The following is a 57671-nucleotide window of genomic DNA, read 5'->3' on the forward strand; positions in this document are numbered from 1 at the left end:
GGCCGGTGCTTGGCGACGGCCTCCACCAGCCGGTCGCCGTCCCCCACCGCCGCCACCACCCGGCAGCCGAACTCCTCAAGGAGCCTGATCAGACCTTCCCTGATGAGCACCGCGTCATCGGCCACCACTACCCGCACGGAACCTCCGCCACTATGACCGTCGGCCCCCCGACGGGTGAGTCGACCGCCAGCTCGCCGTCGACCGCCTTGAGGCGGTCGCCGAGACCCGACAGACCATGCCCCTTGGCGACATGGGCGCCGCCGACCCCATCATCCCCGATCGTCAGCATGAGAAAGTCCCCTGTCCTGCTCAGCGTCACGGTACAGACCGTGGCGTGGCTGTGCTTGGCGACATTGGTGAGGGACTCGGCGACGACGAAGTAGACGGTGTTCTCCACGGCCGCGGGGAAACGCCCCACGACCTGGACGTCCAGCTCGACGGGGATGGTGCAGCGGCCGGCGAGCGCGGCGAGCGCGGGGGCCAGGCCCCGGTCACTGAGGATCGGCGGGGCGATGCCGCGCGAGAGGGCGCGCAGCTCGTCCAGGGTCTCGCGGGTGGAGGTGATCGCCTGGCCGAGCATCTGCTCGACGCCCGCCGGGTCGCGCTTGAGCTGACGCTGAGCCCGCGACAGGTCCATGGCCAGGGAGACCAGGCGCTGCTGCGGCCCGTCGTGGATGTCGCGTTCCAGCCGGCGCAGCGCGTTGGCCTCGGCCGACACCGCGGCGGCCCGACCCTCGGCCAGGTCGTCGATGCGGTCGTGCAGCTCGGCCACCCCGGTCAGCATGGCCCTGCCGAGCCCGGCCTGGACGAGCGCGGCGCCCCGCACGATCACCGGGAGGGTGAGCGCGAAGAGCACGCCGATGGTGGTGTTGATGATCACATCGATCCACACGCTGCTGCCCAGGCCGAGGAGCGTGCCGAGCCCCCCGTCGTTGCCGGGGATGGCGTTGATGATCCACCCGTAGAGCGGGTAGGTGAGACCGATGATCGACCCGCCCCACCAGACCACCGCCAGCACGAAGGTGATGATGGAGATCGGGAAGGCCACGATGCCGTAGAGCAGGTCGAGCCACGACTGGCCGTTGGTGAACGGATTGATCATCCTGCGGAACCATCCGGCGTTCTCCGGAGCCGGCCGGTATCTCGGCCGGGCGACGGGACGGCCGAGCACCTCGGGCAGCCAGCGCCGCTCGACATCCGCGAAGCCCCGGGCGACCAGAAGGGTCGTCGCGAGGATGGGCAGCCCCACGAACACGACGGCTGTGCCGGCCCCCGCGGCGAAGCCGGCCACCATCAGGACGAACCAGATGATGGAGAGCGGGAAGCCCACGACCAGGTAGCGGGTGTCGGTGCCGATGCGGCTGAGGAGGGTTCTCATGCCGCCAACGCTACGAGGACCCGCACCCTCGATCGACCCTGTGTGCCCGCTTACCGGGGTGGGGCCAGCACTACCCGAGGTGGTGAGGGGATCCGGCGAGAAGACTGCTGCGCGCGTCACTGCGCCGCCGGGGTCCTGAGGAGAGGCTTCTCACATCGCCACATCTGAGATCTTCGCCTCCCCTCCCTGAGAATCGAGACCCTCTTGACCGCCGTGATCCCCGGCCCGGCAGTGCCTCCATCAGCGTTCCCACCGGCCTTTCCGACAGCGACTCCGACGGTGACCCCGGCGGCGGCTGCGACGGTGACTCCGCCTCTGGCGGCCGTCCCGCTTCCCCGTACGGCGCCTCGCACGGCACCGGCGCCCGCCGCGCGCGACCCGTTCATCGACGTGCTCCGCGTGTTCGGCATGGTCCTGGTGGTGCTCCAGCACTGGAGCATGCCGCTGCTCTCCTTCGCCGACGGCCGGATCTCCACCGGCAACGCGCTGGCGACCGGGAACGCGTGGATGATCACGTGGATCAGCCAGGTGATGCCGCTGGTGTTCTTCGCGGGCGGCGCGGCCAACGCGATCAGCCGGCGGAGCGCGGCGCGGCGCGGTGACGCGACTCCCGCGTGGCTCGCCGGGCGGCTGCGCCGCCTGGCCTGGCCGGTGGTCCCGCTGGCGGCGGTCTGGCTGCCCCTCCCCCACCTGCTCCTCGCGCTCGGCGTGCCGGAGCAGCCGGTCATGACGGCCTCACGGCTGGCCGGGCAGCTGCTCTGGTTCCTGGCGATCTATCTCGTCGCGGTGACGCTGACCCCGCCGATGCTCAGGCTCAACATGGTGTACGGCTGGCGGGTGCCGGCCGTGCTGGCGGCGGGGGCCGTGGCGGTGGACGTCCTGCGCTTCACCAGCGGCCTGGACATCGCCGGTTTCCCCAACATCGTGCTGGTCTGGCTGGCGGTGCACCAGCTCGGCTTCCTGTACGCCGACGGCCGGATGGGCCGCCCCTGGGTCCTGGCCCTGGCCGGGTACGGCCTGGGCGCGGTGCTGACGGCCTTCGGCCCCTACCCGCTCAGCATGATCGGGATGCCGGGGGCGTCCGTCTCCAACATGGCGCCGCCCACGGTCGCGCTGCTCTCGATCGGGGTGGGCCAGATCGGGCTGGCGCTGGCGATGCGCCGGTCGATCGTCTCCTTCGCGGAGTGGCCGGGGGTCTCCAGGGCACTGCGCTGGGCCGGTGACCGGATGATGACCCTCTACCTGTGGCACATGAGCGCGCTGTTCGTCATCGTCTCGATGGTCGTGGTGGGCCTGGGGATCTCCACCCCGGAGCCGGGCACCTCGGCCTGGCTGTCCGGCTGGCCGCACTGGCTGCTCATGCTCGCCCTGGCGATGTGGCCGCTGCTGCGGGGGTTCGCCCGGTTCGAGACGCCCCCCGCGGCCGGTCCGTACACCGGCGGGGCGGCCAGGGTCCTGGTGGCCTCCGCACTGGTGGGGCTGGGCCTGCTCACGCTCACGGTGACCGGCTTCGTCCCGGGGACGGCGCCCCTGATCGGGGCGGGCGCGATCGTGGCGGGCCTGGCGCTCGTCCGCTCCTCCCGCCGCACCCCGCCCGGCTCGCGTCCGGGTGAGCGTGTCGGACGGCCCCACGGCTCGCCTCCCCTGTAAGCTATATGGACATTATGTTCATATACCTGTATATGTACATAGAGTCCATAAATTTCCGAAGGGAGATCGATCATGAGCACCACACCGGCCCGCGTCGCCATCGTCACCGGAGGTTCCCGAGGCATCGGCCGCCAGGTCGTGGAGCGGCTCGCCTCCGAAGGCTATGCCGTCGTGGTCAACTACGCGAGCAACGACACCGAGGGCCAGGCCGCGGCCAAGGAGGCCTCCGCGGCCGGGGGCAAGGGCCTCGCCGTGCGGGCCGACGTCAGCGACCCCGACGCGGTCTCCGCGCTCTTCGACACGGCCGAGGAGGCCTTCGGCGGCGTCGACGTCGTCGTCCACGCCGCCGGGATCATGGGCCCGCCCGTCCCGGTCGCCGACCTCGACCTGGAGACGCTGGACCGCATCCTGCACGTCAACGTACGCGGCACCTTCGCCGTCGCCCAGCAGGCCGCCAGGAGGCTGCGCCGGGGCGGCGCCCTGATCACCTTCTCCACCTCGGTCATCGGGCTGGCCTTCCCCGGCTACGGCGCCTACGTCGCCTCCAAGGGCGCCGTCGAGAGCCTGACCCTCATCCTGGCCCGCGAGCTGCGCGGCAGGGACGTCACCGTCAACACCGTCGCCCCCGGGCCCACCGCCACCGCGCTCTTCCTGGACGGCAAGGACGAGGAGACCATCGCCAGGCTGGCCTCACAGCCGCCGCTCGAACGCCTGGGACAGCCCTCGGACATCGCCGAGGCCGTGTCGTTCCTCGCCGGTCCCGCCCGCTGGGTCAACGGGCAGGTGCTTCGCGTCAACGGCGGCATCATCTGATTTGATCATCATTTATGCCGAAAAAAGCAGCCATAACTACACAAAGTCACGCACTTTACCTGGAATGTAAGGTGATCCGTGGCCGCCTCCGGTCCGACCACCTCAAGTTCTTCGGCAGTATTGAACCGTGAGCCTCGTAGACCGCCTGCCAGAAGAGATCGACGCCGACCCCGATGCCATCTTCGACGCCTTCGTCGAATGGAACTCCGAGCGGGGACTGACCCTCTACCCGGCGCAGGAGGAGGCTCTTATCGAGGTGGTGTCGGGAAACAACCTGATCCTGGCCACCCCGACCGGATCGGGCAAGAGCCTGGTCGCCGCCGGAGCCCACTTCACCGCGCTGACCAGGGACGTGCGCACCTTCTACACCGCGCCGATCAAGGCGCTGGTGTCGGAGAAGTTCTTCGACCTGTGCGCGGTGTTCGGCACCGAGAACGTCGGGATGATGACCGGCGACGCGAGCGTGAACCCCGGTGCGCCGATCATCTGCTGCACCGCGGAGATCCTCGCCAACGTCGCGCTGCGCGACGGCGCCGGGGCCGACATCGGCCAGGTGGTGATGGACGAGTTCCACTTCTACTCCGAGCCCGACCGCGGCTGGGCCTGGCAGGTGCCGCTTTTGGAGCTGCCGAACGTCCAGTTCATCCTGATGTCGGCGACCCTGGGCGACGTCACCAGGTTCGAGGAGGACCTGACCCGGCGCAACGGCAGGCCCACCGCGGTGGTGAAGAACGCCGAGCGCCCGGTCCCGCTGGTCTACTCCTACCGGCTCACCCCCCTCCACGAGACGCTGGAGGAGATGCTCACCACCAACCAGTACCCCGTCTACGTCGTCCACTTCACCCAGGCCTCGGCCATGGAGCGGGCGCAGGCGCTGATGAGCATCAACATGTCGACCAAGGCCGAGAAGGAGGCGATCGCCTCCATGATCGGCCACTTCCGGTTCACCACCCGGTTCGGCAAGGCGCTCTCCCGCCTGGTGCGGCACGGCATCGGCGTGCACCACGCCGGGATGCTCCCGAAGTACCGCCGCCTGGTGGAACGCCTCGCCCAGGCGGGCCTGCTGAAGGTCATCTGCGGCACCGACACCCTCGGCGTCGGCGTCAACGTCCCGATCAGGACCGTGCTGTTCACCGCGCTGTCGAAGTACGACGGCAACAAGGTGCGGCGGCTGCGCGCCCGCGAGTTCCACCAGATCGCCGGGCGGGCCGGGCGGGCCGGATTCGACACCATCGGCTACGTCGTCTGCCAGGCCCCCGACCACGTCGTGGAGAACGAGAAGGCCCTGGCCAAGATCGGCGACGATCCCAAGAGGCGGCGCGGGTTCGCCCGCAAGAAGCCGCCGGAGGGCTTCGTCGGCTGGAGCGAGGAGACCTTCGAGAAGCTGCAGACCGCCGAGCCGGAGCCGCTGAACTCCCGGTTCAAGGTCAGCAACGCCATGCTCCTCGCGGTGATCAACCGCCCCGGCGACTGCTACGCGGCCATGCGCCACCTGCTCACCGACAACCACGAGGACCGCAAGTGGCAGCGGCGGCACATCAGCCAGGCCATCGCGATCTACCGGTCGCTGCTGGCCGGAGGCGTGGTGGAGAAGCTGAGCGAGCCCGACGACCACGGCCGGATGGCCCGCCTGACCGTCGACCTGCAGGAGGACTTCGCGCTGAACCAGGCGCTGTCCACCTTCGCGCTGGCCACCCTCGAACTGCTCGACATGGAGTCGCCGAACTACGCCCTGGACATGGTCTCGATCATCGAGTCCATCCTCGACGACCCCCGCCAGATCCTGTCGGCGCAGCTCAAGAAGGCGCGCGGCGAGGCGGTGGCGCTGATGAAGGCCGACGGCATCGAGTACGAGGAGCGGATGGAGCTCCTCAACGACATCACGTACCCGATGCCGCTGGCCGACATGCTGCTGGGCGCGTACGAGACCTACCGGCGCGGCCACCCCTGGGTGGGCGACTACACGGTGAGCCCCAAGAGCGTCGTCCGCGACATGTACGAACGGGCGATGACCTTCGCCGACTACGTGCAGTTCTACGAGCTGACCCGCTCCGAGGGCACCGTGCTGCGCTATCTCGCCGACGCCTACCGCACCCTGTCGCGGACCATTCCCGAGCACCTCAAGACCGAGGACCTGGTCGACCTCATCGAGTGGCTCGGCGAGCTGGTCCGCCAGGTCGACTCCAGCCTCCTGGACGAGTGGGAGCAGTTGCAGAACCCGACCGGGGAGCTGGAGGCGCCCTCGCTGGAGGAGAGCACCAGGCCGGTCACCGCCAACACCCGCGCGTTCCGCGTGCTGGTCCGCAACGCGATGTTCCGCCTGATCGAGCTGGCCTCCCTGGAAAACGAGCAGGAGCTGGAGCAGCTGGCCCCCGACGTCGACTGGGGCGCCGCGCTCGACGCCTACTACGACGACCACGAGGAGATCGGCACCGGCCCGGACGCCCGCGGCCCCGGCCTGCTCCGCATCGAGGAGGAGAAGGAGTTCTGGCGGGTCCGCCAGGTCGTCTCCGACCCCGCGGGCGACGGCGACTGGGGCATCGACGCCCAGGTGGACCTGGCCGCCTCCGACGAGGAGGGCCGCGCAGTGGTCCACGTCATCGGCCTGAACCGCCTCTGAGGCCCTCCGGGCGCCCGCCCCGCGTCAGGGGCGGGCCTCGAAGGAGGCGACCAGGCGGCGGGGGGCGGTCAGGCGCCACGCCTCGGTGACCAGCTCGGCCAGCTCCTGCGGATCGGCCCCGGCCAGCCGGACCGCCACCCACCCGAACCGGCCGCCGCTCCAGGAGGGCCCGAACACCTCGGGGTTCTCCGCGATCATGGCCTGCTGCTCCTCCCGGGTGGTCTTGACGTGCGCGGCGGCCTCGGCCTCCGAGAGATAGCAGAAGCCCTTGCCCCTGACCTTGACACCGGTCCACTGCTCCCTGCTGTCGTTCAGCTCCACCTCGGGCAGCGCCAACGCCATCCGCAGGAACTCCTCTGGGCTCACTCCCCGGCTGTCCATGGCCGCAGAAATATCAGACGGGACCGACAAGAATGGCGAGATGAGCGACGACGCGATCAGACAGGTGCTGGGCCTGCTGTACCAGGAAGACACGTTGAAGGTGCTGGCCGCCCTGGTGCTGGGCGGCAAGCCGGAGGAGGAGTCCGGCCTCGACAGGGAGGCCGTCAGGCGCGCGCTGGACCGCCTGGAACGCGGCGGGCTGGCCACGCGGGGAGAGGGCGGCGAGTGGGAGGCGCGGCGCGAGCGCTTCCGCGAGCTGCTGCACGCCACGGCCAGGCCCGCCACCCCGGCCTCCCCCGAGGAGAGGGTCCTGCAGTCCTTCCTCGTCGAGGGACGGTTACGGGCGATCCCCACCAAGCGCGACAAGCAGCTCGTGGTGCTCGACTACGTGGTCCAGGTCTTCGAACCGGGGGTCCGCTACTCCGAGAAGGAGGTCAACGTCGCGCTGCGCGCCTTCCACGACGACCACGCGGCGCTGCGCCGCTATCTCGTCGACGAGGGCATGCTCAGCAGGGAGAGCAACGTCTACTGGCGCAGCGGCGGCTCCGTCGAGGCCTGAGGGCGGGCGGCCGCGCCCCTCCCGTTCCTCAGGCACCCGGCCGGGTCCCGGAAGGCGCCCGGCGGCGTGTCCCCTCAGGGGACGCAGGTGACGCGGACCCGGGACCACGAGTTGTTGGCGTACCCCTTGGGATTCCACAGGGACCGGGCCGATTCCGGCTGGGTGGCCCCGGTGCTGTCCCAGGCGCGGGCGGTGATCACGGTTTCGCCCTCCCCCAGATCGGCGGTGGTGTGCCAGTGCCGCCACGCCCAGGGACCCACCTGCTCGCCGAGATCCGCCTGGACCCAGGTGTCGCCCCCGTCGAGGGAGACGTCGACGCGGGCGACGGTACGGCCGTCTCCGGCGTAGGCGTAGCCGGTGATCCGCGTGAGGCCGGGCCGCACGCGGGCACCGTCGCCGGGGCTCAGGATGGCGGTGTTGAGGACGACGGGCCCCAGGGAGATGCCGTCACCGGGTCCGGCCTTGGCGGGGTCGGCCTCGGCGGGCAGGAGACGGTAGGCGGTGGCCTGGAAGTAGTTGTCCGACGGCCCCTCCTGGGCGGTGACGCGCTGGAGCCATTTGACGCTGCGGGCGCCGATCCAGCCGGGGACGACGACGCGGAGCGGGGCGCCGTGGGCCCGGGGCAGCGGCCGGTCGTTCATGGCCCAGGCCAGCAGGACCTCCCCGCCGACGGCCTTGGCGACGGGTACGGAGCCGCCGTAGGGCTGGGGCGGATCGGCGAGGTCGGAGACGTCGGGAGCGGCGAAGGCGATGTGCGCCGCCCTGGGGAGCAGCCCGGCACGGGCGAGGACCTCGGCCAGGCCGACACCGCTCCAGCGGGCGGTGGAGATCGCGCCGCACCCCCAGGGATCCTCACCGGGAATGTCGCGGACCTCGGCCAGACCGGCGCGGCGGTTGCCCGCGCACTGCAGGGTCGCCACCAGGGTGCGCTCGGGAAACCCGGAACGCAGGTCCTCCAGGGACAGCGTCAGCGGGCGCTCGACGAGGCCGTCCACGGTCAGGCGCCAGGACCCCGGATCCAGATCGGGGATGGGGCCGTGGTTGCGGCTGTAGAAGGTGTCGAGCGGGGTGAGGATGTGATCGGCCAGCGCGCGCGGCGGAGCCTCGGCGTTGTACGGCTCGGTCCCGTGGACCACCATGTCATCTCGTTTGCCCCACGTGTTCACATGATTCGGAATACCCGGGAACGGGGGGACGACACGACTTCCGGCAGAGACGGGAGACGAGCATGGGACTCCCGGTGTCGCGCGCCGCGCGGCACGCGACACCGGAAGCTCAAGACACCGGAAGCGTGAGGCGCCGGAAGCGTGAGGCGCCGATCAGCCGTAGTACTTCTTCGCGCCGTCGTGCAGGGGCACCGGTTCGGTCTTCTGGGCGTTGTCGCGGGTGATGTCCTTGGCCGCGGGGTGGACCTTCTCCAGATCCGCCTTGTGGTCGAAGAGCAGCTTCGTCAGGCTCCCGGCCAGGGCGGGGTCCATCTTCTCGTTCACGACGAGCAGGTTGGGCACCGAGATCGTGGACACGTCGGCCGCGGTCTCGTAGACGTCCTTGGCGATCGTGCCCGCGGCGTACACCTGACCGTGCTCGGCCCGCATCGCGGGCAGCACCCCGTCCAGCGGGACGAAGGCGACCCGGTCCTTGAGCGAGGTCAGCAGGTCGGTGAGGCCCGGCGTGGGCAGCCCGCCCGACCAGACCAGGGCGTCGAGGTCGCCGTCCTTGACGGCCTGCACGCTCTCGGGCAGGCCCAGCGACTGGCGGGTGACGTCCTTGTCAGGGTCGAGACCGGCGGCCTTCAGCAGGCGCAGCGCGATCACCTCGGTGCCGGAGTTGGGCGAGCCGGTGGAGACCCGCTTGCCCTTGAGGTCGGCGACGGACTTCACTCCTGAGCCGACGGTGGCGACCACCTGGGTGTAGTTGTCGTACAGGCGGGCGACGGCGCGGATCGGCTGGGGCGCGGTGAAGGCGCCCTTGCCCGCGACGGCGTCGGCGGCGGAGTCGGCGAGGGTGAAGGCGATGTCGGAGTCGCCCCTGACGACCCGCTGGATGTTCTCCACCGAGGCGCCGGTCGCCTCGGCCGTGGCCTGGTAGCCGGGGAGGTTCTTGCCGATCTGGTCGGCCAGGCCCCCGCCGAGGACGTAGTAGACGCCGGTGGTGTTGCCGGTGGCGATCGACAGCCGCTTGCCCGCGGCGCCGCTCTGGCCCGCGCTCCGTTCGGCCGACCGGTCGCCGCCGCAACCGGTGAGGAACAGGACCCCCGCCGCCAGCAGGACGGCCACGCGTTTGACGGTCAATGCAGTGCCTCTCGTTTGCGCATCACCAGATGGAGGGAGACGGCCACGACCAGAAGAGCCGCCCCGGCGAGGGCGGGCAGGGGTGACAGGAACAGCAGCAGCACCGCCGCCACCGCGCACAGCACCCGCTCGACGGGCCCGGCCCGGCCGAGCAGCCGCCCGCCGGTGGCGGCGGCCAGCGCGGCGACCGCCAGCGCCGAGACCCCCGTGGCCGCCAGGATCTCCCCGGCCGTGCCCTGGGCCAGCAGCCCGGCCCCGCCGGGGGTCAGCACGAAGGCGAACGGCACCAGGAACGCGGGCAGCGTGTACTTCCAGGCCGCCATCATGGTCCGGTAGGCGTTGCCCCCGGTGATCGCCGACGCCGCGAAGGCCGACAGCGCCGTGGGCGGGCTGACCTCCGACAGCACGGCGTAGTAGAAGATGAACATGTACGCCTCGGCCTGGCTGACGCCGAGATCCGTCAGCGCGGGCCCGATGATGACCGCCGCGATGACGAACGACGCGGTCACCGGCACGGCGAGGCCGAGCACGAGCACCGCGACCGCGCACAGCAGCGCGGTGACGGCCAGGATCCCGCCCGAGGCCCCGACGATCAGCGAGCTCGCCTTGAGGCCGAGACCGGTGAGCGTGACGACGGCGACGATCAGCCCGGCGGCGGCGCAGGTCACCGCGACCGGCAGCACCCCGGTCGTCCCCGCCGCCAGGGCCCTCGCCGCCCGGCGCGGGGTGAGGGCGTGCTCCCTGTCGAGGAAGGAGAGCGCGACGGCCAGCAGGGTGGCGTACACCACGGCGCGGAACGGCGACTGGCCCAGCGCCATCAGGACGACGATCACGAAGAGCGAGCTGAAGTGGTAGCCGAACCGCCTGACCAGCGGCCAGAACCTCGGCGCGTCCACCTCGACCGCCCGCGTCCCGTATTTGCGGGCGTCGATCTCGATGGCCAGGAAGATGCCCAGGTAGTAAAGGACCGTGGGAATGGTGGCGTACAGCAGCACCGTGAGATAGCTGACCCGCATGTACTCGGCGATGATGAACGCCGCCGCGCCGAGCGTGGGAGGCGACAGGATCGCCCCGATGCCCGCCGCCGCGAGCACTCCCCCGCCCTGCTCCGGCGGGTATCCCGCCCTGCGCAGGATCGGCCAGGCGACGCTGCCCACGCTCACCGTCGTCGCGACGCCCGAGCCGCTGACCGTGCCGAGCAGGAACCCGGCGAGGGTGACCGTACGGCCCGGCGCGGAGCGCGAGCGGCGGAACGCGGCCAGGGAGACGTCCACGAAGAACCTGCCCGCGCCGGAGTGGTCGAGGACCGCGCCGTAGACGGTGAACAGGATGATGTAGGTGGCCGCCACGTCGAGCGGCACCCCGTACACGCCGTCGGTGCCCATCACGAACGAGACGACGATCCGGTCGATGTCGTAGCCGCGGTGCCCGATGACCCAGTCGAAGGGCAGGTAGCCGCCGTAGTAGGCGTAGAGGGCGAACGCGACGCAGACCGCGGGCAGGATCCACCCGACGGTGCGGCGGCAGGCCTCCAGGACCAGCAGCACGATGACCGCACCGGCCACCACGTCGAGGGTCGTCGGCTCGAAGGCGCGCCGGATGAAGTCGTCGAAGACCACCAGCGGATAGAGGCAGGCCGCGAGCGCCAGCAGGGCCGCCGCCCAGTCCACGACGCCCGGCCGGTCGGCGCCCCGCCGTCCCGGCTTGTAGCAGAGGAAGGTGAGCGGCAGCACGACCGCGAGGAAGATCATCCGGTACGGGAGCACGGCACCGGGCCGGAAGGCCCGGTACAGGACGTAGAGCGACAGGCCGAGGGCAACCAGCGTGACGGCCCGGGCCACCCAGCCCGAGAGCCGGCGGGCGGGTCGTTCCGCGTCGAACTCCGCGATCAACTCGTCCGCCGACGCGGTGCCCGTTGTCGTACCGTCCGCTGATCCCGCCGATGTGGTGCCCGTCAAAGCGCCGTCTCCACGTGTGAGCCGCGACCTTTGACCGCAGATTACATAGATCGCTGACGCCCGTCCGTCAGGACGCGGTCACATTCGCGTCACACCTGCCGCGCGGGACGCACCGGCCCTCGCGGAACGCACGAAGAGAGCGAAATGTCCGGAGCGGCGGGCCGAAACCGGAGTGACCAGGAAGGAAACGGGGGCGAGAGGCCCCCGGGACCGCCTCGACGCCGCCGGCCGCCCGAGGCGCCGGTGTCGGTGCCGACGCCAACCGTCCGAGACGTCGGTCCCGGCGGGCCGCCCCAGGTCTCGGTGTCGTCAGCCGCCCGAGGTGTCGGTCTCGGCGTCGGCGCCGGGAACCGCGAGGTCGTAGGGGTCGTCCAGCCATCCGGCGGGCAGGTGAACGCGGTCGCGCGGGTTGGTCTTGCCCCGGGGGGTGTCAACGCCGTCAGGCCACGGCTGGTCGGGGTCGAGCTCGGCGAGGCCCTCGCGCAGGCCGGACAGGCTCTCCGAGGTGGCCAGGCGGCGGCGGAGTTCGGCACCGACGGTGAAGCCCTTGAGATACCAGCCGACGTGCTTGCGGAAGTCGACCACGGCGTGCCGCTCGCTCTCGAAGCACTCGGCCATCAGGGTGGCGTGCCGGTCCATGGTCGCGGCGACCTCGCCCAGCAGGGGGCGGCTTCGCTCGTCGCCGCCCTCGCACATGGCCGCCAGGTCCGCGAACAGCCACGGGCGCCCCAGGCAGCCACGGCCCACGACGACGCCGTCACAACCGGTCTCGTCCATCATGCGGCGCGCGTCGGCGGCGCTCCAGATGTCGCCGTTGCCGAGGACCGGGATCTCCGTCACGCTCTCCTTGAGCCGCGCGATCGCCTCCCAGTCGGCGGTGCCGCCGTAGTGCTGGATCGCGGTGCGGCCGTGCAGCGCGATCGCGGAGACGCCCTCCTCGACGGCGATCCGCCCGGCGTCCAGGTAGGTCAGGTGGTCGTCGTCGATGCCCTTGCGCATCTTCACGGTCACCGGCAGCGTCCCCGCGTTGCCGACGGCCTCGCGCAGGATCGCCCGGAACAGGTTCCGCTTGTACGGCAGCGCGGAGCCGCCGCCCTTGCGGGTCACCTTGGGCACCGGGCAGCCGAAGTTGAGGTCGACGTGGTCGGCCAGGTCCTCCTCGGCGATCATGCGGACGGCCCTGCCGACGGTCACCGGGTCGATCCCGTACAGCTGGATGCTGCGGGGGCTCTCCTCGGGCTCGAACCGGATCATCTTGAAGGTCTTGGGGTTGCGCTCCACCAGCGCCCGCGTCGTGATCATCTCGCAGACGAACAACCCGCCGCCCTGCTCCCGGCAGAGCGTACGGAACGGCGCGTTGGTGATCCCGGCCATCGGGGCGAGGACGACCGGCGGCCATACCTCCAGTGATCCCAGCTTCAACGACTCCACCTGGCTTTTCTACCGCACCGCGACGAGCAGGACGAATCATCGCTGGGTATGGTGTCACTGGTGTAGATCAACGTGACACGGGAGGCCGCGGATGCTGCTGCGACTGCGGATCGCACTGCCCGACCAGCCGGGCTCCCTGGGGAAGGTCACCCGTGTCCTCGGTGTCGCGGGCGCGGACATCACGCAGGTGGTCGTCCTCGAACGCGGCGAGGGCCGGGCACTGGACGACATCACCGTCTACTGGCCCGACTCCGCCGCCAGGGAAAGCCTGGTCGAGGGGCTGGAGAGCGTCCCGGGGGTGAGGATCGAGGGCATCTGGGGCACGCGCGAGGCGCCGGGGACCTACCCGGAGCTGGAGATCCTCAAATACATCACCACCGCGGGCGACCGCGCCCTGGCCACCCTGATCGACTCCATGCCCGTGCTGTTCAGCGCCGACTGGGCGGCGGCGGCGACCGAGAAGCCCCCTCGCGCGGTCGTCCACTCCAGCTGGCGCGCCCCCGAGCAGGTGCCCTTCCCCGACGAGACCCCCATCCGCCCCACGGCCTTCACCCTTGACTCCGGCCTGCACGTGATCGCCGCCCCGCTGCCCCCGCTGGCCCTGACCTTCCTGCTGGCCCGCGCCGACGGCCCCGCCTTCCACCGCATCGAGGTGCACCGCCTCACCCGCATCCTGGAGATCTTCCTCACCCTGCCCGCCGTGGAGCGCGTCGTCACCCGCCAGCTGCGCCGCCCGGCCGAGCAGGACGGCTGAACGCCCGCCCGGCCGGACCTCGCCGCAGGGGTGTCGGCGGGCGGATTCGCGCGACGGGCACGGGGCCGGCGGCTGAACGCGCGGTTACGCAACCGCTGGGAAAACCCGCTAGAGTTCTCTCGTCGCCACCGGGTACGAAACCCGGGGGAAACACGCGGAAGTGGCTCAGTGGTAGAGCATCACCTTGCCAAGGTGAGGGTCGCGGGTTCGAATCCCGTCTTCCGCTCGAAGGGTCTTCGGGCTCTCACTCCGGTGGAGTGGCCGAGAGGCGAGGCAACGGCCTGCAAAGCCGTCTACACGGGTTCAAATCCCGTCTCCACCTCTGGTCTTTCCCCATGCGGACGATTAGCTCAGCGGGAGAGCACTTCCCTGACACGGAAGGGGTCACAGGTTCAATCCCTGTATCGTCCACCACGCTCCACAGCAGATCAGGTCTGACCTGCTCTAACGGGAGACAAAGCCCCAGCTCGCGGCACATGTCGAGAGTCTGGGGCTTCTTGTTGTTCCGGGTCGTTCAGGATGATTGTCAGCACCGGTGCCGACGTTGTCCGGTGCGCCTACCCCGGCCCAGGCGGCACACCCTTGTTCCAACACCCCTGCTCTGTCGACACAGCGGCGCCACAGAAACGAACTTTTCGCCCTTTTTGCTGACAAAACAGCCTGTCGTCCTCCGAGGTCGCACGCGGGTGTCCGTCGACGACCGGCGGCCCGTTCACGGTCCCCCCAGCCGGCGGGCTGGTCAGGCCAGGTGTGGTTCGATCGCCCGTTCCAAGTCGGTTGCAAGATCGTTCGTCTAGCGTGACCGGTGTGCGAGGAGTGATTGCCGCGGGTGTTCTCATGGTGGCTTTGAGCGGCTGCGCGAGCGAAGGCGGGGAGCGGATGACGGGTACGGTCGACACCGGGCGGGAGACCGCCGCGGAGCGGAAGGCCGGAGTGGGGCAGCCGGAGGCCGGGGTCCTCAAGGGCCGGGTCGTCGACGGGGCGGGCAGGCCCGTCGCGGACGCGGAGATCGTCGCCGACAACCAGCTCATCCACAACAGCAACCTGGTCGTGACAACGGACAAGGACGGCCACTACCGGGTGAGCACCGACGTCGCCGCGGCCACATTCCGGGTGACCGGCACCGTGACCCGCCGCTTCGAGGACCGCGCCTACACGATGGAGCTGACCCCCCACGACGACGCCTCCTTCGCCGGTTCGGACGGCGCGATCCGCGACTTCACCTGGCGGCTCACCGGTGAGCGGTCCGACGGGCTGGGCTTCTACGGCAGCATGGTTCTTTTCCATCTGGAGTCCTACGATCCGCAGAACCCGGAGACCTTCCTGAACGACGAGGACGTCACGCTCACCCTGACCCCGCAGGGGCCGCTGATCGACGGCTCGGCCGGTGAGGTCATCGTCCGCCGGGCCGAGCGCGGTGGCGACGGCGCGGGCGTGCTGGACGTGCCCATCGGCCGCTACCGGATCACCGCCGAGCACCTGGGACGCCCCCTGCGCATCCGGCTCCGCGACACCGGCGAGTACGGCGAGGCCGTCGTCACCGGCTTCGAGCGCTTCCTGTCGACCGTCCACCGCATCCAGCTCGACCTCAAACCCTAGCCTCGCGCTCCGCGGCGAGGTCCCGCCGGTCCCGGGACCACTCGCCGTCGTCCATGCCCGGACCGGAGGCGACCCGGTTGGCGAACACCGAGCCGATCACCACCGCCCCGTCCGGTTCGGAGCGGGGCCTTCGGCGGCGCTTCTCCGGGTGGTGACGGTCCCGGCCGGTGGCCGGGCTCCGCTGCGGAAGGACCCGAAGACCGCCGGCGACGACAAAGCCGGGGAACCCCGCGCGCCCGCGCCGGGTCCGGCGGCGCCGCCGGCGCATTGACGCACCGCTCGGCAGAGGTCACCCTGGGTTAAGGGCGAGAGCGGGTGGTGTGCGTGGATCCGATAACAGCGGCGATCGTGGCGGCCGTCGCGGCCGGGCTGTCCAGCGGGGTGCGAAATGCCGGGGAGAACCTGCTCAGCGACTCCTACCAGGCGCTGAAGGGGCTGCTCAAGCGGAAGTTCGGCGCGGAGAGCAAGGTGGCTCGCGCGGTGGACGAGCTGGAGGAACGGCCCGACTCGGCCCCTCGCAAGGACGTGCTGGCCGAGGAGGTCGAAGCCAGCGGGGCGGGCGCGGACGCCGAGGTGGTGGCCGCGGCGCGGCGGCTGCTCGACCATTTGCGTGCCCAGCCGGGCGGCGAGGCGCACGTGCAGCACGCCGTCGGCAGCTACATCGCGCAGGCCGACCGGTCGGGCAGGGCGGAGGTGCGGGTCAACCAGCCACCGGAGCCGCCGCAGCCGGCGTAGGGGGTGGCCGGCATGGCGTGGAGGGAGTCGGATGTCCGAGGACACCAACGTGGCCGTCCCCGGCACGGGACCACCGGGGGCAGGCGCCGGGGTGCTGCAGAAGGCCGTCGGCGACCACATCGCGCAGGCCGGGCCTGGCGGCACGGCGATGGTGATCAGCTACACGTACGTGCCGCCGCAGCCGGTCGACGCGGCCACCAGCCTGGCGGCCACGCGCCGCTTCGGCGACCTGCCGATCGAGGGTGTGCCCGAGGCCGGGCCGCTGCCGCCCGGATCCCGGATGCCGCTCAGCCCCAACCCGCTGTTCGTCGGCCGCTCGGGGGAGCTGGTCGAGCTGGCGGCCGCCTTGGCGGGCGGCGCGCGGGTGGTGGCGTTGAGCGGGCTGGGCGGGCTGGGCAAGACGCAGCTCGCCTGCGAGTTCGCCCATCGGTACGGGCGCTGGTTCGCCGGCGGCGTCTTCTGGCTGACCTTCGACAAGCCGAGCGGCATCCCGGCCGAGATCGCGTCCTGTGGCGGGCCGGGCGGGCTCCAGCTGCGTCCCGACTTCACCACGCTCAGCATGGAGGACCAGGTTCGCCTGGTGCTGGCGGCCTGGCAGAGCGAGCTGCCCCGCCTGCTGGTGTTCGACAACTGCGACGACGACGGGCTGCTGGCCGCCTGGCGCCCGCCGACCGGCGGGTGCCGCGTGCTGGTCACCTCACGCCGGGACGAATGGGACCCGGTGCTCGGAGTGCGGCCGTTGCGGCTGGGCGTGCTGCGGCGCGGCGAGAGCGTGAAGCTGGTGCGCGGAACCCGCGACGATCTGACCGACGAGGACACCGACCTGCACGCGATCGCCATGGAACTGGGCGACCTGCCACTGGCCCTGCACCTGGCGGGCAGCTTCCTGACCCGGTACCGGGCGGTTCTCCGGCCCTCCGCCTACCTGGCGCAACTGCGTCAGTCCGATGACCTGCTCGCGCACGCGTCGCTGCGCAGCGCCGGCATCTCCCCCACCCGCCACGGCCAGAACGTCGTCAAGACGTTCGGCATCACCTACGCGCGGCTGGACCCGGCCGACCCGGTGGACGCGCTGGCACTGTCGCTACTCGGCAGTGCCGCGATCATGGCGCCCGGCGAGAGCGTCCCGCGTACCCTGCTGACGGCCATCGCCGGGGCCGCCCCGGACGACCTGGACGCCACGATGCGCGTCGAGGACGCCCTGCGGCGGCTGCTCGAACTGGGGCTGGTCGAAGGCGAGCCCGGCGGGATACGGCTGCACCGGCTTCTGGCCTCGTTCGTGCGCGCCCGGCCGGGGGCCGACGACGTGCGCGAGACGGTGGAGGACGCGCTCGTACAGATCTTCGCCCGCCTCCAGGAGAACGAGGACCTGCCGGAGGAGGCGCCGCTCCTGCCGCACCTGCGGGCCGTGACCGACGCCGCGGCGGCGGCGCGCACCGACTTCAACGTGGCCTCGCTGTGCAACACGCTCGGCTCCCACCTTCGCCGCAGCGGCGACGTCGGCGGAGCGATCCCCTACTTCGAGGCCTCGCTGGCCGTCATCGAGTCGCTGCTCGGGAAGGGCCACCCCATGACGGCGCGGCCCACGAACGATCTCGGTCAGGCGCTCATGCAAAACGGCGACCTGCTGCGCGCCCGTACTCATCTGGAGTCCGCCGTGCCGCTCTGGCAGCGGCTCGGCGACGACGCGAACCTGGCGGCGACGTTGGACAACCTCGGGCAGCTCGCGCAGGCGGAAGGCGACATGGTCGAGGCGCGCCGGTTCTTCTCGGAGGCGCTCGACATCCGGCAGCGGGTGCTCGGCCCGGCGCATCCTCGCACGTCCATCTCCATGAACAACCTGGGGAGGCTCCTGCTCGAACTGGGCGACCTCGACGAGGCCAGGACCTACCTGGAGCAGGCCCTGCGCATGAGGCTGCGGGAGCTCGGCCAAGATCACCTCTTCTCGGCGATCGGCTGGAAGAACCTCGGCGATCTGTACCTCACCCTCGGCGACCTGCCCGCCGCCCAGGAGTGCATGGAGCGCGCGCTGCCCGTCTTCGAGCGGCGGCGCGGCCGAAACCACCCCTCGGTGCTGAGCGTGCTCTCGGTCCTGCACGTCATCGCGCTGGACCGCGACGACCGCGTACGGGCCGAGGAACTGCGGCGGCGGTCGGAGTCCATCCAGCGGACGCTGGCCGGGCACAGCCTGTCGGCCGCGAGCACGACGCTCAACAACATCGGGTACAGCTTCTGGGTACGCGGCGACTACACGATGGCCGAGCGCCGTTACAGCGACGCGCTGGCCCTGGAGGAGCAGGCGCAGGGGCCGTTCAGTCCCGCACTGGCGACCACGCTCAACAATCTCGGCATGATCGAGGAACGCAAGGGCGACTACGCCGGGGCCGCCGGGCTCTACGAGCGGGCCCTGGCGATCCAGGAGCGGGCCGGCCGGTACGGGCACGAGCTGACCGGCCGCATTCTCAACAACCGGGGCGTGACGCTGCGCCGCCTCGGATGCCTGACCGAGGCGCGGGCGTGTCTCGAAGCGGCGCTCGCCGTCCGGTCCAAGGCGCTCGGCCGCGGCCATGTCAACATCGGCGTCACCCTGATCAACCTGGGCGCGGTCCGCCACGACCAGGGCGAGGCGGAGCAGGGCCGCGCTCTCGTCGAGGAGGGCCTGGGCATCTGCCTTCGGCGGGGCGGCGACAGCCATGTGACGGTGGCACGCGGATACCACGAGCTGGGCTGCCTGCTACTGGCGGAGGGGGACACCGAGGCCGCGAGGGAGTGCTTGACGCGGGCCCTGGCCATCCGGCGGCAGGTCCTGGCCACCGGGCACTGCGACGTGGGCGAGACACTGGTCGAGCTCGGGTCGCTGGCCCTGCGCACAAGGGATGAGGCGGAGGCCGGGCGCCGTCTCACGGAGGCGCTGGCCATCTTCGATTCGTGCCTCGGACCGGACAGCCCGCGTACGTGCGACGCCCGCGACAGGCTCGCGCCGCTCGCCCGTGATTGACCCCGAACCGGCCGGCGAGTGCACGGGCTGAGCGGCCGGTCACCGCGGATCGCGGGTCCGGTGGTCCGCGCCGGCGGCTCTTCGCCGGGTTGAATCACCGGCGAATGGTGACATATACGGTGTCGCTCGGCTGGAATGAGCTTGTTCTCCGAGAACCGCATCGATCCCGGGCGGCTGAGGACGCGGCATCCGGGCGCGGGCACCGGCCGGAACGCGGCGGAAGACGTCGAGGAAAGGCCGGCCTCCATGGACATCACCGAGTACGCCGACACCGTGTGGCGGGGCGAGGTCTCCGACAGCATCGTGCACACGGGGCTCGCCGGGCAGGGTTTCGTGGAGATCGTCGACGGGGTGGGCTTCCGCAGCGGCTTCGGCAACGTGATCGCGCTGCGACACGCCGGGGAGGTGACCCTGTTCGACACGGGCAACCCCTTCGACGCGGACAGGCTCCACACCGAGCTGCGGGCCTGGACCGACGAGCCGGTGACCGCCGCGATCTACTCCCACGGGCACATCGACCACGTCTCGGGCGTCGGCCCGTTCGACGCGGAGGCCGACACGGCGCGGCGGCCCCGGCCTACGGTGGTGGGGCACGAGGCGGTCGCCGTCCGCTTCGAGCGCTACGTGCTGACGAACGGCTACAACGCCGTGATCAACCGGCGGCAGTTCCAGGCTCCCGACCTGACCTGGCCCACCGAGTACCGCCACCCCGACGTGGCCTACCGCGACGTGCTGTCACTCGGCCACGTCGACCTCTTCCACGCCAAGGGCGAGACCGACGACGCGAGCGTCGGCTGGGTGCCCTCGCACCGCATCCTGCTGCCGGGCGACCTGTTCATCTGGGTGACCCCCAACTGCGGCAACCCGCAGAAGGCGCAGCGCTACCCGCGCGAGTGGGCGATCGCGCTGCGCAGGATGGTCGAGCTGCGGCCGGAGATCATGCTGCCCAGCCACGGCGCCCCGATCTTCGGCGCCGACAGGGTCGAGCAGGCGCTGACCGAGACGGCCGAGTGGCTGGAGTTCATGGTCGAGCGCACCCTGGAGATGCTCAACGAGGGCGCCAGGCTGGACGACATCGTGCGCGCCGTGCGGCCTCCGGCGCGTCTGGCGGAGCGACCCTACCTGCGCCCGCACTACGACGAGCCGGAGTTCGTGGTGCGCAACATCTGGCGGCTGTACGGCGGCTGGTACGACGGCAACCCGGCCCGCCTCAAGCCCGCGCCCGACGCCGATCTGGCCGTGGCGGTGGCGAAGCTGGCCGGAGGCGCGGGAAGGCTGGGCGAGGCCGCGCTGGAGGCGCTGGCCTCGGGAGACCAGCGGCTTGCGGGGCACCTGGCCGAGATGGCCGTGCAGGCCGCACCGGACGACGCGGCACTGCACAGGGTGCGGGCCGAGGTGTTCGCCGCCAGAGCGGAGTCGGAGGCGTCGCTGATGGCGAAGGGCGTGTTCGGCTGGGCGGCCGAGGAGTCACGCAGGGCCGCGGGAGAGGCCCCGGCCTGACCTCCTGTCTCCGACTCCGGCACGGGCGGGCTCCCGGGTGCGGGCGCGCCCTCGCGGCGCCGGGTTTCCGGACGTCAGGGGGCTCGATAGCGAAAGAATAGGGGGCGGATGCCGGGCCGTCCTACGTTCCGGACATGAGCACTCCGATCTTTGCGCTTTGCGATGAGTACGTCACCCGCTGGGCGGCGCTCGACCCGATCGCGGCAGGTGCCGAAGGCATCGTGTCCGACTTCGTGGCCGCCACCGACCACAGCCCGGCCGGGAGCGCCGCCCGGTCCGAGCTGATCCGTTCGACGCTGAAGCGTCTCGACGAGCTGGTCCCGACCGGTGAGCCGGACGTCAGGGCGGCCACCCACCTGCGGGAGCGGCTGGAGGCCGAGCTCGCCTGGCACGACACGGGCGAGCCGCTCCGCTGGGTGGCGGCGCCGTACGGGCTGCCCTACCGGGTGCGCTCCAGCGTCGTCCTCCTCCCCCATGGCAACGACGACGAGTGGCGCGACGTCGCCGCCCGTCTGGCGGCGATCCCGGAGATGCTCTCCGGGTGGAGGGAGAGCCTGGAGGCCGGCCTGAAGACGGGCCTGCGGGGCGCCCGCAGGCAGGCGCTGGCCATGGCGGACCAGGCCGACCAGTTCGCCGGTGCCGGCGGGACTCCCCCGGCGCACGACGCCTTCGTCGCCACCTACGGAGAGGGCCCGGTCAAGGAGGAGCTGCTCGAGGCGGCCGCGGCGGCCCACGCCGCCTACGCCTCCGCGGGGCGCTACCTGCGCGAGGAGTACGCGCCCCGGGCGAGCGAGGCCGACGCGGTGGGCCCCGAGCGCTACGCGGTCGCCGCCAGGATCAGCCTGGGCGCCGACATCGACCTGCGCGAGGCGTACGAGTGGGGCTGGGCGGAACTGGAGCGCATCGGGGCCGAGACGGCCGCCGAGGTCGAGCGGATCAAGCCGGGCGCGACCATCGAGGAGGCGACCGCGATCCTCAACGAGACCCAGGCGGTCGACTCCCTGGAGGAGTACCAGGCCTGGCTGCAGGAGCGTCACGACTGGGCGGTCAAGCAGCTGCACGGCACGCACTTCGACATCCCCGAGCCGCTGCGGCTCATCGTGGCCGAGGTCGACGTGAGCTCCACGTCCGGCGCGGCCTCCTACAACGCGCCCAGCGAGGACCTGTCGCGGCCCGGCCGCACCCTGTGGCCGGTCGGCGGGCGGACCCGCTTCGCCACCTGGACCGAGCTGACCACGATCTTCCACGAGGGCGTTCCCGGCCACCACCTGCAGTTCGGCGCGATGCGCATGGCGGGGGACACCCTGTCCAGGTTCGCCAAGGTCTCCTGGGTGGACGGCCACGGCGAGGGGTGGGGTCTGTACGCCGAGCGGCTGGCCGACGAGCTGGGCTGGTTCACCGACCCGGGCACCCGGCTGGGCATGCTCAACTGGTCGGCCCTGCGTGCCGCCCGGGTGGTCATAGACCTGGGCGTACACCTCGACCTGCCACTGCCCGACGGCTCGAAGTGGACCTTCGAGAAGGCCTGCGAGGTGCTGCGCGACCAGGGCCGCTGCGAGCCGCACCGGGTCGAGGCCGAGGTGGTGCGCTACTTCGGCTGGCCCTCCCAGGCCATCTCCTACAAGCTGGGCGAGCGGGCGTGGGTGCAGGCCCGCGAGGAGGCCAGGCTGCGCCTGGGTGACGCCTTCGACCTGCGTGCCTGGCACACCGCCGCGCTGGAGCTGGGGCCGGTCGGCCTGTCCAGCCTGGCGGAGGCCCTGCGCCGCATCTGCTGAGCACCGGCGGCCCGCCGCGAGCGGCGGCGGCACGGCCGCGACGACCGCGCGGAGAGGTCCGGCCCTCGGACCTCTCCGGGCGGCTCACCGCCCACACCGGGACCCGCCCGGCTCCGGGCCGATCACCACCCAAAACACCGGGATCCGCCCGGCTCCGGACCGATCACCGCTCAAGGTGCCGGGATCTGCCCGGCTGCCCCGTTCCGGGCCGTTCACCACCCAGGTCGCCGGGACCCGCCCGGCTCCGGGCCGTTCACCGCCCAGGACACCGGGACCCGTCCCCCCAGGCGTCCCGAATCAGGCGACGGGGAAGTTCTCCAGCTGGGCGCGCACCCGGGCGGCGATCGCGGAGGGCATCGTGCCGACCAGTTCGAGGGCCTCCTCCGAGACGCTCCGCGCCGCCTCCGCCTCGCCGACGGCGGCGTACGCCTCGCTGAGCATGACCAGGACGCGCACCTGGTGGAGTGGCGCGTCGATCTTGTGAAACAGGCCGAGGGCCTGGTGGAAGCGGCCGATGGCCTGTTCGGTCTGGTCGACGGCCAGCGCCAGCTCGCCGAGGCCGAGCACGACCCTGGCCTCGGCGAGCTTCTCCCCCGCGGCGCTCGCCACCTCCAGGGCCTTCTGGAGAGTGATCTCGGCCTCCTGCAGGTCACCCCGGCGCAGCCGCGTGATGCCCAGGCCGTGCAGGGCGTACGCCTCGCCGGTCGGGTCGCCGATGTTGCGCACGGTCGTGAGCGTCTGCTCGAACACCTCGGCCGCCGACGAGAACTCCCCCGACCTGAGGTAGGTCTCGCCCAGCCGGTGCAGGACCTGCGCCTCCACCCGGCGGCTGCCGCCGATCCTGCTGAGTTCCAGCGCCTCGCCGAGCAGGCGCTTGGCCTCGTCGAGCTCCTCGCAGTCAAGCCTGATCTGGGCCAGGCTGTGGAGCACGTAGGCGGAGGCGACCTGGTCGCCGGTGCCGCGGAAGATGTCCAGCGCGCGCTCGTACCGTTCCACCGCGTCGTCGAGCCGGCCGCTCATCCGGTCCAGGAAGGCGATGTTGCGGATGACGAGGGCCACCCCCAGGTCGTCCCCGGCCTCCTCGAACAGCTCGGCCGCCGACTCGAAGTCGCGGCGCGCGTCCCCGAAGCGCTGCTCGGCGATGTAGAGCGAGCCGATCGAGTAGAGCATCGCCGCCTGCCCGCGGCGGTCCCCGGCCCGCCGGGCGGCGGCCAGGGCGACCTCGTGGGTCTCCCGCCAGTCGTCGAAGTAGATCCTCGACTCAAACAGCGTGACCGCGCTGATCGCGAGATCCCAGCACAGCTCGACGAACCCGGCCTGCGCCGCCTGGCGGATGCCCGAGACCAGCGTCAGCCGCTCGCGCTCGTACCAGGGAAGGGGGGCCATGACCAGTTTCTCGACCAGCCGCTCGGGCAGCGGCCAGCGTGGCGCGTCGCTGTGGACCTGCACGTAGTCGCCGCCGTACTCCCGGCGGTGCGCCTCTCCGGTCAGGAAGAGCAGGCCGCCGAGCACCCTTTCCAGCGCGGCGTTGCGGTCGGCGACCGCCTCCTCGCCGGCGAGGCGCTCGCGGGCGAACACGTGGATCAGGTCGTGGAAGCGATACTGGCTGTGCACGCCGTACCCGGCGTCGGTCGTCTCGACCAGCTGGCTGTCGGCCAGGTCGTCGAGCAGGTCCTGCGCGTCGGAGGGATGGCAGTCGAGCAGCGCGGCGGCGACCCAGCCGGAGAAGTGCCGGGACTCCAGGATGGCCAGGCGCCGAAACAGGCGGCGCGCGTCCTCGCTGACGCTCTCGTACGTCAGGGAGATGCTCGCCCTGATGCCCAGGTCCCCGTGTTTGAGCTCGTCGAGCCTGCGGGTCTCGTCCTCCAGCCGTCCCACGAGCTGGTCGATCGTCCAGTGCGGGCGGGCGGCGAGCCTGGCGCCCGCGATGCGCAGTGCCAGCGGCAGATGGCCGCAGAGGTCGGCCAGCTCGGCCGCCGACTCCCGCTCGGCCTGCACCCGCTCGATGCCGGCGATACGGGAGAGCATGTCCACCGACTGCCTGGAGTCGAAGAGGCCGACGTCGAGGTGGGCCGCGCCGGGCAGGCCCGCGAGCCGGCTCCGGCTGGTGATTATCACCGCGGCCTCGGGATTGCCGGGCAGCAGGGGCAGCACCTGGCTCTCGCTTCTGGCGTCGTCCAGGACGATCAGCATCTTGCGCCCGGCGAGCAGCCCGCGGTACATCTCCGCCCGCTCGTCCACCCCGTCGGGTATCGCGTTGCCCGGCACGCCCAGCGCGCGCAGGAACCGTTCGAGCACCTGCCCGGAGCCGAGCGGGCGGGACTCCCCTCCGTGCAGGTCGGCGAAGAGCTGGCCGTCCTCGTAGCGTCCGGCGACGCTGTGCGAGACGTGCACCGCGATCGTGGACTTGCCGATGCCCGGTTTGCCGACGACGGCGATGACGGGAACGGCGAGCCGCTGGCGGTCCTCCGCCGCGAACGTGAGCTGGCGGCGGATGGCCTCGACCAGCTTGATCCTGCCGGTGAAGTCGGCGATGTCGGTGGGAAGCAGGCGGGGGACGGTCCGGCGGCCGACCGGCGCCTCCTGCGCCTCCGCGTGGCGCTGCTGCTGGTGTTGCTGTTGCTGTTGTTGCTGCCGCGCCGGCGGGTCGAGGCTCTCGTCGGAGGTGAGGATGGCGTACTCGAGCTGCTGGAGGCTCTCGTTGGGCTCGATGCCCAGCTCGTCGATCATCGTCTGGCGGGCACGACGATAGACCGTCAGCGCCTCGGCCTGGCGTCCCGAGCGATAGAGCGCGAGCATCAGCTGGCCGCGCAGCCGTTCCCTGAGCGGGTGCTCCTCGACGAGCTCGCTGAGCTCACCCACCAGCTCGTGGTGTTTGCCCAGCTCCAGTTCGAGCTCAACGCAGTCCTCGTTGGCGGTGATCCGGCGCTCGGTCAGCTTGCCGATCGCCGCCTGCACGAGCCGGCTCTCCTGACCGTCGAGGGCGGGCCCCCGCCAGAGGGCGAGCGCGTCCCGATAGTGCTTGACGGCATCCTCGGGGCGGCGGCTCTCGCGGGCCTGGCGGGCCTGGCCCAGCAGGGCCTCGAAGTTCTGGGAGTCGAGCTGCCCCTCGGCGACCCGCAGCGTGTATCCCTGGGGGTGGGTCGCGATGACGTCGGGCCCGCCGTTGGCGGCGAACAGCCTCCGCAGCGAGGAGATGCAGATCTGCACCTGCGCGCGCGAGGTGCTGGGGAGATCCTCACCGTAGATGGCGTCTGTCAGCCGCCCGATGGTGACCATCCGGTTGGCCTCCAGCAAAAGGCAGGAAAGAACCACCTGCTGCCGAGGCGCTCCCAGGTCCAGGCGCTGGGCACCGACGACGACCTCCAGGGGGCCGAGGATCCGATACTCCACCGAATCTCCTTACAGAATCGCGGCCTGTCCAGGAGTTCACCGCACGGTTGGTGTAAGAGAGACGTGAGGGACCTGACCATTTTCATGGAGACAGGCAACAATAGACTCAACCCCACCCCCCACGATCTTCGGGCGTATAGCCCGGCGATCACAGTGGGTAATTTATATGCACAAACGCCGTCTGCCCGGGATCATACATCCCCACTGATGGGAGAACCAGTGGGGTTTGTAAAGGTCTGGCCCGATTTGCGACTAACGGGTGGGTTTGGGGCATGAAGAAGCGGCCGGGCCCTGAAGGCTCCGACCGCTTCGGCGAACCCCCGCCGCCGGCGACGCCGCCGGGCGGGGAGTGCAGTTCAGCCCCAGGGAGTGTTGCTGGCGAGCACCGCGGTCTTCGTGGCCCCACCGGCGACCGAGGGGACGACGGCGGTGAGGCCGACGCACCCGAGAACGGCGATGGCGGAGACGATGATCCGGAGGGCGTTGAAGCTCGCGAATTCCCGCATTTTCTGTACCTCTTCTTCGTGTCTTGCAGGCTGTTCACTGCTGTCCGCCTGTCTGCTTCAAAACGTAAATAGCCTCCCTATCCGCGCCTTATCCGATTCCTTCTGATCCGGCATCCGGGCCATCCGGCGCGAAACAATAGGCACGGGTAGCCGATGGATAGCGGGCCGAAGGCGGATGGATAGCCCTCCCGTGGAACCTGATGTGACCGAGGCCGCGTGATAAGGGTCACGCGGCCCCGACCAGCAGATGGGTAATCTCAATGAGCATCGCCACGCAGGCACTTGACGGCGTCTACGGCCGATCCGCGGCCGGTGTCCGAGCTCGCCTGGAGCGCGCCTCGGGCGCCGGCTGGGAGCCGGTGTCCGAGGGCGAGACCGACATCGACGGAAACGTCAAAGAATGGACGGACGAATTCATGGAGCGCGGGCTCTATCGTCTCGTCCTCGCCACCGACCACTATTTCGCCGGGCTCGGCATGACCACCTCCTACCCGGAGGTCACGGTCATGTTCAGAATGCACGACGAGCGCATGCCGTATCACGTCCAGGTCGTGCTGGCGCCACACTCGTACTCGACGTGCTTCGGCGTCCGCGGGTGAGTCCGCGAGCGGCGGAGTCCGTCCTCCCAAGGGAAGCGATCATGCCCGTTCAAGAATTGGTGACACCCGGCCCCCACAACCCCGGGCAGGACGAGGGCACGCCCTCGGTCATCGCCCGATGCCTGAGCAACTTCCGCCTGGAGGTCGACGGGCAGGCCGTCTCACACTGGCGTGCGGGCAAGTCCCGCGCCCTGTTCCAGTACCTGCTGGTCAACCGCGAGCGGTTCGTCCACAGGGACCGGTTGCACGAGGTGCTGTGGCCGGAGCGGGAGGGGCACCACTCCAGCTCGCTCAAGGTCGCCGTGCACGGCGTGCGGCGGGTGCTCAACGAGTTCGAGGACAGGGACGGCTTCACCCTGCTCCACCAGGACCACGGGTACGTGCTGCGGACGAACAGCGCCTGGGTGGACATCGAGGAGTTCCAGCGCGCCTTCGACCGGGGCCGGACCGCGTGGGTGGCCAAGGACCACGACACCGCGATCGCGTGGTTCCAGCGGACCGCCGACCTGTACATCGGTGACTTCCTCTCCGGCGAGACCGGCGACTGGATCAACGAGCAGCGGCAGTGGATGCGCGGGACCGCCCTGCGCGCCCTGTCCGCGCTGCGCACCGAGGCGCTGGAGCGCGAGGACTGGCCGGCCGCCATGCACTGGTGCCGCAGGGCCCTCGACGTCGATCCCCACCACGAGACCACCTACCAGACCCTGATGATGATGCACGGCGAGCTCGGCGAGCTCGGCCGCGTCCTGAGCTGGTACGAGGTGTGCCGCCACCGGCTGCGCACCGACCTCGGCGTGGAGCCGAGCGAGCGCACCGAGCGGCTGCTGGCCACGCTCATGCGAGGCCGGAGCCTGCCGCCCCTGACCGGACGGCGCCCGTGACGGCGCCGGTGACGTTCCCCGGCCCGGGGTCCGATCTGGAACACCCGCGCGCGGCGGTCCCGGAGCCTGCCCCCCCTGACCGGCCGGCCCCCGCGACGCCCCTCGACCGGGGGCCCGATCTGGAACGCCTGCGCGCGGCGGTCGGCGAGTTCGCCCGCTACGGCGCGGCCGACAGGTCGTGGGAGCGGCTGCTGCTGGCGACCGGGCCGGGGGTCGACCCCGCGCTCGCGGCCCATCGCCGGGCGCTGCTGGTCTGGTTGAACGCGTGGGGATGCCGGCTGCGCTATCCGCGCGACGGGGAGCACGACGTCTTCTGCGCGGAGACCGCCGCCTGGTGGGAGCGCTGGAGGGAGCGTCTTCCCGGCCGGGACGCCACGCTCGCGACGCTGGGCGACGCGGAGATCGACGTGCTGGGCGAGTGTTACGCGGATCTGTCGGCGATGCGGGCGACCCCCGGGCCCAGATCCCGCTCCCTGGGACCGACCGCCGCGACCAAGATGCTGCACGCCCTGCGCCCGCGAGCGCTGATGCCCTGGGACGCCGCCATCGCCGACGCCCTGCACGGGGCCCGTACGGCGGAGGCCTACCGCGCGCACCTGCGAACGGGCCGGGAATGGGCGCGGCGCCTGCTCACCGAGACGGGTCTCGGCGAGCAGGCGCTGGCGGTGGAACTTGGCCGCCCCGGGCGTCCGCTGGCGAAGATGCTGGACGACTACTGCTATCTGGTGTTCACCGCGGCGACCTGACCGGCCCCCGCGGCGACGTTCGCGGCCGGGCTCCGTCTTCACGGCCACAGGGACGCGACCCGGACGGGTCGCGTCCCTGCGTTCACCGCAGCGATCTGACCAGGCTTCGCGCGGCCGTGCGGCTCGCGGCGAGCACGGTCTTGCCCGCGCCGCCGCTCCCCCCGGTGAAGGTGTAGACGCCCCTGGCCAGGGGACGCAGCGACAGCCCGCCCGTGGGGTGGTAGCACTCGACCGCGGTGACGGCCTTGACCGTCCCGCCGGGCGGCCGGTATCCGATCCTGGCCTCGGCGACGTCAAGGATCCTGCTGGTGAGAACGGGGTCGGTCGGCGTGGTTCCAGGGGTGATGTCCCATCTGTCGGTAGGCAGCCCGAGCAGGATCCGTTCTTCGGCGTACGACCTGCCGTAGAGCCCGGACGTCTCGTCGACGAACGCGTTGGGCTCCTTTCCCGCCGAGGGGCCGAGCACGTACTGGATCACCTTGGTGCGCAGCCCCGCGTCCGTCAGGCCCGTGCGGGCGAGAAGGCCCTGGGTCCACGCCCCGGCGGCCACCACGACGGCGTCGAACCTGGCCGGGCTGCCCTCGGCCGGCCGGACCTCGGCCTCGGCGGTGATGCCGTCCACCTGCCCGTCGATGACGAAGGCACCCGACCTGACGAGCTCGACCAGGAGCCGGTCGCGGAAGCCGTTCGGGGAGAGGTATCCGGCGCGCTTCTCGACGACGGCCACGCTCCCCTCCGGCAGCTCGCGGAACGTGCCACGGGTGCTGAGCTCCGCGCCGCTGACCAGGGAGATCGAGCCGGGCAGGCGGCTGCGTACCAGTTCCACCAGGCCCTCGGTGCCCGGTCCGAGGCCGGGCAGCAGGTACACGGAGCCGGTCTCCCGGTAGGAGGCCCACTCGCGCAGCTCCCGGTTCGAGTGGAGCTCGGCCAGGCTGTCGGCGGCCTCCAGGCACAGGGCGGGGTCGGGCTCGAAGGCCCTGGTCAGGCCCCCGGAGGCGGCGCTGGCGTCGGCCCTCCTGTGCGGCTCTCCGGTGTACAGGTGGACGGCGCTGCCCCTGATGACCTCGCACAGGCGCCAGGCCAGCATCGCCCCCGCGATCCCGCCACCCACGACGGCGATTTTGATCATCGCACTCCTCCGTTCATGTCGCCGAGGCGGTCGCGTTCCGCGACTCGTCGGCCTTGTTGGGGTCCCGCATGCCGATCAGGCCCGCCACGGTCGCGATCGCGGAGACCAGGGCCGCCCACAGCCACACCGAGCGCCCCACCTGGAACCACACCAGAGTTCCGATGACCGGCCCGATCGCGGTGCCGAGCCCGAAGACGCTCTGCATGGCGCCGATGTAGCGTCCGCGGAGCCGTTCGGGGCCGGCCAGGGCGGGGTAGGCGAACGTGGTGGGCCCGCCGATGATCTCCGAGAGCGTCCAGACCAGGGTGCCGAGCATGAACCAGATCGGGAGCGGGGAGATCGCGTAGATGGCGTAGCCGACCGAGACGAGGCCGAGGCCGAGCAGCGCGGTCAGCCGGATCGGCCACTTCTGCACGACCTTCGTCATCGCCAGCTCGCAGGTGATGACGATGAGGCCGTTCAGTGAGACGGCCGCGCCGTACCACCACAGGCTGATGCCGGCGGCGGAGATGTCCAGCGGGAGGGTCGCCGTGTACTGGCAGTAGACGATGGAGGTGAGCAGCATCGCGACCAGGTACATGCTGTAGCGCCAGTCGGCGAACACCGCGAGGTAGCCGGAGCGGCCCTCCGCCGATGACACCTCCGACTCCTTCGCCGCCTCCGCCGACTTGGCCGCGGCGCGCGGGGCGCGCTTGGGCAGCGCGAACATCACGATCCCGCCGAAGATCAGTGCCGCGGCGGCCTCTCCCCAGAAGAGCGCGTTGTAGGAGACGGCGAGCAGCGCGGCGCCGATCAGCGGGGCGGCGGTCATGCCGAGGTTCAGGCCGAGACGGTACATCGCCGTGATCATCACGACCCGGTGTCGCGGTGTCAGCTCGGTGAGCATCGTCTGGGCCGCCGGCCGGTAGAACTGGCCGACCGTGCTGACCATGAAGACGGCGGCCAGGATCATGGCGTAGGACGGGGCGTAGAGAATGGACACGATCAGGAGGGCCGAGCCGCCCATGCTGATCAGGGTGACCGCCCGGGCGCCGAGCCGGTCGGAGAGCGATCCCCCGGCCAGCGAGCCCACCACCGCGCCGGCCCCGTACACGCCCAGCGCGAGCCCGGCCTGGGTGGCGGAGAAGCCCCGGTCGGTCAGGAAGAGCACCAGGTAGATCTGGATGAACGCGGCCAGCCTGCTGATGAAGCCGCCGAAGAGCAGCGCCCTGACGGCGCGCGGGGCCTCCCGCAGGGTGGCGAACACCCCGTCGTCCGGCTTGTCCGGGAGTGTCGAGGACACGTTGTTCTCGTTCTCGATAACGGCGGTCATGCGGCTGCCTTCACCTTCAGGTTCGCCTCGGCGGCGTCCAACGCGGCCCGGCACTCGTCGACGGTCGGGGACAGCGCGGTGGCGTAGGCGATACGCCCCCACAGGGTGCCCTTGGGCGGTGGCGAGACGGTCGCGCCCGCGGCGACCACCGGGACCACCCGGTCGATCTCCGGGGGCAGGCCGGTCTCGTCGAACTCGATCGACTCGATCGTGGTGTCGTCCTCGGCGACGTAGAAGAAGCGGACGCCGCCGACGAGCTTGCGCTCGGGGGCGAGGGCGGGGGTACGGCCGCAGGCCACCGCGGCGGCGGCCAGGCCGGGGTCGATCCCGGTGGTGAGCATCCCGAGGTAGGGGATCATGTCCCCGCCCAGGCGCGCGTTCACCTCGATGACGCGCAGACCCCTGGAGGAGAGCTTGACCTCGGTGTGGGTGAAGCCGTCGGTGAACCCGAGCGCGGTGTGCGTGTCCTGCAGGACCCGGCAGAACTCCGGGTCCTGCAGGAGCTCGTCCTGGGCGTCGACGAAGTGGCCCACCTCCTCGCAGTAGGGCTCGTAGCCGAGGACCTTCCTGCCGAGGAAGAGCGGGGTCACCACGCCGCCCTGGACGACGGCGTCGACGCTGACCTCGGGACCGTCGGCGAACTCCTCGACCAGGACGGGGACCTCGAACGTCGCCCCGCCGGGGACGTGCAGGTCGTGGACGAAGGCGAACCGCTCCGCCAGTTCCTGGGGGTCCTCGACCTTGATGACGCCCAGGCTGCCGCCGAGGCCGCGCGGCTTGAGGATGGCCGGGTAGCCGACCTCGTCGGCGGCGGCCAGGGCCTCGTCGAGCGTGGAGACGGCCAGCGACCTGGGCTGCGGGACGCCGAGCGCGTCGAGCGCGACGCGGGTGAGGTGCTTGTCGCGGCAGCGGCGCACCATCTCGGTGTCGCCGCCCGGCAGCCCGAGAGCCTGCGAGACGTGCGAGGCGGCCAGGATCGTGGCCTCGTCCCAGCACAGCACCCCGTGCACGGGCTCGCGGGCGGCGAGCTCCAGCGCGGCGGCGGCCAGGGCGGGACCGTCGCCCAGGTCGGCGACGACGGTCCAGCCGGTGACGTACTCCCGCTCCCAGCCGGGCTCGGCGGCCACCAGGAGGTGGACGCGGTACTCGGTGGCGATGGAGCGCAACAGGTACTCGCGGTAGTGCCGCATCCCCGTCGCGACCACCAGGATCAGCGGCCTGGTGTCAGTGGTCATGTCACGCCTCCTTGGCGGTGGTCACGAGCGGCTTGTCGATGCCGTCGGTGCCCTGCAGGGTGTCGAAGAACTCCTCGCGGACGACCTCGTCCTCGGTGGGGGCGATCCTGGCCGCCGCGTAGCGCAGCAGGGGCGGCGCCATCATCGAGGTCACGACCGCGACCAGGACGATGACCGTGTAGGACGCCGTGGTGAGGACGCCCAGGCGCAGGCCCACCATCGCGATGATCACTTCGATCACCCCGCGGGAGTTGAGGCCGGCGCCGAGCGCGAGGGCCTCCCAGCGCGTACGGCGGGCGATGCGGGCCCCCAGGTAGGCGCCGGCGAACTTGGACGCGATGGCGACGGTCAGCACCACGATGCCGGCGATGAGCACCGGTGGCTTGGCCAGCTCGGTCAGGTCCATCCGCAGGCCCGCCGTCGCGAAGAAGATCGGCGCGAGCACCGCGGCGACGAGCGTCTGCAGGGGTGCCAGCCTGGCGACCTTCAGGTCCGGGGAGGAGCCGACGAGCGCGCCGCAGATGAAGGCGCCGAGGATGGCCTCGAAGCCCATCGACTGGGTGGCGGCGGCCGAGAGCAGGATCATGATCGTCACAGCGGCGATCGTGGTGGCGCTCCCGCCGCGGTCGGCGAGGCGCAGCACCTTGGCGACCACCCTGCGGCCGAGCAGGACCGAGACGGCCACGATGCCGACGAGCAGCGCGATGGCGGTCAGCGCGGCCTGCCCGGTGCGCGCCCCGGCGGTGGCGAGCGCGGAGACCACCGAGAGCAGGAACCAGCCGACCACGTCGTCGATGACCGAGCTACTCAGGATGAGCTGGCCGATGTCGCGGTGGAGCAGGCGCATCTCCATGAGCACCTTGGCGATGACGGGGATGGCGCTGACGCACAGCGCGACGCCCATGAAGAGCGCGAAGACCATGGTGTCCACGCCTTCGGCGATCATCTCGGTGGGGGCCAGGAACCCGATCGAGACGCCGAGGACCAGCGGGATGATCAGCCCGAAGCCGCTGATCCAGGCGGCGCTCTTGCCCTGGCGCCGGATGAAGCCCAGGTCGAGGTGCATGCCGGTCAGGCCGACCAGCAGCAGGACGCCGAGCTGGCCGACGGCGTCGATCATGTGGAATCTGGCCGGGTCGGTGGGCAGCAGCCAGGCGGAGAACTCGGGGGCGATGTTGGCGAGCAGCGAGGGCCCGATCAGGATGCCCGCGCTGAGCTCGCCGAGCAGGGCCGGCAGTCCGAACCGGACGGAGAGGCGGCCCAGGACGGTGGCCAGGCCCAGGAGCAGCCCGAGCTGCAGCAGGAGGATCATGAGGTTCTGGGCGGGGATGACGGCGACGGGGGCCGCGGCGATCGTCATGGAGATCAGTCACCGTTCTCGACGTAGTACCAGTTCTCCGGGCTGATCATCCCGAAGGGGTTGATCGGCTCGAAGCCGCGGAGTTTGTTGGACACCTCGAACAGCCGCAGGGAGAAGTTCGGGATGAAGATGACGGGGACCTGCTCGGCGATGTAGTCCTGGTACTCGTAGAGCGCCGCGGGGTCGTCGCTGGTCAGGGTGCGGTCGATGAGCTCGTCGGCCCTCGGGTCGGTGTAGTGGCCGAAGTTGCCGCCGGCGTCGGTCCGAAAGAGGATCTCGCCGCTCGGATAGTGGTAGACCCAGCCGCCGCCCCAGGTGCTCAGCTCCCACAGGCAGGGGCTGTCGGGCCCGACGACGCAGGGGGCGTCCTCGGCCACCAGGACCGAGCCGTAGACCTCCTGCAGCCGCAGCTCGATGCCGGCCTTGACGGCGTCGTCGCGGAACTGCTCCATCAGCCGGGTGAGCGCGGGACGGCCCTCGGCGTACCTGAGGGAGAAGCTGAGCTTGGTGCCGCCGGGGATGCCCGCGCCGGCCTGGCCGGGGCCCTCGCCGGGGTTGACGCAGATCGCCGGTGTCGTGCTGGTGTCCCAGCCGTTGGCCTCCAGCAGCTCGCGGGCCCGCTCTGCGTCGAAGGGCAGGATCGGCGAGCCCTGCAGGGTGGGCGAGACCAGGTCGCTCACCGGGTAGCGGGGCACCGGCCCGTCCTGCCGGTAGGCGTAGCCGTGGTAGATGTCGCGGGCCGCCCGGTCCTGGTCGAGCGCGTGCTGCATCGCCTGCCGGATGTAGGTCTGGGCGAGCATCTTGCCGGCGACGGTCGGGTTGTTGTAGTTGAGCGGGATGTAGCGGATGCAGAAGGCCGCCTGCGGGACCAGCGTGTAGTGCTCGCCCAGCGGGTTGGGGCCGCCCTTGGTGGGGTCGTCGGTCGGCTCGGTGCTGAAGCTCAGCGGGAGATAGCCGACCTGGATGCCGTCGGGCGCGTCCGGCCCCTCCAGCAGTTTCTGGTACTCCTCGCCGTCGGACATGAAGGGGATCTGCCGGAACTCGTCCAGGTGCGCCTTGTTCGGCCCGGAGTAGTGCTCGTTGGGGACGAAGGTGACGACGCCCTCCATGGTGTAGCTCTTCAGCCGCCACGGGCCGCTGACCACGCTCCACACCGGGCTCGTCGCCCAGTGCACCCGGTCGGAGTTGTCCTCCTCGATGACGCCGCCGTTCTCGCCCATCAGGAAGTCGTAGACCGCGGCGACGTTCTCCAGGCCGTACGAGGCGTCGGACGGCCCGTCGGCGGTGCGGTCCCAGGCCTTGGGCATCGGGGTGATGGTGCTGAGCTGGTTCATCAGCACCCAGCGCTTGGAGTAGACCTTGTCGAAGGTGAAGTAGACCTTGTCCTCGGCGAGCTTGCCGTAGGAGACGAGGTTGTCGGGGAAGCAGCCCGGGACGTACTCGCCGTAGCGCTCGCCCTTGACCGCCATCATGTTCACCCAGAACAGGACGTTGTCCGCGCAGATCGTCTCGCCGTTGGACCACTTCCAGGGCTTCACGGTGACGGTGACGGTCAGGCCGTCCTCGCTCCACTGCGGGGGCTCGCCGATGCTGAGGTCGTAGTCGACCTCGGGGGTGCCGTGCGTGCCGAAGAAGTAGAGCGGCCGGTACATCAGGATCTGGAACTCAAGCAGGTTGCGGGTGCCGAAGCGCTCCGGCGGGGTGAAGGGAAAGATGATGGACGGGGGGAATCCGGGCGCGCAGGCCCAGGTCACGGTGCCGCCCTTGACGGGCTTCTCAATGTTCGGGCGGGCGATGGTGTTCAGGGTCATGGTCAGCTCTCAATCCTCTGGTGGGGCAGCGTGAACGTGTCGGGGTCGATCTCCTCAAGGAGGGAGACGCCGCTGCTCGCGTGGGCGCCGAAGCGCTCCCACGTCTCGTGGAGCAGGACCCGGCCGTCGGGGAGCAGTTCGGGGGTGCTGCGGCAGTGGCCCGACACGACGGCTCCGGTGTCGAGGACCATCGTGTAGGCGAAGTCGAGGGTGCCGTCGGGGGCGCAGAGACCGGTGAGGCTGCCCCGGCGGGCGTGGCCGCCGGAGAACTCGCCCCACAGCAGGTCGCCGTCCTGGCGGTACAGGGCGATCGGGTGCTGTTCCCCGGAGGGGACGCCGCCGGTGGTGAAGCGGCGCCCGTTGTAGTCGATCATGAGTGGGCCGCCCTGAGTTCGAGGGTGCAGCACTTGGCGCTGCCACCGGACTTGAGCAGCTCGGAGAGCTCGACGCCGATGGGCTCGTAGCCGCGCTCGCGCAGCTCGCCCATCAGGTGGGTGGCCGCGGGCGGCATCAGGACGTGGCGGCCGTCGGAGACGGCGTTCAGCCCGAACACCTCGGCGTCGGCCTCGTTGGCGATGATCGCGTCGGGGTACAGGACGCGCAGCACGCCCTGGCTCTCCCTGGAGAAGGCCCCCGGGTAGTACATGATCTGGTCGCGGCCGAGCACGGCCAGCGCGGTGTCGAGGTGGTAGAAGCGCGGGTCGACCAGCCTCAGTCCCGCCACGGGCATCCCGAAGAACCTCTCCGCCTCGCGGTGCGAGCGGATGTCGGTGCGGAAGCCGGTGCCGGCCAGCAGGTACCTTCCGGCGTGCAGGTAGTCGCCCTCGCCCTCGTTGACGTGGACCGCCTCGCGGGTCTCGTAGCCGCGGGCGCGGAACCACTCCAGGTAGGCGGGTCCCTCGGCGGCCCGCTCCTCGTACCGGAACCTGGCCGACAGCACCTTGCCGTTGATGACCGTCGCGCCGTTGGCGGCGAACACCATGTCGGGGTTGCCGGTCAGCGGCTCGATGAACTCCACCTGGTGGCCCAGGGCGCGGAAGGCGCGCAGCAGGCCGTCCCACTGGAGTCTGGCCAGCGCGCCGTCGACCGGTTTGTCGGGGTTCATCCAGGGGTTGATGGAGTAGACGACGTCGAAGTGGGTGGGCGGGCACATCAGGTAGCGGCGGGTGCGGGCGACGCGGAGAGTCCGCGGTGGCGCCTCCTCGGCCAGCTGTGTCATGACACTTCTCCGTCCTGGACGAGCGTGACGTTGATCTTGGAGGCGTAGTCGAGCATCGTCTCCCTGGCGTCCTCCAGGGAGGTGCCGGTGGTGCCCAGGAAGCCGAGGATGCTGTTGCCCTCCGGCGGGCGCCGGACGACGTCCCCGGGGCTGGCGGTGATCTTGAGGAAGAAGACCTTGTCGGACTCGGAGACCTCGGCCGGCACGTCGATCGCGGTGATCCGGCCCGCGTCGCACATCAGGCACATCGCGGTGATGTGGACGCCGGTCGGCCGGTAGTGACGCACCCGGGGCGCCGCGCCTCGAGCCACGTCCATGACGGCGCGGATCGGGTTGTGCGCGGCGGTGATCTCGGCGATGAGGTCCAGCCCGCCGCCGCCGGGCCTGATCGCGATCTCCAGCAGGTACGGCTCGCCCCGGTGGAAGCGCACCTCGGCGTGCAGCACGCTGCGCCGCAGCCCCTGGGAGTGCGCCCCGGCCCTGACCACGCGGTGGACCGCGGCCACCTGCTCGGGGGTGAGCGAGGTCGGCCCGTGGTGCACGTCGTCGTCGAAGGTGCCTCCCTCGACGGTGATGCGGTCCACGATGGAGCCGAGATAGACCTCGCCGTCCCAGGCCACGGCCTCGATGAGGAACTCGTCCCCGTCGAGGAAGGCCTCGACCAGCAGGCCGTGCGGGCCGAGGTCGAGGCCGTGCGCCTCCATCTCGAACCACGACATCCCCTCGATGCCGGCCAGCGCCTGCGGGAACAGCTCCGCCATCTCCTCGGCGTCGTCGATCTTGAACACGAAGTTGCTCGCGGCGCCCAGGGTGGGCTTGAGGATGACCGGGTAGCCGAAGTCGCCGGCGGCGGCGAGCGCCGCGTCCAACTCGGTGACGAAGCGGAAGTCCGGATGCGGCGCGTCGTACCCGCGGTGCGCCTCGCGCATCAGCAGCTTGTTGCGGCTGGTCCTGGCCGCCTCGACGCCCACGCCCGGCAGTCCGAGCGCCTCGGCGACGGCCGCGACCGTGGTCACGGCCGACTCCGAGAAGGTGATGATCCCGTCGAAGCGCTCCTGCTCGTGCCACTCCTTGGCCTCGGTGATGAGGTCGTCGATGTTCTGGGAGCCCACGACGCGGTAGCGGTCCCCGGGCCAGAAGTCCGGGGTGCCGATGCCGTTGAGCACGTAGAGCTCGGCGCCGTAGTCCTGCACCTGCTGGTAGCGGGAGCGGTAGTAGGTGGCGTTCTGTCTGGCTTCCATGGCGAGAAGTTTCATCGGGGGCTCCCGGGCAGTCGCGGTAGCAGGAAGGCGTCGATCGTCTCCGCGGAGGTGTCGAGGGTGAGCTCGACACCGGCCGCCTCGGCCTCGGCCGCGACGTCGATGAGGATGGGGGCGGCGCAGGCGAGGAAGGCGCGCACCTCCATCAGGAGGTCGCCGGGCTCGTCGCGCTCGGCGGTCAGCAGCCTTCCGAGCTGGGTGACGATGCCGTCCGCCGCCCGGGTCAGGCTGAACGAGGTGAGGTCGTAGCAGAGCCGGAACCTCTCGACGACCACCGCGGCCCGGCGGCGCCCGGCGGCGGTGACCTTGAGCTCCTCCCCCGGGTCGGTGACGAGGGCGTCGAGGCGGTCGGCGAGCGCGTTCCACGGCTCGCGCAGCCTGCGGACGGTGACCTTGTCGAGCCCCTCCCTGGTGAAGTTGGCCCGCTGGTCCTCCGGGCAGGTCAGGGCGAGGTAGAACCGGACGAGGTCGCGCGGCACCTCGGCGACCAGGTCCGCGCCGCGGATGAGGTGGTTGCGGCTGGTGGAGAACTTCTCGTTCTCCAGCTCGTAGAACTCGTTGCAGACGTTGGTGTCGGGGGTGATGTAGCGGTCGCCGTGGGCGAGCAGCATGACCAGGTCGACCATGCCCCAGAAGTAGACGTTGTCGAATCCGTGGAAGTAGACGAGGCCGTTGCCACTCTCCGCGAGCCAGGCCTGGTCGACGGGCCCCTCGGGCTCGCCGGCCGCCTTCCAGGTGCTGTAGATCGAGGCGGGCATCGCCTCGATCCACGGGTAGAGGATCTGGCCGGGCGTCTCGGCGAACGGGGCGTCGATCCCCCAGCCCGGCGACGGCACCGTGATCGGGATCTCGGGAAGCGGCCGGGCCAGGATCTCGCGGATGAGCTGCCTGCTGTGTCCCCTCCAGGTGTTCTCGCGGGCGGCGTAGTAGGCGGTGAGCTCCTCCCGGTAGTTCTCGATGGGCAGGACCAGGACGGTGACCTCGCGCGAGGTCACCGGGTCGGCGGGGTCGAGGACCGAGCGCGGGTCGCCCAGGTCGTCGAAGTGGTTGGGGTGACCGCAGCCCTCGCACGACCCGCCGCAGCTCTCGGTCAGGCAGGCCGGGCACTCGCCCTTGACCAGCCCGTCGAACAGGTGGGTTCCCGCGTTCTCCGCGTACGGCATGCGCACGGTCCGCAGCTCGAACCGGCCCTGCTCGTGCAGGGCGGTGACGAAGTCGAGCACGGTCTTTCGGTAGACGTCGTCGATGGGCGGCATCGGGGCCAGGGAGATGCCCATCGCCTCCACCGACCGCTGGATGCGGGCGGTGGACGTCGAGCACAGCTCGGCGGGCGTGGTGCCGTGCTTGCGGGCGGTCGAGATCATGTACGACTGGCTGTCGTCGGTGCAGGTGTTGTAGTTGACGGGGCGGCCGTCGGCCCGCAGGTAGCGGGCGTAGACGTCGCCGGCGATGTAGGGGCCCGCCATGTGGCCGACGTGCAGGTCCCCGTTGGGCGTCGGCGTCGCGGCGATGACGATCGTCTCCGTCATCTCTCCTCCTGGTGGCGGGTCTCGAACGTGCGGGTCATGTCGTGGTCCCACCAGATGCCGTACATCTGGAAGGCGGCGGTGCCGTCGTTGACGACCCGGTGGTCGGTGCCGGGCGGGAAGTAGACGACGTCTCCGGCGGAGAAGGCGGAGCTCTCGCCCTCGCTCTCCAGGACCGCCTCGCCGGAGACGGCGATGAAGATCTCGTACTCGTGGTGGGCGTGCCGGGTCGAGGCGGTGCCGGGCTCGATGACGCACCAGGCACCCTCGAACGGGGCGTTCAGCGTCTCCCAGGGCATCAGCCGCTTGGCGAGCAGGCCGTTGTCCTGGCGCAGGTGGGCAGGGTCATAGGAACGGAGGTCCACGGGGGTTCTCCTCGAAGGGTTCGGAGGGGATCAGGAGGCGACCGGGAGGGCGAACGGCGTCAGGAGCTCGGCGGCGGCGGCACTGTCCCGGATGTCGTAGACGATCTCCTCCGCCCGATTGGCCAGCGTGCTGAGCAGGGAGTCGGCGATGCCGTGCGTGTCCTCGTTGACGCCCTGCAGGTAGCAGGCGGCGTCCGAGCCGACGGGCAGGGAGAGCTTGTAGAAGCGGTCGACGCCGATCTCGTCGAGGCCGGCCCTGGCGGCGAGGTCGCGGATCAGCGTGGGCATCCGGCGGTCGAAGCCGGTGCCGAGCAGCAGGACGTCGCAGGGCAGCTCGTCGTAGCCGCCGCTCTTCCTGTCCTGGAGGGTGAGGACGATCTCGTCGCCCTCGACCCTGGCCCCGGCGATCTCGGCCATCGTGATCATCCGGATCCGCTCCTGCCCGACGAGGCGCTCCAGGTAGATCTGCCGGTAGAGGTTCTCGAGCAGGCCCGGGGACAGGCCCGCGTAGTTGGTGCGGTGCATCTCACCGAGGAGCTGGCGCCGCGCCTCGGGGCGCGACCGGTGGAACTCGTCGACGAAGGAGGCGTAGAAGAGCTCGTTGGTGAACTTGCTGCTCTCGTAGCCGTTGAGGCCGATGGAGCGCATGATCATCGTGCACTGGGCGTTGGGCATGTTCTGGTGGGTGGCCCACAGCATCTCGGCCGCGCTCTGCGCGCCGCCGATGACCGCGACCCGGTGCGGGGCTTGGTGGTCGAGCCCGGCGATTTTCCGGCTGTACTCGGTGCTGTGGATGATCCGCTCGCGGGGGATCGTCCCGAACACCTCGGGGATGTGCGCGTCACGGCCCGCGCCGACCACCAGGGTGCGGCAGCCGATGGTCGACCCGTCGGCGAGCCGGACGACCCAGCTCTCGACGCCGCCGTCCTCGGCCATGATCGGCTCGACCGACACGCAGCGCCGCCCGTACTCGATGCGCACCTGGGCGAGCGACTCGGCCACCCAGAGCAGGTAGTTCGAGATCTCCATTCTGTACGGAGTGAAACTGCCCAGATTGACGAATTCAGTGAGCCTTCCCACGGAGTGCAGGTGATTCACGAAGGAGAATCTGCTCTGCGGGTTTCTCAGCGTGACCAGGTCCTTGAGAAAGGAGACCTGGCTCTGGGTCCAGGGCAGCAGCATTCCCCGCTGCCAGACCACGTCCTCGTGCTGTTCTATGATCAGCGTTCTGGTCGCCAGATCCGGAGCGAGCTCTTCGAGGGCCACGGCGAGGGCGAGGTTGGACGGCCCTGCACCGAGGGCGAGTAACTCGACTTCCTGATGCTTCACGGTGGTCGCCTCCCGGACGACTTCTCGGGCGCGGTGCCCGTGACGAATGGTTTTCTTGGGTTTCTCCTGGTCGGCTCACTGCCATCCGGCTCCACCGGCCGGGGTGAGGGCCGCGGTGGCCGCGAGGCCGGCCCTCACTCCGGGCACGGCCGCGGCGACGGGGGTGGCGGTGAGCGAGAGGACGCCGAGGACGGGGGCGATTGAACGGAGCGTGGTACTCATTGTTCTTCTTTCCTTTCATTCGGCGATTCTCGGCGCCCTTTTCCTGTTTCACGGGTGCTCTCCGGATCAACTTTTCCGGACATTTCCCGCTTCGTTCTGACACTTTGATTCTTGGTCGATCGGGAGGATTCCGGAAGGCCTGGGACCTGTCAGCGCGCTGCAATGGCAGGACGCTGACAGGCCTCCTCCTCGAACGCCTTGAGGCGTCCAAGCGCGAGATTGAGATCGGTGCCGCAGGCCACCAGCGACCAGCCCGCGAGCTCGGACACGCGGCCGAGGGCGCGCAGGCACAGCCGGGCCGCCACGCTCTCGGCCTCGTCGAGGGTGCGCCTGCGAATGAAGAGACCGAGGTGGATTCCGGCCGGATGGTCCTCGCTGTAGATGTGCTCTATCCCGTCAGCGGGCTCCGCCAGCGCCAGGAGCAGCCGTCGGAGCTCACGCGCGGGCATACGCCCGCCGGCCGGGGCCAGGTGGCCTTCGATCTCGGGGGCGCGCAGGCGCGCGTTGATGAGATACATGAATCGACCGTGGTTCGCGCGAGGCGAATTCACCAGGCATTTCCCCTGGCAGGTCCATGGCGTGGCAGGATCATGCCATCGCGCCGCGCTCCCGCGCCCCGGCGCCGGCGACCCCCGGACGACACCTCGCGAGACCCCCGGAATCCCCGCCCGGGAGATCCTCAAAAAGCCGGAGCACCTGGGGAGAAATCGGGACGATCGCATAACCCCGTCATCACTGCGCCCGGTTAGTTTCAGACTGCGATCGTCGTGGGCCCCGCCCATCGGATCGTGTCTCGGTCATGCTCGAACCGTGAAGGGGTCGTGCTCATGCTGCTTGGCATCGGGTCCGCCGAGGAAACCGTCTACCGCACCATCCTGGAGAACCCTTCCCACGGGGTGACCGAGCTGAGCCTGGAGCTGGGATGGCCGGTCCACCGGATCCGCGCCACCCTGGACGAGCTGGCCAAGCTGTCGCTCCTGCGCCCCTCGTGGGAGGAGCCGGACGTGCTGCGCCTGGTCCGCCCGGAGGTGGGGCTGGCCGCACTGCTGGCCCGGGAGGAGGCCGCGCTGCTGGCCAAGCAGCAGGAGATCGAGCGGAGCCGGACGGCCGTCGCCCAGATGATCGCGGCCTACGGCGACCAGCACCCGGCGCGCTCGGGCGACGGCTCCGAGACGCTCGCCGGCATCGACACGATCCGCGGCAGGATCGAGGAACTGGTCTCCGAGTGCCGGCAGGAGCTGCTCGGATTCGAGTCCAAGAGCGCCCAGACCCCGGAGAACATCGCGGCCAGCCGCCCGCTGGACGAGGCACTGCTCGACCGCGGCGTGGCGATCCGCATCATCTACCCCGACAGCGTCCGCAACGACCAGGCGACCACCGGATACGCGACCTGGCTCACCGGGAACGGCGGCCAGGTCCGCACCACGCCCGGCCTTCCGCTTCGGATGCTCATCTTCGACCGGCGGGCGGCCCTGCTCCCGACGGACCCCGCGAACAGCGGCGACGGAGCGGTCCTGCTGCGCGGGGCGGGCGTCGTCGCCGCCCTGATCGCCCTGTTCGAGCAGACCTGGGGGGCCGCCAGCCCTCTCGGCGGGGAGCGCAGGCGCGACGAGAAGGGCCTCAGCGGCCAGGAGCGCGAGGTGCTCCGCCTGCTCTCGACGGGGCTGACCGACGAGGCGGTGGCCCGCAGGCTCGACGTCTCGGTGCGCACCCTGCGGCGCGTCACCGCCGAGCTGATGGAACGGCTCGAGGCCCGCAGCCGGTTCCAGGCCGGATACCTCGCGGCCGCCAGGGGATGGCTGCCGTCAGGCCTCTGACCACGCCTCGCTTCCCCCGGGCACTCCCTCGTCCGGCGGCGACACCGCACGCGGGACCGGCTCCGGTGTGGACGGGGCTCATCTCGCCGCGGGGAGCGCCGAGCCGTCCATCGGGCCGTCGGGGCTGTAGACCACGCACATGACGTCGCGGTCGCCGCCGGCCCAGGTCTCCCTGGTCGGCAGGACCGGGTAGAAGTTCAGTCCCGAGGCCGGCTCGCCGCTCCAGTGGCTGTCGAACCCCCGCCGGCAGCTCCGCCACGCGAACGCGCTCAGCGCGGCCGGATCCCACTCGCCTTCGGGAGCGTGCACGAAGCCGTACGCCTGGTTGGCCGCCCGCTCGTGGCAGGGCGTGTACAGCACGACGACCTCGGCCGCCTCCCCGGAGTAGGCCGGATCGGTGAAGCACTCCCCCGCCTCGATGTGCAGGATCCCGCTCGTCCGCGCGGTGACGAAGGTCTCGTCCTTGATCGTCGGCCCCGCCGTCCCCGCCGTGGTCGACGACGGGAACAGCGTCCCGAGCGCCACGAGGCCGAGAAGCGGAATCCAGCGGCGGGCGGGCCGCCGGGTACCGGCCTGACGGGTGACGGTCAACGGGACATCCTGTTCCTCGGGAAGCGGCTCTTCACCCGGGGAGCGATTCCGCTGTTCGACGGCTGGTCGGCCACACCATAGGGGTGGTCCGCGGAACGCGCGGGCAACGGAGGGTGGCGAGCGCGCGGACTTCCGGCGACATCGGTGGTGCGGCTGGGGCCACAGGTTCCAGAGGGAACATGTTCATCCGGACGCAATGCTCTATACGGGCATTTGATGATCTTTTCTGGATCAATACGGACGTCCACCGCACTCTCTCGGTGGGCAATGTATTCCTCCCCCGGAAAAGAGCTCATGATGGGCGAAGTCAACGTGCCCCGGCCCACCGGATCCCGGCGAACGAAGCTGACGGCGGCGGGCGCGGGCGTGCTGCTCCTCGGCGGCCTGGCGTTCAGCCCGGTGGCGTTCGGCGCGGCCGCGCCGCCGAAATATCCCGCCGCCGACATCCACAAGCCCTCCCCCATGCCCGACCGTGTCATCCTGACCCCGACCACCACCCCCTCGACCAGCCAGAAGGTCACCTGGCGGGCCGTGACCGACGCCGAGTCGGCGCAGGCGGAGATCCTCGAGGCACCGCGCGCCCTCGGCGCGGTCGCACCGGCCGCGGGCGCGGTCGTCAACGTCAAGGCGACCAGCACCACCCCGGTCAACACCACCCTCGGGTACGCCTCCATCTACCACACGGTGGAGTTCGCGGGCCTGAAGCCGAACACCCGGTACACCTACCGGGTCGGCGACGGCACCAACTGGGCCGAGTGGAGCGATTTCACCACCGCGGCGGCCGACCTCCAGCCGTTCTCGTTCATCTACTACGGCGACGCGCAGAACTACATCGACTCGGCGGTGCCGCGTGTCTTCCGCCAGGCGTTCGCCGACCGCCCGCAGGCGAAGATGATCGTCAACGCCGGTGACCTCATCGACTCCGCCAACAGCGAGGAGCAGTGGGGCCAGTGGTACAAGGCCGGCGGCTTCATCGACAGCCAGGTCAACAACATCTCGATCCCCGGCAACCACGAGTACAGCGGCGGGCTGTCCACCTTCTGGCGGCCGCAGTTCCCCTATCCGGACAACGGGCCGGGCAACCCCGAGCTGAAGCAGACCGCCTACACCGTCGACTACCAGGGCGTGCGCTTCATCGGCCTGGACTCCAACGTGCAGGGCGTCCCGGCCCTGATGGCCGCGCAGGCCACCTGGCTGGAGGGCCTGCTCAAGGACAACCCGAACAAGTGGACGGTGGTGACCTTCCACCACCCCGTCTACTCCACCACCGGCACCCGTAACAACCCCGCCGTGCGTGCCCAGTGGGGCCCGCTGTTCGAGAAGTACGGTGTGGACCTGGTCCTGCAGGGCCACGACCACTCCTACGGCCGGGGCAACGTGGCCACCGCCCGCAAGTCGGTCACGGTCAACAACGGCGTCGCCTACGTCGTGTCGGTCTCCGGCGGCAAGATGTACGCCCTCAACAACGGCGAGAACTGGACCGGCAACGGCGCCGAGGTCGTCAGCAAGAGCGAGAACACCCAGCTCTACCAGCTGATCGACGTCGAGGCCGACCGCATCACGTTCGAGGCCCGCTACGCCAACGGTGAGCACCACGACGGCTTCGTCATCCGCAAGAACAAGGCGGGCGAGCGCACGGTCAACGAGGTCCGCACCCCGGAGAACACCGTCGGCGAGCAGGTCACCGTCGACAAGACCACCGTCGGGACGCGTGGTGAGCTCACGGTCTCCGCGTACGGCTACGACCCGGGCGAGCGCGTGTCCGTCTTCCTGAAGAAGGCCGACGACCGCGACAGGGAACACGGGCACGACAGGGACGACTCGGTCGGCGTCCGGACCGCCGACGAGCTGGGCCGCCTGACCTACACCTTCAGGCTGCCGAGCAAGGCGAAGAAGGGCGGCACCTACGTGGTGTACCTGGACAGCGCCAACCAGAAGATCACGAGTCCGGTCATCACGGTCACCAGGTAGTGACCTCTCCGGGCGCGGGGCGGCCGTGACGGCGGCCCCGCGCCCGGAGGTACCGGCGCCACGCCTGAGCCATGCCGGCGCCGTGCCGGTGTCATGCCGGCGCCGTGCCGAAGCCATGTCGGCGTCGCGCCGGAGCCGTGCCGGAGTCGTGCCGGAGTCGTGCGAACAGGAGATCCGTTGAGAATCCACACCCGGGTGCTGGCGGGCGTGCTGCTCGTCTGCGCCCTGGGCGGCTGGGCCACGCCGGCCGCCGCCCACCCCTTCGGGCCGCCGTCCACCGCGCGGATCGGAGCCGACGGCTCGCGCGTGACCATCTCGTGGTTCGCGGCCGAGGACGACTGGGTCGCCCTCGGGCAGTCGATCGGGGCGTTCGAGGACCCGGCCACCGGCACCGTGTCGACCGAGCTGACCGGCGAGCAGAAACTGGAGCGGTCGCCGGCCCTGCGTGACTACCTGCTGGACCGGGTCACGGTCGCCCAGGGCGGCCGGCGGTGCGAGAGCCGTCTGGAGGAGCTCCGGGCGCTGGTCACCGACGGCGCCCGGTTCGTCTTCGACTGCCGGAGCCCGGTCACGCAGGTGGACGTCACCGTCGCCACCCTGATCGACCTCAACAAGGCGTACCGGACGATGCTCGTCGCCGAGACCCCCGCGACCCCCGGGCAGACGCTTCTCACCGAGGCCGAGAGCACCCGGCGCCTGACCTTCTCCGGCGCGGGCGGGAGTGGCATGCCCCCGGGGACGGCCGTCGTCGTCTGGGCCGCCGTACTGCTGGCCGGAGCGGGCGTGCTCGCCATGCTGTGGAGGCGGCGCGGGACGGGCGGGCGGTCGTGACGGAGTTCAGCGGCTTCGAGAGCCGGTTCGTCTCGCTCTTCGACAACCGGGGCGTCTTCTGGGTGATCCTCGCCATCGCGCTCGTCGCCGGAGCCCTGCACGCGGTCGCCCCCGGCCACGGCAAGAGCGTCACGGCGGCCTATCTGGTCGGCACCCGGGGCGGCTACCGCGACGCGCTGCGCCTGGGGGTCATCGTGGCGCTGATGCACACCTTCTCGGTGCTGGTGCTGGCGTTCGCCTGGGTGGGACTGAGCGGTGCCGCGAGTTTCGGCACGAAGAACGTCACCGCCTGGATGCAGGTCGCGGCCGGACTGGTCACGATCGGCGTCGGAGCCCATCTCACCTACCGCCACCTGCGGGAACGGAGGCGGCACCGGCTGCAGACCCACCACGACCACGGCCACGGCCACGGGCATGGCCATGGACACGGACACGGCCATCAGGTCGAGGGCGGGACGGATCCCTGGTCACGCCGGGGCCTCCTCGCGCTCGCCCTCTCCGGCGGGCTGCTGCCCTCGCCGTCGGCCTTCGTCGTCCTGATGAGCGGGCTGCTCACCGGCCGGGCCTTCGACGCCGTCGTGCTCGTCGCCGCCTTCGGCCTGGGGATGGCCCTCACCCTGACCGGCGTGGGCGTCGTGACGATCCGGGGGTACGCGCTGCTGACCCGGGGAACCCGCGGGTGGTCCCGGGCCTCCACGGCGCTGGCCTGGGCTCCGGCCGCCGCCGGAGTCGTGGTCTCCTCCGCCGGAGGTCTCTATCTCGTCGCGGCGATAGGCGTCGTGACCGGTTGATCATGCGGACGGCGGCACCGGCCGCTGTCCGGACGCCGCGTGAGACGGGAAAACGTGACATCACACCCGCTGATTCGTCCTCCCGCCGTGGCCCCGCGACATCGGAAGGGACGGCCGACGGCGACATCACGGGCGGCCGCCGGTGCGCGATGATCGATCAGGGCTCGTAGGCGCGCGAGCGTGGCCACCAGCCGGGCACCGCCGCGCGGTATCTCTCGTAGTCGGGGCCGAACGCGCGGCGCAGGGCCGGTTCCTCGTACCAGCGGACGAACGCGACGACCGGCACGGCCACGGCGGCGGCGTACAGTAACAGGACGGGACGGCCCAGCAGCAGCGCCTGCCCGCCGATGATCGCGAAGACCGCCACGTACATCGGGTTGCGGACGTGTCCGTACAGCCCGCCGACGACCAGGTGCTCGGTGGGCGCGATCGGGGCGGGGGTGCCGAGGCCTTCCACGACGAACCGGACGAACGCCCTGACCAGCACCGCGGTCCCGGCGAGGACGAGTGCCGCGCCGGCGAGACGCAGCGACACCGTGACCCAGGGCGGCGCCGAGGTCAGAAGGTCCCCCGCCTCCCAGCGGGTGATCCACCAGGGCAGGAGCCCGGCGACGGTGCCCGGTGCCAGCGCGAAGAAGATCGCGGTTCCGACGGCGGCGGGTGTCCTGCGCATCGCGTCACGCTCCGGTGCCGGGGGCCGCCGGAGGCGTACGACCGTCGCCCGAGGTCCCCGTAGCGGTTAATTCATTGTGTGTTGAGTTTAGGTCCGGACCGGAGAGGCGTCAACGACCAGGTCGTCTGGGTGAAAGATGCCCGAAAGGGAAGATTCATGCGAGGTACGGCCGCACGGACGAAACGTATTAACCCTGTGCACGTAGGCTGTCCCGGGCCCACAGGGCGTCGTACACATGGGGGAAGACAGTGATTCCGTTACCAGCGGTCACCGGCACGCCGTCGCGAGCACTCCTGCCGGGAGGGACCGCGCCGCAGGCCAGGACGTTGCTGGACATCCTCGATCAGACCACGCGACGTCATCCTCACGCGCTCGCCCTGGACGACGGGCGGACCCGTCTCGACTACACCGAGCTACGGGCCGAGGCGGGCCGGATGGCCCTGGAACTACGGGCGGCCGGGGTCGGGCGCGGTGACCGGGTCGGGGTACGGATCCCCTCGGGCACCGTCGGCCTGTACGTCGCGATCGTCGCCGTGCTCACCGCCGGGGCCGCCTACGTCCCGGTGGACGCCGACGACCCCGAGGAGCGGGCTGACCTGGTCTTCGGCGAGGCCCGCGTCCGCGCCGTCATCGGCGACGGCGGGAAGATCACCCCCTACGGCGACCCGTACGAGCACCTGGGCACCCCCTCGCCCGGCGACGGCGCGGCGCACGGAACCGGCCACGGCGAGCGCGCCGGTGAGCAAGGCGGCGAGCACGACCCCGAATGTGAGATTCACCACTCCGGCGGTCGCGCCGCCGCCCCGGACCCCGCCCCCGGCCCCGGGCGTCTCGCCTCGGAACCCCGAAGCCCCGGCGGGTCGGAGCTCGACTACGCGGCGGAACTGCACGGCACGGGCCCGTACGACGGGCGCCGGTACGGCGCCCCCGCCGCCCCGGGGAGCGCCGCCACGACGCTCCTTTCGGCGGCCCGCGACAGGGACGCGATGCCGAGCGAGGGCCGGGACAGGGACCGGGGCCGGGGCAGCGGCCGGCCGGGGCCCGAGGACGACGCGTGGATCATCTTCACCTCCGGATCCACCGGCAGGCCCAAGGGCGTGGCGGTGACCCACCGCAACGCGGCGGCGTTCGTGGACGCCGAGGCGCGGCTGTTCCTCACCGGGGAGCCCATCGGGCCCGGTGACCGGGTGCTGGCGGGGCTGTCGGTGGCGTTCGACGCCTCCTGCGAGGAGATGTGGCTGGCCTGGCGCTACGGCGGCTGCCTGGTGGCGGCGCCGCGAGCGCTGGTGCGCACCGGCATGGACCTGGGGCCGTGGCTGCTGGACATGGGCATCACGGTCGTGTCGACCGTACCGACCCTGGCGGCGCTCTGGCCGGTCGAGACGCTCGACGACGTACGGCTGCTGATCTTCGGCGGCGAGGCGTGCCCGCCGGAGCTGGCCGAGCGGCTGGCCGTGCCGGGGCGCGAGGTGTGGAACACCTACGGCCCGACCGAGGCGACGGTGGTGGCGTGCGCGGCGCCGCTGACCGGGGAGGGCCCGGTGCGGATCGGGCTGCCGCTGGCGGGCTGGGACCTGGCCGTCGTCGGCAAGGACGGCGAGCCGGTGGCCATGGGCGAGACCGGCGAGCTGGTCATCGGCGGGGTCGGGCTCGCCAGATACCTGGACCCGGTCAAGGACGCGGAGAAGTACGCGCCGCTCGCGTCGCTCGGCTGGGAGCGCGCCTACCGCAGCGGCGACCTGGTGAGGGCGGAGCCCGAGGGGCTGATCTTCGTCGGGCGGGCCGACGAGCAGATCAAGCTCGGCGGGCGCAGGATCGAGCTGGGCGAGGTGGACGCGGCGCTGCAGGCGCTGCCCGGGGTCGCCGGGGCGGCCTCGGCGGTCCGCACGACCGGCGGCGGGCACCAGCTGCTCGTCGGCTACGTCGTGCCCGGTGAGGGGTTCGACCAGGAGGACGCCAGAGACCGCCTCCGCCACTCCCTGCCCGCCGCGCTGGTCCCCAGGATCGCCCTGGTGGACGAGCTCCCGACACGCACCTCCGGGAAGATCGACAGGGACGCCCTGCCCTGGCCGCTGCCCAAGAAGACGGGCACGCCCGACGCCGGGGTGCCGGACGTCGACCCGTGGGTGGCCGAGTGCTGGATGGACATCCTGGGCGGCGTCGACGGCGACTTCTTCGCCGAGGGCGGCACCAGCCTCGCGGCGGCGCGGCTGGTCTCCACGCTGCGGACCCGTTACCCGGCGGTCACCGTCGGCGACGTCTACGACAACCCGACGCTGCCCCAGCTCGGCAGGCACCTGTCGGCGCTCGACGCGCCGGAGATCGTGACCACCGACCGGATCGTCACACCGATGCCGCGCCGCGCCGCGATCGCGCAGGCGGCGCTCACCGTGCCGCTGCTCAGCGTCGGCGCGCTGCGCTGGGTGGTGGCGCTGGCCGCGCTGAACAACCTGGTGGGCCTGCCCTGGGCCCCGGTCGTCTCGTGGTGGTGGGTGCTGGCGGGCGCGCTGCTGTTCGTCAGCCCCGCGGGGCGGATCGCGCTGGCCGCGGGCGGCGCCCGGCTGCTGCTGCGCGAGCTCAGGCCCGGCACGTACCCCCGGGGCGGCGGCACGCACCTGCGGCTGTGGTTCGCCGAGCAGCTCTCCGAGCGGCTCGGGGTGGGCGAGGTGTCCACCGCCCCGTGGCTCACCCACTACGCGCGGGCGCTCGGCGCCCAGGTCGGCGACGACGCGGACCTGCACTCGATGCCGCCGATCACCGGAATGCTCAAGCTGGGCAGGTACGCGGCCGTCGAGCCCGAGGTCGACCTGAACGGCTACTGGATCGACGGCGACCAGGTGCACGTCGGCGAGATCAAGATCGGCGCCTCCGCCACGGTCGGCGCCCGTACGACCCTGTTCCCCGGCACGAAGATCGGCAAGAACGCCCAGGTCGCGCCCGGTTCGGCGGTGGCGGGCTCGGTGCCGTCCGGGGAGCGCTGGGCGGGCGTGCCCGCGAGCCGGATGGGCAAGGCCCGTCCGCCGTCCGCCGCCCGCCCGCCGCGCTCGTGGCACTGGGCGACGGCCTACGGCCTGTCCGCGCTGGTCCTGAGCGCCTTCCCGGTGATCGCCGTGCTGCCGGGCCTCGCCATCCTGCTGCGCGGCGGCGCGCCCTCCCTGACCTCCGTCCTGTACGGGGTGCCGGCGGCCACCGTCGCCTCGATGGCCACCCTCGCCCTGCTGACCGTGGCCTCGGTGCGGCTGCTGTCGGCCGGCCTGCACGCCGGGCAGCACCCGGTGCACAGCCGCCAGGCCTGGCAGGCGTGGGCGACGGGCCTGCTGATGTCGATGGCGCGGGTCTGGCTGTTCCCGCTGTACGCGAGCATGGTCACCCCCGCCTGGCTGCGCGCCCTGGGCATGAAGGTCGGCCGGGACGTGGAGCTGTCGACGGTGCTGGCGCTGCCGTCGATGACCTCGGTCGGCGACGGCGCCTTCCTCGCCGACGACACGATGGTCGCGCCGTACGAGCTGGAGGGCGGGCGGCTGCGGGTCGACCACGTGCGGATCGGCAAGCGCGCGTTCCTCGGCAACTCGGGGATGACCGCGCCGGGGCGCAAGGTGCCCAAGGACGGGCTGGTCGCGGTGCTGTCGGCGGCGCCGAAGAAGGCCAAGGCGGGCTCCTCGTACCTGGGGATGCCGCCGGTGGAGCTGCGCAGGGCCGCCGAGGGGGGCGACCGGAGCCGCACCTACGACCCGCCGCCGAGGCTGAGGTTCGCCCGCGCCGCGGTCGAGGTGTGCCGCGTGGTGCCGGTGATGTGCACGGTCGCCGTGGCCGTGCTCGTCGCGGCGGCCCTGGAGTGGCTGGCGGGGGCCTACGGCTTCGCGGTGGCGGCGCTCCTGTCGGGCGTGGCGGTGCTGGGCGGCGGGGTGCTCGCCGCGGCGACGGCGACCGTGGCCAAGTGGGTCCTGGTGGGCCGGATCGCGGTGGGCGACCGGCCGCTGTGGAGCTCGTTCGTGTGGCGCAACGAGCTAGCCGACACCTTCGTGGAGGTGCTGGCCGCGCCCTGGTTCGCCCAGCGCTGGCTGGGGACCGCGCCGCTGAACCTGTGGCTGCGTTCCCTGGGGGCGCGGGTGGGCAGGGGCGTGTGGTGCGAAACCTACTGGCTGCCCGAGGTCGACCTGGTCAGCCTGGGCGACGGGGTGTCGGTGAACCGGGGATGCGTGTTGCAGACACACCTGTTCCACGACCGCGTGATGAGCATCGATACTGTCGTCATGCGGGACGGATCCACACTCGGACCCCACGGGGTGGTCCTGCCCGCGGCGACGATCGGGGAGAACACCACGGTCGGACCGGCGTCCCTGGTGATGCGCGGCGAGTCCGTGCCCGCCGGGACCCGCTGGTTCGGCAACCCGATCGCGGCGTGGGCCCGGCGAAGATAGCGCGCGAACAGAGGAAGCCGGTGTGGTTCTGAGCACGACCTCCATCCCCCAGCTGTATTTCCCCATGCACGGCGACGACGGCTACCGGGTGGAGCACTACGACCTGACCCTCGACTACCGGGTGGGCCCCAACCGCCTGGGCGGGGTGGCCCGGATCTCCGCGGTGGCGCTGCGGCGGCTCACCCGGGTCGCCTTCGATCTCGGCGCCCTCCGGGTGAGCGGCGTGCTGGTCGACGGCGCGCCGGTGCGCTTCACCCATCGCGGGGGCAAGCTCCACCTGTCGCCCGCCGGGCTGCGGCCCGGCCGGTTCACCGTCGAGATCCGCTACGCGGGCACCCCCCAGCCGGTGACCAGCCACTGGGGCGGGCTCGGCTGGGAGCAGCTCACCGACGGCGTCATCGTGGCCAGCCAGCCGATCGGGGCGCCCTCGTGGTTCCCGTGCAACGACCGGCCCGACGACAAGGCCACCTACCGAATCTCGGTCACCACCGCCTCCGCGTACCAGGTGGTCGCCAACGGGGAGCTGGTCTCCAGCCGCCGGGCGGCCTCGACGACCACGTGGGTGTACGAGCAGGCCGAGCCGATGGCCTCCTACCTGGCGAGCGTGCAGATCGGCCGCTACCAGCAGGCCGAGCCGGCCCCGGGGATGCGGCTGTTCTTCCCCGTCAGGTACGCCACGCGGGTGCGCCACGACTTCGAGCGCCAGGGCCGGATGATGGAGGTCTTCCGCGAGCGGTTCGGCCCCTACCCGTTCGGCTCCTACACCGCGGTGGTCGTGGACGACGAGCTGGAGATCCCGGTCGAGGCGCAGGGCATGTCGATCTTCGGGGTGAACCACGTGGACGGCAGGCGGAGCGAGGAGCGGCTGGTCGCCCACGAGCTGGCCCACCAGTGGTTCGGCAACAGCCTGACGGTGGCCGACTGGAGCGACATCTGGCTGCACGAGGGGTTCGCCTCGTACGCCGAGTGGATCTGGTCGGAGAGCTCGGGCGGCCTGTCATCCGATGACCACGCGCACCGCTGGCACCGCCGCCTCTCCGCGCTCCCCCAGGACTTCGTGCTGGCCGACCCGGGCCCCCGGCGGCTGTTCGACGACCGCGTCTACAAACGCGGCGCGCTCACCCTGCACGCGCTCCGGCGCACCGTCGGCGACGAGCCCTTCTTCGCGCTGCTCAGAGAGTGGACGGCCGGGCACCGCCACGGGACCGTCACCACCGGCGCCTTCACCGCGCTGGCCGCGCTCCGCACGACGCATCCGCTGGACAAGCTGTTCGCCGGCTGGCTGCACGACCGCCGCCTGCCCGCCCTCCCCTAGCACTCATACATCGGATGACTGCTATAACGGTCTACAACTTCACGGAGGTACGGCATGCGCGTCGCGTTGCACACCCGGGTCAAGCCGGGCAGGGAGTCCGAATACGACCAGGCACACCGGGAGGTGCCCGCCGAGCTGGCCGAGGCCATCAGGAGGGGCGGCGCGCACGAGTGGACGATCTGGCGCAGCGGCCAGGACCTGTTCCACGTGATCGAGTGCGACGACTACGAGGCGTTGCTGTCGTCACTGGCGGACCTTCCGGTGAACATCACCTGGCAGGCCCGGATGGCCGAGCTGCTGGAGGTCGTGCACGACTACTCCGGGGAGGGCGCGGGCAAGGGCCTCCCCGCGGTGTGGCGGCTGCCCTGAGGCCTCTCCCGGAGGGAGGTCACACCGGCTCGGTCTCGAGACAGAAGCCGATCTGGTTGTACAGCTCCAGCTGGTCGTAGTAATCCCGGTGAGTGATGATCCTGCCGTCGTCGATCGAGCAGGCCCCGCACCCCCGAATGATGATCTTGCGGCCGGTGCCCTCCGCCACGGAGCCGTCGGGCACGAGGAAGGGCCCGGTGTGAGTGCCCGTCATCGTCCATTCGCTCATGGCCGGCTCGTCGCAGAGCACCTTGTGCCAGGCGGTGACGTGCAGGTCGGGGAAACCCGTCAAGAGGTGCTGGTAATACCAGGAGATCTGCTCGCGACCTTCGGATATGCCCGCCGGCGTGACGAGGACGGCGTCTTCCTGATAGCAGTCCATTATTTCGTCCATGTCATGCCCGTTGACTGCGTCGAACAGCATGTCATTGATCTCACGAGCATCTGACATGACACACCTCCCGAGCGGAACGGTCACGCCGGCAACCGATTCCCTGGCGGCGGAAGGACACCTGAGGCATCCACCACGAAATCAAAATGTACGTGCTGACCAGCGGAGATGCAAAGCACTCCCGAGGAGTGCGGCGGCTCACGACACCAGTGGAACCCGAAATCCTCCAAGCCACGGTAACGCGCGAATCGGCGAACACACATCCGCCGGTCCCGCGATGGATGTTTCGGGAGATCTCCGGCCGGGAACCGCCGGTCGGGCGGCGAAGGCGGCCCGCCTCCAGAATTTACCCGGGGTTGCCGCAAAATGATGTTTTGAAGATGATGGCCGACCGGTTACCGGGGCGTCGTCGGCGGCACGGAACTTGAACAGACATTTCCTCCCGCCCCTTTTCCGCGACCGGCATTGATGACAGCCTGAAAAGGCGGGGTATCTCCTCGTACGCCGGGCACAGGCACGGCGGACCGAAGGCCGGAGAGTCCCCGGCGGCCGGAACGACCCCGTGGTCCCCCGCGGATCACGACATCTTCCCCATCGGCCGGCGCGCCGCCGAACTCGCCGGTCCGATACCCGGCGAGACCGTCGCCGTCCACGGCATCGGCCCGGCCGGGCCCGTGGCCACGCCCTCGGCGACCGTCGGGCACGCCGGCAAGATCATGGTCGTCGACCGGCCCGCGCCCGTCGAGGAGTGCGGCGGGACACCGATCGACGACTCCAAGGGCTCGCCGGTCGACCGGATCCCGGGGCACACCGGCGGGACGGGCGCTCACCGGGGAGCCGGGCGCGACGGCATCGACGAGAGGCGACCAGCCACACGGAGGCGACATGAGCGAAGAATACGATCGCACGACCGACCGGATCGCCCGCGCGCTGGGCTGGGCCAGTTTGGGACTGGGCGTGGCGCCGCTCGTCGCGCCCGGCGCCGTCGGCCGGCTCTGCGGCGTCGGCGACTCGGCTCAGGTCCGGAGCACGGTGGCACTGGTGGGTGTGCGGGAGATGTTCCACGCGGCGACCCTGCTGGGTACCCGGAACCCCGCCCCCTGGGTGTGGGCCCGCTTCGCGGGCGGCCTCATGGACCTGACGACGCTGAACCGGGCGCTCTCCGAGCGCACCGGCCGAGGGCGCGGCCGCGTCGCGACCACCATGGCGGCGGTCGCCGGGATCACAGCCGTCGATCTGTACACCGCGCTACGGGCGTGGCGCTCGGAGCGAGAGCGCAGGGGCCCGATGAGCCTGCGCGCGGCCATCACGATCAACCACCCCCGCCAGGAGGTGTACCGGTACTGGCACGACTTCGAGAACCTTCCCCGCTTCATGGCGCACCTGGAGTCGGTGGAGACGACCGGCGACGGGCACTCGCACTGGAAGGCGAGGGGGCCCCTGAAGACCGTCGAGTGGGAGGCGGAGATCGTCGAGGACAGATCCGGCGAGCTGATCGCCTGGCGTTCCCTGCCGGGCTCACCGATCGGCAACAGCGGTTCCGTGCGCTTCTCCGACGCCCCCGGCGGGCGCGGCACGGAGGTGCGGGTGAACCTCACGTACGCCCCGCCGGGCGGCGGGGCGGGCCTGGCCCTCGCCAAGTTGCTCGGCGAGCATCCCGAGCAGCAGGTGCACGACGACCTGCGCCGGTTCAAGCAGGTCATGGAGACCGGCGAGGTGGTCCGCTCCGAAGGCAGCCCGGAGGGCACCCACGCGCTGCGGCAGGTCATGCAGCGCCCCGCCCAGCCCCTGCCGCTGTGAAGCCGTGACGTGAGGAGAATTCCATGAAGGCCAACTGCTGGATGGGCCGCAACACCGTCGAGGTCCGGGAGGTTCCCGACCCCAGGATCCTGAACTCGCGCGACGCCGTCGTCCGGGTCACCTCGTCCGCGATCTGCGGCTCCGACCTGCACCTGTACGACGGCCACATCCCGACCATGGAGAAGGGCGACATCCTCGGCCACGAGTTCATGGGCGAGGTGGTGGAGGTGGGCCCGAAGGTGTCGACCCTGAAGGTCGGCGACCGGGTGGTCGTGCCCTTCCCGATCGCCTGCGGCGACTGCACCTCCTGCCGGCACGGCATGTACTCGGTGTGCGAGAACTCCAACCCCAACGCGGGCATGGCGGAGAAGCTCATGGGTCACGCCCCCGCGGGCGTCTTCGGCTACTCCCACATGCTCGGCGGCTATCCGGGAGGCCAGGCCCAGTACGCGCGCGTGCCCTTCGCCGACGTGGGACCGATCAAGATCGAGGACGACCTGCCGGACGAGAAGGTGCTGTTCCTGTCCGACATCCTGCCCACCGGCTGGATGGGCGCGGAGATGTGCGACATCAAGCCCGGCGACACGATCGCCGTGTGGGGAGCCGGTCCGGTCGGTCAGTTCGCGGTCGCCAGCGCCTATCTGATGGGCGCCGAACGGGTCGTCGCCATCGATCGTTTCCCCTACCGGCTGGAGACCGCCGAGCGCGCGGGCGCGGAGTCGCTCAACTACGAGGAGGTCGACGTCCTCGACGCGCTGCGGGACATGACCGCCGGTCGCGGCCCGGACGCGTGCATCGACGCCGTGGGCATGGAGGCCCACTGTCCCGTCCCCGCCATGTACGCCTACGACCGGGTCAAGCAGGCGGCCCGGCTGGAGACCGAACGGCCGTACGCGCTGCGCGAGGCGATCCTGGCCTGCCGCAACGGCGGGATCGTATCCGTGATCGGCGTCTACGGCGGCGTGGTCGACAAGTTCCCGATGGGCTCCCTGATGAACCGGTCGCTGACGCTCAGAAGCGGACAATGCCACGTCCAGCGATATCTGAAGCCCCTGCTGGGCAAGATCCGCAAGGGCGACATCGATCCCAGCTTCGTCATCAGCCACCGCATGCGGCTTGAGGACGCCCCGCGCGGCTACGAGATGTTCAAGAACAAGCTGGACGACTGCAACAAGGTCGTCCTCACCCCGTAAGCGGCCGGCGCTCCGGCAATGACAACGGGACCGGGACCGGGACCGGGACCGGGAACAGGCACAGGCACAGGCACAGGCACAGGGACCGGGACCGGGAACAGGCACAGGGACGGCGGGGCCGGGCGCGGCTCGTGGATCGGCGTGATCGCTATCGTGGGCGGGTGCCTCCCGTCC

Annotated in this window: 48 protein-coding genes and 3 tRNA genes (2 of these 51 only partly in view); 26 read left to right on the forward strand and 25 right to left on the reverse strand. The window is 71.0% G+C overall.

The window, feature by feature from the left end:
- Positions 1-137, reverse strand: the 5' portion of a protein-coding gene (locus tag ACSDR0_RS08940; RefSeq protein ID WP_435288285.1) for a response regulator. 511 nt of this gene lie to the left of the window's left edge; 137 of the gene's 648 nt are visible here — the first part of the coding sequence; its start codon is at positions 135-137; its stop codon lies off the left edge, out of view.
- On the reverse strand, positions 128-1378 hold the full coding sequence (locus ACSDR0_RS08945) for a sensor histidine kinase (protein ID WP_435288286.1): 1251 nt from the start codon (positions 1376-1378) through the stop codon (positions 128-130). Before ACSDR0_RS08945 ends, ACSDR0_RS08940 begins: the two co-directional genes overlap by 10 nt.
- Positions 1379-1681: 303 nt before the next feature.
- Between ACSDR0_RS08945 and ACSDR0_RS08950 the strand changes: the two genes are divergently transcribed.
- The 3 genes from ACSDR0_RS08950 to ACSDR0_RS08960 all read left to right on the forward strand — a co-directional run bounded on the left by ACSDR0_RS08950 (position 1682) and on the right by ACSDR0_RS08960 (position 6461).
- The gene (locus tag ACSDR0_RS08950) at positions 1682-3028 is read left to right on the forward strand and encodes an acyltransferase family protein (RefSeq protein WP_435288287.1); all 1347 of its coding nucleotides are present in this window, start codon (positions 1682-1684) and stop codon (positions 3026-3028) included.
- Positions 3029-3100: 72 nt separating this feature from the next.
- On the forward strand, positions 3101-3841 hold the full coding sequence (locus ACSDR0_RS08955; protein ID WP_435288288.1) for an SDR family oxidoreductase: 741 nt from the start codon (positions 3101-3103) through the stop codon (positions 3839-3841).
- Positions 3842-3968: 127 nt separating this feature from the next.
- Positions 3969-6461: a DEAD/DEAH box helicase gene (locus ACSDR0_RS08960; protein ID WP_435288289.1), complete on the forward strand. Its 2493-nt coding sequence runs from the start codon at positions 3969-3971 to the stop codon at positions 6459-6461.
- A 24-nt stretch (positions 6462-6485) separates the two neighbouring features.
- On the opposite strand, the gene ACSDR0_RS08965 is transcribed toward ACSDR0_RS08960, so the two are convergent.
- The gene (locus tag ACSDR0_RS08965) at positions 6486-6842 is read right to left on the reverse strand and encodes an MmcQ/YjbR family DNA-binding protein (RefSeq protein ID WP_435288290.1); all 357 of its coding nucleotides are present in this window, start codon (positions 6840-6842) and stop codon (positions 6486-6488) included.
- A 40-nt stretch (positions 6843-6882) separates the two neighbouring features.
- Here ACSDR0_RS08965 and ACSDR0_RS08970 point away from each other — a divergent pair, with 40 nt between their 5' ends.
- A complete protein-coding gene (locus ACSDR0_RS08970; RefSeq protein ID WP_435288291.1) occupies positions 6883-7401 on the forward strand; it encodes a DUF2087 domain-containing protein in 519 nt (172 codons plus the stop codon).
- A 74-nt stretch (positions 7402-7475) separates the two neighbouring features.
- Here the strand turns inward: ACSDR0_RS08970 and ACSDR0_RS08975 are convergent, their stop codons facing one another.
- The 4 genes from ACSDR0_RS08975 to dusB form a co-directional block, all read right to left on the reverse strand.
- A complete protein-coding gene (locus tag ACSDR0_RS08975; protein ID WP_435288292.1) occupies positions 7476-8540 on the reverse strand; it encodes a sulfite oxidase in 1065 nt (354 codons plus the stop codon).
- 180 nt (positions 8541-8720) lie between these two features.
- Positions 8721-9692, reverse strand: coding sequence for a TAXI family TRAP transporter solute-binding subunit (locus tag ACSDR0_RS08980; RefSeq protein ID WP_435288293.1), 972 nt, complete (start codon positions 9690-9692; stop codon positions 8721-8723).
- A complete protein-coding gene (locus ACSDR0_RS08985; protein ID WP_435288294.1) occupies positions 9689-11650 on the reverse strand; it encodes a TRAP transporter permease in 1962 nt (653 codons plus the stop codon). The genes ACSDR0_RS08980 and ACSDR0_RS08985 overlap by 4 nt, the downstream gene beginning before the upstream one ends.
- Before the next feature lie 309 nt (positions 11651-11959).
- Entirely contained in the window at positions 11960-13081 is a 1122-nt protein-coding gene (gene dusB, locus ACSDR0_RS08990) for a tRNA dihydrouridine synthase DusB (protein ID WP_435288295.1), read from the reverse strand.
- Positions 13082-13172: 91 nt separating this feature from the next.
- Between dusB and ACSDR0_RS08995 the strand changes: the two genes are divergently transcribed.
- The 9 genes from ACSDR0_RS08995 to ACSDR0_RS09035 all read left to right on the forward strand — a co-directional run bounded on the left by ACSDR0_RS08995 (position 13173) and on the right by ACSDR0_RS09035 (position 22442).
- On the forward strand, positions 13173-13835 hold the full coding sequence (locus tag ACSDR0_RS08995; RefSeq protein WP_435288296.1) for an amino acid-binding protein: 663 nt from the start codon (positions 13173-13175) through the stop codon (positions 13833-13835).
- A 154-nt stretch (positions 13836-13989) separates the two neighbouring features.
- Positions 13990-14061, forward strand: a tRNA-Gly gene (locus tag ACSDR0_RS09000).
- 25 nt (positions 14062-14086) lie between these two features.
- A tRNA-Cys gene (locus ACSDR0_RS09005) sits at positions 14087-14157 on the forward strand.
- 17 nt (positions 14158-14174) lie between these two features.
- Positions 14175-14249, forward strand: a tRNA-Val gene (locus ACSDR0_RS09010).
- A gap of 423 nt (positions 14250-14672) precedes the next feature.
- The gene (locus tag ACSDR0_RS09015) at positions 14673-15434 is read left to right on the forward strand and encodes a carboxypeptidase-like regulatory domain-containing protein (protein ID WP_435288297.1); all 762 of its coding nucleotides are present in this window, start codon (positions 14673-14675) and stop codon (positions 15432-15434) included.
- A gap of 324 nt (positions 15435-15758) precedes the next feature.
- Complete coding sequence (locus ACSDR0_RS09020; protein WP_435288298.1) at positions 15759-16169, forward strand: hypothetical protein; 411 nt, start codon at positions 15759-15761, stop codon at positions 16167-16169.
- A gap of 31 nt (positions 16170-16200) precedes the next feature.
- Positions 16201-19167 (forward strand): tetratricopeptide repeat protein, encoded by a 2967-nt coding sequence (locus tag ACSDR0_RS09025; RefSeq protein WP_435288299.1) that lies wholly within the window; start codon positions 16201-16203, stop codon positions 19165-19167.
- 135 nt (positions 19168-19302) lie between these two features.
- Positions 19303-20667 (forward strand): alkyl sulfatase dimerization domain-containing protein, encoded by a 1365-nt coding sequence (locus ACSDR0_RS09030; protein WP_435288300.1) that lies wholly within the window; start codon positions 19303-19305, stop codon positions 20665-20667.
- Positions 20668-20801: 134 nt separating this feature from the next.
- Positions 20802-22442, forward strand: coding sequence for a DUF885 domain-containing protein (locus tag ACSDR0_RS09035; protein ID WP_435288301.1), 1641 nt, complete (start codon positions 20802-20804; stop codon positions 22440-22442).
- Positions 22443-22739: 297 nt separating this feature from the next.
- Here ACSDR0_RS09035 and ACSDR0_RS09040 read toward each other — a convergent pair whose 3' ends face one another.
- Together ACSDR0_RS09040 and ACSDR0_RS09045 are read right to left on the reverse strand one after the other, a co-directional pair.
- Positions 22740-25835 carry an AfsR/SARP family transcriptional regulator gene (locus ACSDR0_RS09040; RefSeq protein ID WP_435288302.1) on the reverse strand — a complete coding sequence of 1032 codons (3096 nt, stop codon included), beginning with the start codon at positions 25833-25835 and terminating at the stop codon, positions 22740-22742.
- Positions 25836-26191: 356 nt separating this feature from the next.
- On the reverse strand, positions 26192-26341 hold the full coding sequence (locus ACSDR0_RS09045; protein WP_435288303.1) for a hypothetical protein: 150 nt from the start codon (positions 26339-26341) through the stop codon (positions 26192-26194).
- 260 nt (positions 26342-26601) lie between these two features.
- Here ACSDR0_RS09045 and ACSDR0_RS09050 point away from each other — a divergent pair, with 260 nt between their 5' ends.
- From ACSDR0_RS09050 to ACSDR0_RS09060, 3 genes are read left to right on the forward strand one after another with little or no spacing between them, the layout of a single operon-like run.
- Entirely contained in the window at positions 26602-26940 is a 339-nt protein-coding gene (locus tag ACSDR0_RS09050) for a hydroxyisourate hydrolase (protein WP_362873358.1), read from the forward strand.
- A gap of 41 nt (positions 26941-26981) precedes the next feature.
- Positions 26982-27821 carry an AfsR/SARP family transcriptional regulator gene (locus tag ACSDR0_RS09055; RefSeq protein ID WP_435288304.1) on the forward strand — a complete coding sequence of 280 codons (840 nt, stop codon included), beginning with the start codon at positions 26982-26984 and terminating at the stop codon, positions 27819-27821.
- Positions 27818-28567: a hypothetical protein gene (locus tag ACSDR0_RS09060; RefSeq protein WP_435288305.1), complete on the forward strand. Its 750-nt coding sequence runs from the start codon at positions 27818-27820 to the stop codon at positions 28565-28567. Before ACSDR0_RS09055 ends, ACSDR0_RS09060 begins: the two co-directional genes overlap by 4 nt.
- 82 nt (positions 28568-28649) lie before the next feature.
- Here the strand turns inward: ACSDR0_RS09060 and ACSDR0_RS09065 are convergent, their stop codons facing one another.
- The 13 genes from ACSDR0_RS09065 to ACSDR0_RS09125 all read right to left on the reverse strand — a co-directional run bounded on the left by ACSDR0_RS09065 (position 28650) and on the right by ACSDR0_RS09125 (position 41852).
- On the reverse strand, positions 28650-29696 hold the full coding sequence (locus ACSDR0_RS09065; RefSeq protein ID WP_435288306.1) for an FAD-dependent oxidoreductase: 1047 nt from the start codon (positions 29694-29696) through the stop codon (positions 28650-28652).
- A gap of 13 nt (positions 29697-29709) precedes the next feature.
- Positions 29710-31008 (reverse strand): MFS transporter, encoded by a 1299-nt coding sequence (locus tag ACSDR0_RS09070; RefSeq protein WP_435288307.1) that lies wholly within the window; start codon positions 31006-31008, stop codon positions 29710-29712.
- A complete protein-coding gene (locus tag ACSDR0_RS09075) occupies positions 31005-32243 on the reverse strand; it encodes an ATP-grasp domain-containing protein (protein WP_435288308.1) in 1239 nt (412 codons plus the stop codon). The genes ACSDR0_RS09070 and ACSDR0_RS09075 overlap by 4 nt, the downstream gene beginning before the upstream one ends.
- 1 nt (position 32244) lies before the next feature.
- Positions 32245-33603: a cation:proton antiporter gene (locus ACSDR0_RS09080; protein WP_435288309.1), complete on the reverse strand. Its 1359-nt coding sequence runs from the start codon at positions 33601-33603 to the stop codon at positions 32245-32247.
- Positions 33604-33608: 5 nt separating this feature from the next.
- Entirely contained in the window at positions 33609-35414 is a 1806-nt protein-coding gene (locus ACSDR0_RS09085; RefSeq protein ID WP_435288310.1) for an ABC transporter substrate-binding protein, read from the reverse strand.
- A gap of 2 nt (positions 35415-35416) precedes the next feature.
- Complete coding sequence (locus tag ACSDR0_RS09090) at positions 35417-35788, reverse strand: hypothetical protein (RefSeq protein WP_435288311.1); 372 nt, start codon at positions 35786-35788, stop codon at positions 35417-35419.
- Complete coding sequence (ddaH, locus tag ACSDR0_RS09095) at positions 35785-36633, reverse strand: dimethylargininase (protein WP_435288312.1); 849 nt, start codon at positions 36631-36633, stop codon at positions 35785-35787. Before ddaH ends, ACSDR0_RS09090 begins: the two co-directional genes overlap by 4 nt.
- The gene (locus tag ACSDR0_RS09100; RefSeq protein WP_435288313.1) at positions 36630-37874 is read right to left on the reverse strand and encodes an ATP-grasp domain-containing protein; all 1245 of its coding nucleotides are present in this window, start codon (positions 37872-37874) and stop codon (positions 36630-36632) included. The genes ddaH and ACSDR0_RS09100 overlap by 4 nt, the downstream gene beginning before the upstream one ends.
- An 11-nt stretch (positions 37875-37885) precedes the next feature.
- Positions 37886-39421: a class I tRNA ligase family protein gene (locus tag ACSDR0_RS09105; RefSeq protein WP_435288314.1), complete on the reverse strand. Its 1536-nt coding sequence runs from the start codon at positions 39419-39421 to the stop codon at positions 37886-37888.
- Positions 39418-39783, reverse strand: a complete 366-nt coding sequence (locus tag ACSDR0_RS09110) for a cupin domain-containing protein (protein WP_435288315.1) — start codon at positions 39781-39783, stop codon at positions 39418-39420. The genes ACSDR0_RS09105 and ACSDR0_RS09110 overlap by 4 nt, the downstream gene beginning before the upstream one ends.
- A 30-nt stretch (positions 39784-39813) precedes the next feature.
- Positions 39814-41112: a SidA/IucD/PvdA family monooxygenase gene (locus ACSDR0_RS09115; protein WP_435288316.1), complete on the reverse strand. Its 1299-nt coding sequence runs from the start codon at positions 41110-41112 to the stop codon at positions 39814-39816.
- 75 nt (positions 41113-41187) lie between these two features.
- Positions 41188-41334 carry a hypothetical protein gene (locus ACSDR0_RS09120; protein ID WP_435288317.1) on the reverse strand — a complete coding sequence of 49 codons (147 nt, stop codon included), beginning with the start codon at positions 41332-41334 and terminating at the stop codon, positions 41188-41190.
- Between the two features lie 149 nt (positions 41335-41483).
- On the reverse strand, positions 41484-41852 hold the full coding sequence (locus ACSDR0_RS09125; protein ID WP_435288318.1) for a hypothetical protein: 369 nt from the start codon (positions 41850-41852) through the stop codon (positions 41484-41486).
- A gap of 309 nt (positions 41853-42161) precedes the next feature.
- On the opposite strand from ACSDR0_RS09125, the gene ACSDR0_RS09130 reads away from it, so the two are divergent.
- A complete protein-coding gene (locus tag ACSDR0_RS09130; protein ID WP_435288319.1) occupies positions 42162-43151 on the forward strand; it encodes a LuxR C-terminal-related transcriptional regulator in 990 nt (329 codons plus the stop codon).
- A gap of 78 nt (positions 43152-43229) precedes the next feature.
- Here ACSDR0_RS09130 and ACSDR0_RS09135 read toward each other — a convergent pair whose 3' ends face one another.
- Entirely contained in the window at positions 43230-43742 is a 513-nt protein-coding gene (locus ACSDR0_RS09135) for a hypothetical protein (RefSeq protein WP_435288320.1), read from the reverse strand.
- A 297-nt stretch (positions 43743-44039) separates the two neighbouring features.
- Between ACSDR0_RS09135 and ACSDR0_RS09140 the strand changes: the two genes are divergently transcribed.
- From ACSDR0_RS09140 to ACSDR0_RS09150, 3 genes are all read left to right on the forward strand, one after another.
- Entirely contained in the window at positions 44040-45713 is a 1674-nt protein-coding gene (locus ACSDR0_RS09140) for a fibronectin type III domain-containing protein (protein ID WP_435288321.1), read from the forward strand.
- A 177-nt stretch (positions 45714-45890) separates the two neighbouring features.
- Complete coding sequence (locus tag ACSDR0_RS09145) at positions 45891-46544, forward strand: hypothetical protein (protein WP_435288322.1); 654 nt, start codon at positions 45891-45893, stop codon at positions 46542-46544.
- Complete coding sequence (locus ACSDR0_RS09150) at positions 46541-47335, forward strand: hypothetical protein (protein ID WP_435288323.1); 795 nt, start codon at positions 46541-46543, stop codon at positions 47333-47335. Before ACSDR0_RS09145 ends, ACSDR0_RS09150 begins: the two co-directional genes overlap by 4 nt.
- 157 nt (positions 47336-47492) lie before the next feature.
- On the opposite strand, the gene ACSDR0_RS09155 is transcribed toward ACSDR0_RS09150, so the two are convergent.
- Positions 47493-48008, reverse strand: a complete 516-nt coding sequence (locus tag ACSDR0_RS09155; protein ID WP_435288324.1) for a methyltransferase family protein — start codon at positions 48006-48008, stop codon at positions 47493-47495.
- 248 nt (positions 48009-48256) lie between these two features.
- On the opposite strand from ACSDR0_RS09155, the gene ACSDR0_RS09160 reads away from it, so the two are divergent.
- From ACSDR0_RS09160 to ACSDR0_RS09170, 3 genes are read left to right on the forward strand one after another with little or no spacing between them, the layout of a single operon-like run.
- Positions 48257-52429: a Pls/PosA family non-ribosomal peptide synthetase gene (locus ACSDR0_RS09160; protein WP_435288325.1), complete on the forward strand. Its 4173-nt coding sequence runs from the start codon at positions 48257-48259 to the stop codon at positions 52427-52429.
- A 22-nt stretch (positions 52430-52451) separates the two neighbouring features.
- Entirely contained in the window at positions 52452-53744 is a 1293-nt protein-coding gene (locus tag ACSDR0_RS09165; RefSeq protein WP_435288326.1) for a M1 family metallopeptidase, read from the forward strand.
- 54 nt (positions 53745-53798) lie between these two features.
- Positions 53799-54113: an L-rhamnose mutarotase gene (locus ACSDR0_RS09170; RefSeq protein ID WP_435288327.1), complete on the forward strand. Its 315-nt coding sequence runs from the start codon at positions 53799-53801 to the stop codon at positions 54111-54113.
- Positions 54114-54132: 19 nt separating this feature from the next.
- On the opposite strand, the gene ACSDR0_RS09175 is transcribed toward ACSDR0_RS09170, so the two are convergent.
- On the reverse strand, positions 54133-54591 hold the full coding sequence (locus ACSDR0_RS09175; RefSeq protein WP_435288328.1) for an ester cyclase: 459 nt from the start codon (positions 54589-54591) through the stop codon (positions 54133-54135).
- A 798-nt stretch (positions 54592-55389) separates the two neighbouring features.
- On the opposite strand from ACSDR0_RS09175, the gene ACSDR0_RS09180 reads away from it, so the two are divergent.
- The 3 genes from ACSDR0_RS09180 to ACSDR0_RS09190 form a co-directional block, all read left to right on the forward strand.
- Complete coding sequence (locus ACSDR0_RS09180) at positions 55390-56304, forward strand: SRPBCC family protein (RefSeq protein ID WP_435288329.1); 915 nt, start codon at positions 55390-55392, stop codon at positions 56302-56304.
- Positions 56305-56327: 23 nt separating this feature from the next.
- A complete protein-coding gene (locus ACSDR0_RS09185; protein ID WP_435288330.1) occupies positions 56328-57497 on the forward strand; it encodes a zinc-dependent alcohol dehydrogenase in 1170 nt (389 codons plus the stop codon).
- A 161-nt stretch (positions 57498-57658) separates the two neighbouring features.
- Positions 57659-57671, forward strand: the 5' portion of a protein-coding gene (locus ACSDR0_RS09190) for a DUF2809 domain-containing protein (RefSeq protein ID WP_435288331.1). It continues 425 nt past the right edge of the window; 13 of the gene's 438 nt are visible here — the first part of the coding sequence; the start codon lies at positions 57659-57661; the stop codon falls past the right edge of the window.

Origin of the sequence: Streptosporangium sp. G11 (genome assembly GCF_051192615.1) — a bacterium.
Classification (GTDB): Bacteria; Actinomycetota; Actinomycetes; order Streptosporangiales; family Streptosporangiaceae; genus Streptosporangium.

Bases quoted from the DNA above. Each gene is read 5' to 3' on its own strand.
- ACSDR0_RS09075 (WP_435288308.1), bottom strand. From the start codon at position 32,243: ATGACCACTGACACCAGGCCGCTGATCCTGGTGGTCGCGACGGGGATG.
- ACSDR0_RS08955 (WP_435288288.1), top strand. From the start codon at position 3,101: ATGAGCACCACACCGGCCCGCGTCGCCATCGTCACCGGAGGTTCCCGA.
- ACSDR0_RS09155 (WP_435288324.1), bottom strand. From the start codon at position 48,008: ATGCGCAGGACACCCGCCGCCGTCGGAACCGCGATCTTCTTCGCGCTG.
- ACSDR0_RS09100 (WP_435288313.1), bottom strand. From the start codon at position 37,874: ATGGAAGCCAGACAGAACGCCACCTACTACCGCTCCCGCTACCAGCAG.
- ACSDR0_RS09025 (WP_435288299.1), top strand. From the start codon at position 16,201: ATGTCCGAGGACACCAACGTGGCCGTCCCCGGCACGGGACCACCGGGG.
- ACSDR0_RS09070 (WP_435288307.1), bottom strand. From the start codon at position 31,008: ATGACCGCCGTTATCGAGAACGAGAACAACGTGTCCTCGACACTCCCG.
- ACSDR0_RS09130 (WP_435288319.1), top strand. From the start codon at position 42,162: ATGCTGCTTGGCATCGGGTCCGCCGAGGAAACCGTCTACCGCACCATC.
- ACSDR0_RS09090 (WP_435288311.1), bottom strand. From the start codon at position 35,788: ATGATCGACTACAACGGGCGCCGCTTCACCACCGGCGGCGTCCCCTCC.
- ACSDR0_RS09180 (WP_435288329.1), top strand. From the start codon at position 55,390: ATGAGCGAAGAATACGATCGCACGACCGACCGGATCGCCCGCGCGCTG.
- ACSDR0_RS09120 (WP_435288317.1), bottom strand. From the start codon at position 41,334: ATGAGTACCACGCTCCGTTCAATCGCCCCCGTCCTCGGCGTCCTCTCG.
- ACSDR0_RS09085 (WP_435288310.1), bottom strand. From the start codon at position 35,414: ATGACCCTGAACACCATCGCCCGCCCGAACATTGAGAAGCCCGTCAAG.
- ACSDR0_RS09030 (WP_435288300.1), top strand. From the start codon at position 19,303: ATGAGCTTGTTCTCCGAGAACCGCATCGATCCCGGGCGGCTGAGGACG.
- ACSDR0_RS09140 (WP_435288321.1), top strand. From the start codon at position 44,040: ATGGGCGAAGTCAACGTGCCCCGGCCCACCGGATCCCGGCGAACGAAG.
- ddaH (WP_435288312.1), bottom strand. From the start codon at position 36,633: ATGACACAGCTGGCCGAGGAGGCGCCACCGCGGACTCTCCGCGTCGCC.
- ACSDR0_RS08975 (WP_435288292.1), bottom strand. From the start codon at position 8,540: ATGGTGGTCCACGGGACCGAGCCGTACAACGCCGAGGCTCCGCCGCGC.
- ACSDR0_RS09045 (WP_435288303.1), bottom strand. From the start codon at position 26,341: ATGCGGGAATTCGCGAGCTTCAACGCCCTCCGGATCATCGTCTCCGCC.
- ACSDR0_RS09125 (WP_435288318.1), bottom strand. From the start codon at position 41,852: ATGTATCTCATCAACGCGCGCCTGCGCGCCCCCGAGATCGAAGGCCAC.
- ACSDR0_RS09035 (WP_435288301.1), top strand. From the start codon at position 20,802: ATGAGCACTCCGATCTTTGCGCTTTGCGATGAGTACGTCACCCGCTGG.
- ACSDR0_RS08945 (WP_435288286.1), bottom strand. From the start codon at position 1,378: ATGAGAACCCTCCTCAGCCGCATCGGCACCGACACCCGCTACCTGGTC.
- ACSDR0_RS08965 (WP_435288290.1), bottom strand. From the start codon at position 6,842: ATGGACAGCCGGGGAGTGAGCCCAGAGGAGTTCCTGCGGATGGCGTTG.
- ACSDR0_RS09065 (WP_435288306.1), bottom strand. From the start codon at position 29,696: ATGATCAAAATCGCCGTCGTGGGTGGCGGGATCGCGGGGGCGATGCTG.
- ACSDR0_RS08995 (WP_435288296.1), top strand. From the start codon at position 13,173: ATGCTGCTGCGACTGCGGATCGCACTGCCCGACCAGCCGGGCTCCCTG.
- ACSDR0_RS09105 (WP_435288314.1), bottom strand. From the start codon at position 39,421: ATGACGGAGACGATCGTCATCGCCGCGACGCCGACGCCCAACGGGGAC.
- ACSDR0_RS08970 (WP_435288291.1), top strand. From the start codon at position 6,883: ATGAGCGACGACGCGATCAGACAGGTGCTGGGCCTGCTGTACCAGGAA.
- ACSDR0_RS09080 (WP_435288309.1), bottom strand. From the start codon at position 33,603: ATGACGATCGCCGCGGCCCCCGTCGCCGTCATCCCCGCCCAGAACCTC.
- ACSDR0_RS09015 (WP_435288297.1), top strand. From the start codon at position 14,673: ATGGTGGCTTTGAGCGGCTGCGCGAGCGAAGGCGGGGAGCGGATGACG.
- ACSDR0_RS09055 (WP_435288304.1), top strand. From the start codon at position 26,982: ATGCCCGTTCAAGAATTGGTGACACCCGGCCCCCACAACCCCGGGCAG.
- ACSDR0_RS09170 (WP_435288327.1), top strand. From the start codon at position 53,799: ATGCGCGTCGCGTTGCACACCCGGGTCAAGCCGGGCAGGGAGTCCGAA.
- ACSDR0_RS09185 (WP_435288330.1), top strand. From the start codon at position 56,328: ATGAAGGCCAACTGCTGGATGGGCCGCAACACCGTCGAGGTCCGGGAG.
- ACSDR0_RS09050 (WP_362873358.1), top strand. From the start codon at position 26,602: ATGAGCATCGCCACGCAGGCACTTGACGGCGTCTACGGCCGATCCGCG.